This window comes from Opitutales bacterium (assembly GCA_013215165.1).
GTDB lineage: Bacteria > Verrucomicrobiota > Verrucomicrobiia > Opitutales > JABSRG01 > JABSRG01.
In genome coordinates this window covers 1-54,577 of sequence record JABSRG010000016.1, presented here as the reverse complement: position 1 = coordinate 54,577, position 54,577 = coordinate 1, and the positions used below count along the sequence as shown (strand labels likewise).

The 54,577-nt window shown below is 50.9% G+C and carries 43 protein-coding genes; 28 read left to right on the top strand and 15 right to left on the bottom strand.

Annotated features, from left to right (window positions below; translation table 11 throughout):
- Positions 1 to 242: 242 nt before the first annotated feature.
- The 5 genes from HRU10_05130 to leuB form a co-directional block, all read right to left on the bottom strand.
- A complete protein-coding gene (locus HRU10_05130; protein NRA26616.1) occupies positions 243 to 1,208 on the bottom strand; it encodes a sulfatase-like hydrolase/transferase in 966 nt (321 codons plus the stop codon).
- Between the two features lie 104 nt (positions 1,209 to 1,312).
- The gene (locus HRU10_05125) at positions 1,313 to 1,618 is read right to left on the bottom strand and encodes a sulfatase-like hydrolase/transferase (protein NRA26615.1); all 306 of its coding nucleotides are present in this window, start codon (positions 1,616 to 1,618) and stop codon (positions 1,313 to 1,315) included.
- Between the two features lie 17 nt (positions 1,619 to 1,635).
- Positions 1,636 to 2,511, bottom strand: a complete 876-nt coding sequence (locus HRU10_05120; protein ID NRA26614.1) for a phytanoyl-CoA dioxygenase family protein — start codon at positions 2,509 to 2,511, stop codon at positions 1,636 to 1,638.
- Positions 2,508 to 3,269: an IclR family transcriptional regulator gene (locus HRU10_05115; protein NRA26613.1), complete on the bottom strand. Its 762-nt coding sequence runs from the start codon at positions 3,267 to 3,269 to the stop codon at positions 2,508 to 2,510. Before HRU10_05115 ends, HRU10_05120 begins: the two co-directional genes overlap by 4 nt.
- Positions 3,270 to 3,871: 602 nt before the next feature.
- Positions 3,872 to 4,972, bottom strand: coding sequence for a 3-isopropylmalate dehydrogenase (gene leuB, locus HRU10_05110; GenBank protein NRA26612.1), 1,101 nt, complete (start codon positions 4,970 to 4,972; stop codon positions 3,872 to 3,874).
- Positions 4,973 to 5,067: 95 nt separating this feature from the next.
- On the opposite strand from leuB, the gene HRU10_05105 reads away from it, so the two are divergent.
- The 17 genes from HRU10_05105 to HRU10_05025 all read left to right on the top strand — a co-directional run bounded on the left by HRU10_05105 (position 5,068) and on the right by HRU10_05025 (position 25,860).
- Positions 5,068 to 5,700 carry an MBL fold metallo-hydrolase gene (locus HRU10_05105; GenBank protein NRA26611.1) on the top strand — a complete coding sequence of 211 codons (633 nt, stop codon included), beginning with the start codon at positions 5,068 to 5,070 and terminating at the stop codon, positions 5,698 to 5,700.
- The gene (ribD, locus tag HRU10_05100) at positions 5,666 to 6,850 is read left to right on the top strand and encodes a bifunctional diaminohydroxyphosphoribosylaminopyrimidine deaminase/5-amino-6-(5-phosphoribosylamino)uracil reductase RibD (protein NRA26610.1); all 1,185 of its coding nucleotides are present in this window, start codon (positions 5,666 to 5,668) and stop codon (positions 6,848 to 6,850) included. Before HRU10_05105 ends, ribD begins: the two co-directional genes overlap by 35 nt.
- A 181-nt stretch (positions 6,851 to 7,031) precedes the next feature.
- A complete protein-coding gene (locus HRU10_05095) occupies positions 7,032 to 7,340 on the top strand; it encodes a YbaB/EbfC family nucleoid-associated protein (protein ID NRA26609.1) in 309 nt (102 codons plus the stop codon).
- 20 nt (positions 7,341 to 7,360) lie between these two features.
- Positions 7,361 to 7,963: a recombination protein RecR gene (recR, locus tag HRU10_05090; protein ID NRA26608.1), complete on the top strand. Its 603-nt coding sequence runs from the start codon at positions 7,361 to 7,363 to the stop codon at positions 7,961 to 7,963.
- Positions 7,964 to 7,972: 9 nt separating this feature from the next.
- Positions 7,973 to 9,895, top strand: a complete 1,923-nt coding sequence (gene speA / locus HRU10_05085; protein ID NRA26607.1) for a biosynthetic arginine decarboxylase — start codon at positions 7,973 to 7,975, stop codon at positions 9,893 to 9,895.
- Between the two features lie 474 nt (positions 9,896 to 10,369).
- The gene (locus tag HRU10_05080; protein ID NRA26606.1) at positions 10,370 to 11,788 is read left to right on the top strand and encodes a sigma-54-dependent Fis family transcriptional regulator; all 1,419 of its coding nucleotides are present in this window, start codon (positions 10,370 to 10,372) and stop codon (positions 11,786 to 11,788) included.
- Positions 11,789 to 11,914: 126 nt separating this feature from the next.
- Complete coding sequence (locus HRU10_05075) at positions 11,915 to 12,697, top strand: hypothetical protein (protein ID NRA26605.1); 783 nt, start codon at positions 11,915 to 11,917, stop codon at positions 12,695 to 12,697.
- Between the two features lie 5 nt (positions 12,698 to 12,702).
- Positions 12,703 to 13,419 (top strand): 16S rRNA (cytidine(1402)-2'-O)-methyltransferase, encoded by a 717-nt coding sequence (rsmI, locus tag HRU10_05070; GenBank protein NRA26604.1) that lies wholly within the window; start codon positions 12,703 to 12,705, stop codon positions 13,417 to 13,419.
- A 25-nt stretch (positions 13,420 to 13,444) separates the two neighbouring features.
- Entirely contained in the window at positions 13,445 to 14,383 is a 939-nt protein-coding gene (locus tag HRU10_05065; GenBank protein ID NRA26603.1) for a phosphatase, read from the top strand.
- A gap of 258 nt (positions 14,384 to 14,641) precedes the next feature.
- A complete protein-coding gene (gene glgA / locus HRU10_05060) occupies positions 14,642 to 16,135 on the top strand; it encodes a glycogen synthase GlgA (protein NRA26602.1) in 1,494 nt (497 codons plus the stop codon).
- Between the two features lie 36 nt (positions 16,136 to 16,171).
- A complete protein-coding gene (locus HRU10_05055) occupies positions 16,172 to 18,679 on the top strand; it encodes a DEAD/DEAH box helicase (protein ID NRA26601.1) in 2,508 nt (835 codons plus the stop codon).
- The gene (locus HRU10_05050; GenBank protein NRA26600.1) at positions 18,676 to 19,656 is read left to right on the top strand and encodes a phosphate ABC transporter substrate-binding protein; all 981 of its coding nucleotides are present in this window, start codon (positions 18,676 to 18,678) and stop codon (positions 19,654 to 19,656) included. Before HRU10_05055 ends, HRU10_05050 begins: the two co-directional genes overlap by 4 nt.
- Positions 19,653 to 21,842 (top strand): ABC transporter permease subunit, encoded by a 2,190-nt coding sequence (locus HRU10_05045; protein ID NRA26599.1) that lies wholly within the window; start codon positions 19,653 to 19,655, stop codon positions 21,840 to 21,842. The genes HRU10_05050 and HRU10_05045 overlap by 4 nt, the downstream gene beginning before the upstream one ends.
- A 97-nt stretch (positions 21,843 to 21,939) precedes the next feature.
- On the top strand, positions 21,940 to 23,355 hold the full coding sequence (gene pstA, locus HRU10_05040) for a phosphate ABC transporter permease PstA (protein ID NRA26598.1): 1,416 nt from the start codon (positions 21,940 to 21,942) through the stop codon (positions 23,353 to 23,355).
- A gap of 58 nt (positions 23,356 to 23,413) precedes the next feature.
- Positions 23,414 to 24,235, top strand: a complete 822-nt coding sequence (gene pstB / locus HRU10_05035; GenBank protein ID NRA26597.1) for a phosphate ABC transporter ATP-binding protein — start codon at positions 23,414 to 23,416, stop codon at positions 24,233 to 24,235.
- Complete coding sequence (gene phoU / locus HRU10_05030; protein NRA26596.1) at positions 24,235 to 24,939, top strand: phosphate signaling complex protein PhoU; 705 nt, start codon at positions 24,235 to 24,237, stop codon at positions 24,937 to 24,939. The genes pstB and phoU overlap by 1 nt, the downstream gene beginning before the upstream one ends.
- Positions 24,940 to 24,942: 3 nt before the next feature.
- Positions 24,943 to 25,860 carry an NAD-dependent epimerase/dehydratase family protein gene (locus tag HRU10_05025; GenBank protein ID NRA26595.1) on the top strand — a complete coding sequence of 306 codons (918 nt, stop codon included), beginning with the start codon at positions 24,943 to 24,945 and terminating at the stop codon, positions 25,858 to 25,860.
- Here the strand turns inward: HRU10_05025 and HRU10_05020 are convergent.
- From HRU10_05020 to HRU10_05005, 4 genes are all read right to left on the bottom strand, one after another.
- The gene (locus tag HRU10_05020; GenBank protein ID NRA26594.1) at positions 25,857 to 26,180 is read right to left on the bottom strand and encodes an NAD(P)H-dependent oxidoreductase; all 324 of its coding nucleotides are present in this window, start codon (positions 26,178 to 26,180) and stop codon (positions 25,857 to 25,859) included. The genes HRU10_05025 and HRU10_05020 overlap by 4 nt on opposite strands.
- Positions 26,181 to 26,192: 12 nt before the next feature.
- A complete protein-coding gene (locus HRU10_05015; GenBank protein NRA26593.1) occupies positions 26,193 to 26,477 on the bottom strand; it encodes an NAD(P)H-dependent oxidoreductase in 285 nt (94 codons plus the stop codon).
- Between the two features lie 79 nt (positions 26,478 to 26,556).
- Entirely contained in the window at positions 26,557 to 28,830 is a 2,274-nt protein-coding gene (locus tag HRU10_05010; protein NRA26592.1) for an NAD(P)-binding domain-containing protein, read from the bottom strand.
- A gap of 76 nt (positions 28,831 to 28,906) precedes the next feature.
- Entirely contained in the window at positions 28,907 to 29,236 is a 330-nt protein-coding gene (locus tag HRU10_05005; protein NRA26591.1) for a DUF971 domain-containing protein, read from the bottom strand.
- Between the two features lie 120 nt (positions 29,237 to 29,356).
- Here HRU10_05005 and HRU10_05000 point away from each other — a divergent pair, with 120 nt between their 5' ends.
- Together HRU10_05000 and HRU10_04995 are read left to right on the top strand one after the other, a co-directional pair.
- Positions 29,357 to 34,561 (top strand): hypothetical protein, encoded by a 5,205-nt coding sequence (locus HRU10_05000; protein NRA26590.1) that lies wholly within the window; start codon positions 29,357 to 29,359, stop codon positions 34,559 to 34,561.
- Positions 34,562 to 34,707: 146 nt separating this feature from the next.
- A complete protein-coding gene (locus tag HRU10_04995) occupies positions 34,708 to 35,811 on the top strand; it encodes an SMP-30/gluconolactonase/LRE family protein (GenBank protein NRA26589.1) in 1,104 nt (367 codons plus the stop codon).
- A 117-nt stretch (positions 35,812 to 35,928) separates the two neighbouring features.
- On the opposite strand, the gene HRU10_04990 is transcribed toward HRU10_04995, so the two are convergent.
- Entirely contained in the window at positions 35,929 to 36,945 is a 1,017-nt protein-coding gene (locus HRU10_04990) for a LacI family DNA-binding transcriptional regulator (protein NRA26588.1), read from the bottom strand.
- A 111-nt stretch (positions 36,946 to 37,056) separates the two neighbouring features.
- Between HRU10_04990 and HRU10_04985 the strand changes: the two genes are divergently transcribed.
- Complete coding sequence (locus HRU10_04985) at positions 37,057 to 37,797, top strand: PEP-CTERM sorting domain-containing protein (GenBank protein NRA26587.1); 741 nt, start codon at positions 37,057 to 37,059, stop codon at positions 37,795 to 37,797.
- Positions 37,798 to 37,996: 199 nt separating this feature from the next.
- Here HRU10_04985 and HRU10_04980 read toward each other — a convergent pair whose 3' ends face one another.
- From HRU10_04980 to HRU10_04970, 3 genes are read right to left on the bottom strand one after another with little or no spacing between them, the layout of a single operon-like run.
- Positions 37,997 to 38,314 (bottom strand): FmdB family transcriptional regulator, encoded by a 318-nt coding sequence (locus HRU10_04980; GenBank protein ID NRA26586.1) that lies wholly within the window; start codon positions 38,312 to 38,314, stop codon positions 37,997 to 37,999.
- Between the two features lie 3 nt (positions 38,315 to 38,317).
- Positions 38,318 to 39,079: an exodeoxyribonuclease III gene (xth, locus tag HRU10_04975; protein NRA26585.1), complete on the bottom strand. Its 762-nt coding sequence runs from the start codon at positions 39,077 to 39,079 to the stop codon at positions 38,318 to 38,320.
- Positions 39,080 to 39,100: 21 nt separating this feature from the next.
- A complete protein-coding gene (locus HRU10_04970; GenBank protein NRA26584.1) occupies positions 39,101 to 39,763 on the bottom strand; it encodes a metal-dependent transcriptional regulator in 663 nt (220 codons plus the stop codon).
- A gap of 248 nt (positions 39,764 to 40,011) precedes the next feature.
- Here HRU10_04970 and HRU10_04965 point away from each other — a divergent pair, with 248 nt between their 5' ends.
- Positions 40,012 to 41,205, top strand: a complete 1,194-nt coding sequence (locus tag HRU10_04965) for a glycoside hydrolase family 88 protein (GenBank protein ID NRA26583.1) — start codon at positions 40,012 to 40,014, stop codon at positions 41,203 to 41,205.
- 55 nt (positions 41,206 to 41,260) lie between these two features.
- On the top strand, positions 41,261 to 41,776 hold the full coding sequence (locus tag HRU10_04960) for a DUF3016 domain-containing protein (protein NRA26582.1): 516 nt from the start codon (positions 41,261 to 41,263) through the stop codon (positions 41,774 to 41,776).
- A gap of 458 nt (positions 41,777 to 42,234) precedes the next feature.
- Here HRU10_04960 and metH read toward each other — a convergent pair whose 3' ends face one another.
- Positions 42,235 to 45,969, bottom strand: a complete 3,735-nt coding sequence (gene metH / locus HRU10_04955) for a methionine synthase (GenBank protein NRA26581.1) — start codon at positions 45,967 to 45,969, stop codon at positions 42,235 to 42,237.
- A 97-nt stretch (positions 45,970 to 46,066) separates the two neighbouring features.
- On the opposite strand from metH, the gene HRU10_04950 reads away from it, so the two are divergent.
- The 6 genes from HRU10_04950 to HRU10_04925 all read left to right on the top strand — a co-directional run bounded on the left by HRU10_04950 (position 46,067) and on the right by HRU10_04925 (position 52,398).
- Positions 46,067 to 46,936 carry an ABC transporter substrate-binding protein gene (locus HRU10_04950; protein ID NRA26580.1) on the top strand — a complete coding sequence of 290 codons (870 nt, stop codon included), beginning with the start codon at positions 46,067 to 46,069 and terminating at the stop codon, positions 46,934 to 46,936.
- 106 nt (positions 46,937 to 47,042) lie between these two features.
- On the top strand, positions 47,043 to 48,875 hold the full coding sequence (locus tag HRU10_04945) for a TonB-dependent receptor (protein ID NRA26579.1): 1,833 nt from the start codon (positions 47,043 to 47,045) through the stop codon (positions 48,873 to 48,875).
- 253 nt (positions 48,876 to 49,128) lie between these two features.
- Positions 49,129 to 49,551, top strand: a complete 423-nt coding sequence (locus HRU10_04940) for a GxxExxY protein (GenBank protein ID NRA26578.1) — start codon at positions 49,129 to 49,131, stop codon at positions 49,549 to 49,551.
- Between the two features lie 549 nt (positions 49,552 to 50,100).
- The gene (locus HRU10_04935) at positions 50,101 to 50,874 is read left to right on the top strand and encodes a methylenetetrahydrofolate reductase (protein NRA26577.1); all 774 of its coding nucleotides are present in this window, start codon (positions 50,101 to 50,103) and stop codon (positions 50,872 to 50,874) included.
- Between the two features lie 53 nt (positions 50,875 to 50,927).
- Positions 50,928 to 52,004, top strand: coding sequence for a hypothetical protein (locus HRU10_04930; GenBank protein NRA26576.1), 1,077 nt, complete (start codon positions 50,928 to 50,930; stop codon positions 52,002 to 52,004).
- Positions 51,997 to 52,398 (top strand): ACT domain-containing protein, encoded by a 402-nt coding sequence (locus tag HRU10_04925; protein NRA26575.1) that lies wholly within the window; start codon positions 51,997 to 51,999, stop codon positions 52,396 to 52,398. The genes HRU10_04930 and HRU10_04925 overlap by 8 nt, the downstream gene beginning before the upstream one ends.
- A gap of 18 nt (positions 52,399 to 52,416) precedes the next feature.
- On the opposite strand, the gene HRU10_04920 is transcribed toward HRU10_04925, so the two are convergent.
- Positions 52,417 to 54,405 (bottom strand): hypothetical protein, encoded by a 1,989-nt coding sequence (locus tag HRU10_04920; protein ID NRA26574.1) that lies wholly within the window; start codon positions 54,403 to 54,405, stop codon positions 52,417 to 52,419.
- Positions 54,406 to 54,577: the final 172 nt, after the last annotated feature.

Sequence of the window (54,577 nt, the reverse complement as noted above, 5' to 3'; positions counted from 1 at the left end):
GATCCGTTCTAGGAGCAGATCGTTTTCGGACAAGCGCTCTATGATTGTCTGAATACGCTCTTGTTTGCGGTCTGATTTTTTAGATGCCATCCCAAGCCTATTTCAGACTTGTGAACGCTTGTACACTATAAAATGCGATTATTCGAAATTTTTCTCCCCGCACTTCTGGTCATACCCTGCTCGGGTTTTGGTTAATATAAGCGATTGATGCCTGTGAAATTATTATCAAGTTTTGTCAGCTCTCAAGTGTCCAGGCGTTCTGCGAGGCGCTGGCTCAATTCAGATGCTAACTCAGGCTGCTCATCGATTAAATTGTACGACTCATCGGTATCAGTGGTCAGGTCATATAGCTCTGCATGATCACCGTAGGATTCGATATACTTATGGGTTCGTGAGCGTAGGCCCCGGTAATCATGCTGACAAGTAACACAGTAGGGTCGATGCTGCTCTTGTAGGCCTTTGAGGATCGGTGCGAAAGACAGGGCATCTAAATTGGGTTGAGCATCTAGGCCGGCGAGCTCGACTAGGGTTGGGTTCAGATCGAATAGCTCCACAAGGGCATCACTTCTTCCGGGCTCGATACCGGGCCCAGCAACTACAAGCGGCACCCGCATGGATGATTCGTAAGCGGTGTGTTTCTGAAAGAGTCCGTGGTCCCCCAGCTGTTCCCCATGATCGCTTGAGAAGACAACGATTGTATTATCGATCTTTCCGGTAGCTTCCAGGGTGGATAAAATCAGTCCAATTTGGTCATCAATTAGCTCGATTTTGGCGCAATATTGGCGACGGGCGATCGTAATATCGTCTTTGGTTGCGTTCGCAAAATTTCGGTGTCTGCGTTCAACGCGTTTGGGTTTGTTTTGTAGGCTTGGCTCGACAGGTGGAGGCATCGAAGCGTGCCGGTATTTTTCGGCTAAGGATGTAGGAGGATCGAAGGGATCATGCGGACTTTGAAAATTCACGAACATATACCAGGGAAAGTCGTCCTCTATATGTTCGATCCGCTCGGCCGCTTTTCGCCCAATAAAGGCATCTTGGTGATGTTCATAGGGGAGGACGGAGTCGTGTGATGCACCCACAATCCATCCCTTTTCTCTGCGATCCATAAAGTCATCGACGTAGGCTTGGAGTAGGCCGTGTTCCTTCAGGTATTGTTTATATGGGCCAGTTGCACCCCCAGATTTGCTTGAATCTGCTGCGGCTGACATACCACCTTCGACCTCCCATGCTCGGGTGAATCCATAACTATAGTTTAGAGGTCTATTGCCATGAATACTACCCGGGGCTCCTGATTTTGAAAGGTCGTGGCGGCCTATACTAATTCTACGCGGTAGCCTTGATCCCTAAAATGCTGATAATGATTTGGTATAGAGGGGGACAATAAAGCGTCAGCATTTGAAAGAGTTTGTGTGCGCGTGGGAACCAAGCCGGTGGCTAATGCAATCCTCGCCGGGCCACAGACTTGGGCGTTCGTGCAACAGTGGCTGAATGCCCTACCGCTTCGTGCAAGCGCGTCGATATGAGGTGTGTTGACAAAATTCGCACCGGTATAGCCGAGGTAATCATGTCGATGCTGGTCATCGAGGATGACAAGTATGTTTGGTCTTTTTAGACGCATAAAGTCCGAAGCTTGATTTAGTCCCTGATCATCTCTTTGCGGTTGAGTTCAGAGGCGTAGAACGCATGACGGATCTCATCTACTTCTTCGAATTGAATCAGCGCCTGTTCGCCAAATAGGCCGCAGGTGCGTCCTTCTCTCCATGCCCATTCGCCGCGTGTGCAATTTTTTGCTGTGATGAAGCCATTGATGTAGAGCCGTCGGTCCAGATGTTTTGTAGTATTAAATCCTCCACCGTGCACTGTGTAGGCGCTCCACAAGGCGACATCACCAGGTTCCAATTCCACATCTTTGATGCGCTTATCCTTAGCATACTGTGGCGCCATCCAAGCGGATCGATCATCAGGGTCATGTTCGATGTCTCTGTGACTGCCGGGTACGATTTGCATCGCACCATTTTCCTTCATGTGCGGGTCGATCGCGATCCCGGTCTGTACCCAAGACGTGTAAAGTTCTTTGAATGATGAACTGGGCTGTCTGCTACGCACGTCGCGATGGAGTGCCCATGAGGTCTTGGAGCCTGGGCGCTTCCAATGCACTTGATTAATGATTTGTTTAACACTGCTGCCGATCAAGGGTTCAATTATCATCAGGAGACGTGGGTCTGTGCGAAATTTATCCATAACTGCATCGTGATAGGAGGGCCATTGCATGCCGCGGACTGTTTTTCCCACGTCTGGGTCCTCATCTACCCAGATGATCGTATTCTGGCGGCGCCAATGGCGTCCTAAAAGCTCTCCCATAAACTTCCATTTATCACAACTTGTGCGTATCTGTTCAATCTCAGCCTCTGAGAAAACGTTTCGAATGATGGTATAACCCTCTTCCCAATACTGGCGAACATGCTCAGCGGTCATCAGGTCGTTAGTGAGGGGTGAGGTCTGTGTTATCATAATGATGTGATTTCTTGTTTTAGATTGAGTCTAATGTTGTTTATCGCGCTATTTAGAACGCCTACAAAATGATCGGTTTTTTTCAGTGGAAGCGACTCTGTCGCACCGGAGCAGCCTAGGGCTGCGAAAACTTTCCCATCTTGATCAGTGATAGGGCAGGCAAGGCTGATGGTATTGAAACCGTTTTCGCAGTTATTGATACTGTAGCCGCGCCCACGTATTCGCTTTAGATCGTCAAGAAGACTGGATGCATCTTTGTGCGTATTTGGGCCTAACGGTTCGAAGATCAGCTCAGGTAAAATTTCCTGGAGTTCCGAATCCTCTTTATAGGCTAGAAATAGCTTTCCGCTCGCGGAGGCATGACTGGATAGGACGCTACCAATGCTCTCCATCGGTCCTCGCACAGTACCATCCGGTGAAGTATGAGCGACGGTGATTGCTTCATAGCCGAATGGAAGGGCCAAGGTAAGCGATAAAGATTCGCGTGGAGCGACACTTAACATTTCCGGGAGGGCGGTTTGGCGAATAGGGATGTTGCGCAAGAGTTCGCGGCCGAGGCGGAGGGCTCCCACGCTTATTCGATAGCGGCTTTGGTAATCCTTGTCTAGATATCGGGCTTCTACTAACGACTGAAGCAAACGGTGAACGTGACTCTTTGGGAGACCGGACATGTGAGCCAGTTCGGTGACACCATGACTCTTTCCGCTATTTGCTATTAGCGAAAGCAGTGCGAGGCCATTTGTAAGGGTATTGTTCACTTAATGCTGTCCTAATATATAGAATTATCGTGTCAACTTCATTGTTCTATATTTTAGAACAGCACAAAAGGGAGCCCTTTGAAATCTCAAATCGCGGTTTAAATCGATCACCAGCCCGACTTTTTGATATCGATTTTTTAGAGTCTTAGCTCCGAGCTATGTGGACTGGACGGCTATCATTAAATCGCCGAGAGAGCCTTAAATTTACCCATAAAAAATCCCATGGAGCCGTCTTGAGGCTCCCTTAATCTCCTTTCTATCAATATCTTGCACCTTCAAGCTGCTATCGCATAATCCGGGTTAAATAGTGTTTTGGAGCTCGATTTAGAGACGCGTGGCGTGCTCTGGTAATTGATTGTATAGGTTTGTGAACATTAGGGGTGTGGGCCGAGGGAGAGCTCCGTATTATCGAGCTGACGGAACATACATTCTTTGTGGGAACACTATTCGTCCCACAGATGCAATCCCGGCCCGAAAACCCGCACCCCTTAATCAGCGCTTGGCTTCGGGCAGGGAGGGATAATTAGCCCAGGGGACCCCAAGCTCCAACTTTGCTTTGCCAATCTAATGCTGAACTGGTGCTCGGTATACCCAAGAAAGCCCTACAGTGCCGCCAAAATTGCATCGCGCATGGCGGTCGTAGACACTGCTTCGCGACCAAAGGCAATGTCGCCGGTTCGGGTGCCACCTTTTACGACGCTCTCGACGGCCTGCTCGATCTTTTGAGCACTGGCTTCAAGGCCGAAGCTATAGCGCAGCATGAGGGCTGCGGAGAGGATTTGTGCACACGGATTAGCCAGGTTTTGACCTGCGATATCGGGTGCGGTGCCGCCAGCTGGCTCATAGAGGCCAAAGGGCTTGTCGAAGCGATTGTTGGTAGCTCCGAGGCTGGCCGATGCCATCATGCCGAGTGACCCGCAGATGACGGCCATTTCGTCGGAGAGGATGTCTCCAAACATGTTTTCGGTAAAGACGACATCAAACTGGTTTGGGTCGCGAGCCATCTGCATAGCCGCGTTATCGATATACATGTGAGATAGTTCGATATCGGGAGCTTCGGCAGCAAATAGCTCAGTGACCACTTTGCGCCAAAGGACGGACGTTTCGAGAACATTGGCCTTATCTACCGAGCAGACACGCTTGCCTCGGCCTCGCGCGGCGGTGATTGCCACACAGGCGATGCGCTCAATTTCGCTCTTTTTGTAGACCATAGTGTCTACGGCTTGGATGTCGCCGTCTCCCAGCTCGTCGGTTGTCTTAGGCTGGCCGAAGTAAATCCCACCGGTAAGCTCACGGATGCATACGATATCGATGCCATCGGGTATGCGCTCTGTCTTTAAAGGCGAGGCGTCGACGAGCTCTGGAAACAAGAGGCCGGGTCGGATGTTTGCGAAGAGGCTGAATTCCTTGCGCAAGGGAAGGAGGGCGGCGCGCTCGGGCTGTTCTTTGGGGGGTAAGCTTTCCCACTTAGGTCCGCCGACCGAGCCAAATAAGATAGCGTCACCCTGCCTGCAGAGCTCGAGAGTGCTGTCCGGAAGTGCCTTTCCGTGGTTGTCTATCCCAATGCCACCGACGTCAGCTGTAGTATATTCGAGAGCGAATCCGTCTTGAGCGGCAACTTTCTCTAAGACCGCCAGCGCGACTTCCATAACTTCGGGCCCGATGTAGTCTCCGGGCAGAACTGCAAATTTAAGCGTATCCATGATTTTGAAAAGCCCGAGAATAAAGGCCCCTAGAGAATGAGAGGAAAGCGCAAAATGCGTTTGCAGGTCCGCGCTGGAGGCGTTGGTTCGACCATATGGAATTTAAAATATTCGAACTGGGCCCAGCGGCTACCAATGCAATTCTTGTTTTTGAGCGCTCGACGCAGCAGGCGGTTTTGTTCGATACACCGCTGGATAGTTATAACCAGGTGAGCCGTTTTTGTGAAGCAGAGAGCTTAACCTTGAACCAGGTTTTGATGACCCATGGGCATTGGGACCACATGATCGATCTGCATCACTTTAACGCAGCGGGCATTCCTGCCTGGGGACACCGAGACGACCAGGTGATGTTTGAGCAGCCTCAGTTGATGGCGGCTTACGCATTACCCGGATTGAAATTCGAATCGGGCAAAATTGATCGTTGGGTTTCTGGGGGCGAGAAGCTCCAATTCCTAGATCGAGACTGGGAGACGCGTCATGTTCCTGGCCATTGTCCTGGGAGTCTCCTGTTCTGGTCGCAAGGGGACGCGGTAGCGATTGTCGGGGATGCAATTTTCGCGGGAAGTGTAGGGAGAACAGATTTGCCCGGTGGCGATACGGATCTGCTCTTGAATTCGATTAAACGTGAAATCTACTCATTGCCCGATAGCACAATCCTCTATCCAGGACATGGTCCTGAAACTGAGGTAGGACGTGAAAAGCGAACCAATCCCTTTGTTCGTGGCTGAGATGACTGATTTAGAGCAATATGAGGCGTGGATGCGACGGGCGATCGAAGTCGGCATGCGTGGATGGGGGCGGACACACCCTAATCCGGCCGTCGGGGCATTGATTATCGAGGATGGGGAGATCGTCGCAGAGGGCTTTCATCCGAAGGTAGGCGAATTGCATGCAGAGCGCCAGGCGTTGAAGGCCTTGGGTCGGCGGCCGAAGCCTGAGGCAACCATGGTGGTGACCATGGAGCCGTGCTCAACTCACGGGCGAACCCCACCATGTGTCGACGGCATTATCGAGGCGGGTATCAGTCGGGTAATTGTAGGGACCCTCGACCCGAATCCAAAACATGCGGGCAAGGGACTGACTATCCTGCGCGACGCAGGTATTGAGGTGGTCCCGGATGTTCTAGCATCCACCTGCAACGGGATGAATCCGCTGTTCAATCACCGCATGGTTCATAAGAATGAAACCATGTTCGCAGTGAAAATCGCAACCACGCTGGACGGTAAAATTGCGACGCGCACAGGACATTCCCGCTGGATTACAGGAGAGATTGCTCGGGCAAATGTTATGGAATGGCGGTTCTATTTTCCGGCCATTCTCGTGGGTTCCGGAACAGTGTTGGCCGATGATCCAAGTCTGACGATCCGACGGCTTGGAGAGCCTGAGACGTGCTCACAACGAATTGTAATCGATATAAAGGCCGAATTAAATCAAGCCGCTGACGCTCGTTTGTTGAATGACTCCTTTGTAGATAGAACCATCGTTCTGTCCACGGATGCATGGGCTGAGGACTCCGGGTATTTATCGGCTTTTCGAGAAAAGGGAGGTGCAGTCGTAGCGGTGAAAACAGATGCACAAGGGCATGTGGAGTGGGCTACGCTCAAGCAGACTTTGGGTAACATGGGTGTATCTGGGGTAATGATCGAACCTGGCAGTGGCTTAATGCGTTCTCTCATGCGGCACGGCGCCATAGACTACCTTATTCAGTATATTGCACCGAAGGTTATCGGAGATGCTCAGGCCTATCCTGCCTTTGATGGTCTGGGGCCGAACACGATGGACGATGCTCTGTTTCTTGAAGATCCGGTTGTCGAACAATTTGGAGAGGATACCTGTATTCGCGGCGCATGGAGCACGGTTGCGTGCCTCAAAAAGTAAGAGCGATGGCAAGTTGTCGCTTCTCTCTGTCGATCTAATCTGAACAATGACCCGAAAAACTTCTTGTTCCCTCAATCGCACCCCTTTGCGAGTTCCTGATCAATGGATCATTGCCAAGTCGCTTTCGCGTGTTAGTCGTGGTGATCGTATACCCAGTTAACTCATTCATTAAATACTCACTATGGCCGGCGTCGGAAAGATTTTGAAACAAGCCCAGAAAATGCAGCGTAAGATGGAATCGCTGCAGGCAGAACTTGCTGCAAAGGAGTTGGACATCTCGGCGGGAGGCGGGGCTGTCCAGGTGAAAATCAGCGGAAATGGAGAGTTTAAGGCACTCAAGTTAGATCCAGAATTTCTGGAAGAAGAGGCCGAGTTTGTTGAGGAAACGATCTTGGCTGCGGTCCAAGAGGCTGCCGAGAAGGCGAAGGCTATGAATGAGGAAGAGATGGGTAAGGTCTCGGCGGGCTTCCAGTTGCCCGGAATGATGTAGCTCTTTTTTGCTGGAAGAAAATGAATCCAGTCTTCGATGCCCTCGTCGGGCGCCTGAAGCGGTTACCCGGGCTTGGCTATCGTTCCGCTGAGCGTATTGCACTGCACTTGTTGACTGAGGACCGTTCGGCGGCACTCGGCCTGTGTGGAGAGATTCAAGAAGCCCTGGAATCGCTGAGGCGCTGTCCCGTTACAGGCAATATGACGGATGGCGATGTGTGTGCAATCTATGCCAATGCGTCGCGCAATAAGCAGGTGGTCGCGGTCGTGGAACATATTCCCGATCTGATTGCGATGGAGCGTTCGGGTGCCTTTCAGGGGACTTATCATGTCTTGCATGGGCGTCTGTCTCCGATCCATGGCGTGGGTCCGGATGCCCTGAATCTTGAGAATCTTGAAGCCCGGATTGATAGGGACTCGGTCGAAGAGGTCATCCTTGCTTTGGCGAGTGATATTGAATCGGAAGCTACCTGCCATTATATTCAAGAGGAAGTGGTGGGTCCGCGCGTTGTCGATGTAACGCGCATCGGATTTGGACTGCCGAGCAGTCGGGGTATTGACGGGGCCGATGCTGCCACCTTGCGCAATGCGCTCGAGGGACGTCGCCGGGTTTCAGATAGCTAGGTTGTTACGATGAGTGAACGAGCCTGGGATCGCGTCGCGGCCAAGAAACTCTATGCGGTAGACGAATGGGGGCGCGGTTTTTTCGACATCTCGGATAGGGGCGAAGTGCTCGTCTTTCCAAAAAGAGAGCAGACTCCGGACGATCCGGGTATCTCACTCATGGAGATCGTGAGTGGTCTCAAAGACCGGGGGATCGCAGCTCCGGTTTTGTTGCGTTTTCCCGATATCCTCGATGCACGTCTGAAGGCCATGTATAGCGCATTTCAAAATGCTATGAGTGCCTTTGGCTATCAGGGCTCCTATCGTGGCGTTTACCCAATAAAGGTAAACCAGCAGCAACAGGTCATTGAAGAGATTACGAGCTTCGGGGAGGACTTGGGCCATGGCCTCGAGGCGGGGTCGAAGGCAGAGCTTTTGGCAGCGCTGACCTACCTCAAAAATCCTGGTTCGCTGCTGATCTGCAATGGTTATAAAGACCAGGAGTTTATAGATCTCGCTCTGTGTGGCCAAAAAATCGGGCTGTATCCTATGTTGGTCGTAGAGACGCCGCGTGAGGTCAGCATTCTTATTGAACGCTCGCGAGCGATGGGCGTGCGGCCGCATATCGGGGTGCGCGTGAAGCTTACTTCGAAGGCCAGTGGTTACTGGTCCGATACGGGGGGTGATCGTTCCGTTTTTGGACTCAATACTGCGCAGACGATGCGGGTGGTGGATCAACTGCGTTCTGTCGGCATGCTCGATTGCCTCGAATTGCTGCACTATCATCTGGGGAGTCAGGTGCCGGATATCAGAGACATCCGTAATTCTGTACTGGAAGCCTGTAGGACTTACGCCGGTTTGGTGAAAGAGGGTGCAGGTATGAAATTTCTCGATCTCGGAGGAGGGCTTGCGGTCGATTATGATGGCTCAAAGAGCAGCGCGGTGAGCTCGGCTAACTATTCGTTGAGTGAGTATTGTCGGGATGTCGTTGAGGTAGTTCAGTCTGTTATGGACGAACATGAGATCGACCATCCTGTCATTGTCACAGAAGCGGGTCGGGCGACGGTAGCATTTTACTCAGTGCTTTTGTTCAATGTCTTGGATGTATCTAAGTTTGACGAAGATCGTTGTGCTGAGCTGTTGCCGGATGATGTTGAGGATCTTCATACTTCGACAAGAAACCTGAACGAGGTTCTCAAGAAACTGACTCCTGAGACTATTCAGGAGAGTTACAACAACGCCTTTTATTACCGTGACGAGCTGCGGGAGTTATTTAAACACGGCTCAATCTCGCTACGTGAACGTTCCGTGGCTGAAGCATTGTTTTGGAGTATTATTACCCAGGTTGCGAAAATTTGCCGTACCCTCGAGTATGTGCCGGAACCGCTTCAGGAGCTGGATGCGTCTATAGCTGATATTTACTATGGTAATTTCTCTGTCTTTCAGTCCCTTCCTGATGCCTGGGCCATTGATCAGTTTTTCCCGATCATTCCGATCCACAAACATAACGAGGAGCCGACACGCAATGCGGTGATTTCAGATATCACTTGTGACTGTGATGGCCGTATAGACCAATTTAAGATCGAGCAAGAGATCACCTCGACCCTGCGCTTGCACGACTGGAAACCCGGTGATGCGTATTTTCTCGGGGCTTTTCTAGTCGGGGCGTATCAAGAGACGCTAGGCGATTTACACAATCTCTTGGGCGATACGAATGTCGTGAGTATACGTCTGGATGATGACGGAAGCTACACCCTGACGAGCGAAATCGAGGGGGATTCGGTATCTGACGTGTTGTCGTATGTGGAATACGATCCCCGTGCGATGATCCGAACATTCCGCGAAAAGGCCGAGGCGGCAGTCCGGTCAAAGCTGATCACGAGCAAAGAGCGCAAAAGCTTGATCTCGCTGTTTGAGGTGGGGATGCGTGGGTATACTTACCACGAGGATTGAGCGCGGATTGTGCGAGAGATCGCGGTAATTGAGGCATAACCTTCAACCGTTTTTGGATCAGCAGCGTGCACCTTTTCGCATGTTGGGTGGAATTTAGACAACGGGGATAGTTCCTCAACTGCCTCTTTTATCTCCGCCTCGCTCTGTCGGGGCGGGGGCCGTTGTTCCGATCCAGGTCATAGGGGCACGGCGACAGAGCGCGGCGGCTACATCTGTTCCCTCTTGCTCGTAGATGGCAATCAAGACCGTGGGTTAAAAACCCACGGCTACCATCTTATATCGATACGCGACTCCGAGAGCGATTGGCAACGGGCGGGTCAATACTGAGATCAGGCAACAGTTATCACCGTCACCCTACGGGTTGAGCTTTAGCTGATCACGCGCACTTCGGGGATCGTTAATTTCTGAGGACTGGGAAATTTTGTCACTCCGAGTTTGGCAAAACTCAGTGAGGTGCGTTAGGACTGTTTTTGTATGATAGCCAGCTTGCTCATAGTAGATGATGAAAAGCACACCCGTGAGGGCTTGGGCCTCAATTTCGAGGATAGGTATGATGTCTATCTTGCTGCAAATGCGCAGGAAGCGTTTAACCTTATGGAAAGTCAGCCTTTCGATGTTGTGCTGACTGATTTGCGTATGGCGGGAAAGAGTGGTCTGACGGTGATCGACAAGTGTCTGAAAATGCCGAACCCACCCGTCTGCATTATGATGACTGCCTATGGCAGTGTAGACACTGCGGTGAAGGCTATGAAGCGGGGGGCTTTTGATTTTTTACCCAAGCCGGTAAATCTGGAAAAGCTGGAGATATTGATTCAACGGGCTCTGGAATCGCGCAATCTCAAAGAAGAAAACGTCCAGCTACACGAGCGGTTGGACAAGAAATACCAATTCACATCGATCGTCGGAGACAGCCCTGCCCTGAATCAGGTGATAGAGACTGTAAAACAAGTCGCACCCACCAAAGCGACTGTTCTGCTCACCGGTGAGACCGGAACCGGTAAGGAACTGTTTGCCCAGGCCATCCACCAAAATAGCGAACGCAACCGTGGGCCATTCCTAGCTGTCAATTGCGCAGCGCTCGCAGCGAATCTTTTAGAAAGTGAGCTTTTTGGTCATGAAAAAGGTGCATTCACCGGCGCTATGGAACGACGTATCGGCCGCTTTGAGGCGGCGGATGGCGGCACGCTCTTTTTGGACGAGATTGGCGAGATCGATGCGTCAACCCAGGTCAAACTCCTGCGTTTCCTTGAATCCCGCAGTTTCGAACGTCTCGGTAGCCAAAAACCGATTGCTGTCGATGTCCGCTTAGTTTTTGCGACAAACAAGAATCTCGCCGATATGGTACGCACAGGCGATTTCCGTGAGGATCTCTATTATCGCCTCAATGTAGTCGAGATCACGCTGCCGCCTCTGCGCGAACGGGAGGAGGATATCTTTCCGCTGCTCGAACACTTCATTGGATTTTATGCACAGGAAAATCGGTTGAATCCGGTCAAGCTTACTGAAGGCGCTGTGCGCGTCTTAGCTGCCTATCGATGGCCTGGAAACATTCGAGAATTGCGCAATTTCTGCGAAAACCTGGTGGTGCTGAAGTCCGGGAAGACCATTCAGGAATACGATCTCGATGCGAAATACCTCGGTTCGGGACTCGTCGTCGATTCACCGCAGCAATCATTAGTTCAGTCCGGCGGTCTGAGTGTGTCGCAAGGTGTTGGCGATTCGCACGACGGGCCATCGCTTTCTAAGTCTGAAAACGAGAAGCGGCTGCTGCGGAATGCACTCATGCAAGCGCGTGGAAATCGGACACAAGCGGCAGAACTCATGGGTATCAGTCGACGCACCCTGCACCGCAAGTTGCTCCAGTGGCCTGAACTTGACCCGAAAAGCGATTGAACTATCTACCTTCCACGCTGTTTTATGCCCCTAAGATTTATGTCCCGCGTTTTTTCCCTTTTTATATTTTGTTGTCTGTCCCTTGCAGCCGATGAGCAGACCGTCAGAATTGTCGGATCCGATTTCATGACTCCATGGTTGGAGCAGGTCTTGAGGGATAGCGCTGTTCCAGGTCCTGAAGGTGTCGTGCTGAGTTTTGATATGAACGGAAGCTTGCCTGCGGTATCTCAGATACGCTTAGAAGAAGCTCAGGCTGGAGTCGTTGCGATACCGCATGGCGAGGTCCTGCCGGCTGAACCTCTCATCGCAATACCGATCGCTTATAAGGTGTCGCGGGTATTTGTTAACGAGAGTAACCGAATCAGTGAAATTACCCTTGGGCGGTTGGCTGATGTTTTTGGTGAGTCTGGGAGTGAGAATATCCAAAATTGGGGAGACCTTAGCCTCACTCAGGAATGGGCATCGCGGACTATTCAACCTGCGCTTTTGTCGGGTGTCGGGATTCTTTCTGATACCCTATTTCGGGCGGTAGGGATGAACAACCAGGAATTTAGTTCTAGTATAGAACGGCTGTATGAAAGTGATGCACTCGAGGCGTTGCTTCGCAGAAACTCCAACGCGTTAGGCATCGGGGAACGCATCCCGGAGCAGTCGGGCATTCGGCAGATAGCAGTCGCACGCACGGTGGAGACTCCAGGGTATTTGCCGACAGAATCTGCGGTGTTTTTTGGGGACTATCCACTCGTTTTACCCTTTTACCTTGTGACGGCTGAGCACCGTAGAGGCGATTTGGTCTGGCTGATCCGCTATATGTTGAGCGATGGGTTCGCACAAAACTTGGAACAACAAGACTTTGTTCCTGTGCCGAGTCAGGAGCGTCAGCGATTGTTGATTGAAATGGGGCAGTAGGCTGGATGGATGCATCTGAAATTTCTTCCGTGCACGGAGGCAGCCTCTATGTCGTCAGCACACCACTGGGTAATTTGGGAGACCTGTCGCCGCGTGCGTTGGAATGCCTTAAGTCAGTGGACATACTCTTGTGTGAAGATACACGCGTCACCGGACGCTTGCTTAGTGCAAGTGGCCTGGAAGGCCGTTCTCTGGTCAGCTATCGAGATGAGACTGAGCAGCGCGACACACCCCGTTGGATCGAGGCGCTTCAGGATGAGCAATCCCTTGGATTGGTTGCAGATGCTGGAACGCCTACAGTGAGCGATCCAGGTTTTCGTCTGATTCGCGAATGCCGCAAACTGGGCATACCCGTTGTGCCGGTTCCGGGGCCATCAGCTGCTGTTACTGCACTGTCAGTATCGGGTCTACCGACTGATTCCTTTTTATTCGTGGGATTCCTTCCGCCGAAGAAGGCTGCGCGGCAGCGATTTTTTACCGAGCATGCTGATGATACTTGGACTCTTATTCTCTATGAGTCCGTGCACCGTATATCAAAATTGCTCGACGATCTGGTCGCGGTTTTAGGCTCTGAGAGACTTATCTGCGTCGCCCGCGAGCTCACCAAAAAATTTGAAACTGTGCATACCGGTCCGGCCAGTACTGTGCGTGATCAAGTGAATCGGGGGTCCTTGAAGGGCGAGTTCGTAGTTCTCGTTGCACGGCAAGGGTTCGACTTGTGATCCCATTTTAAACCAATATCTTCAGATGAGCAGCGATCCATCGGTTGGAGTGATTGATATCGGGAGCAATTCGATTAAATGCCTCGTTGCTGGCTGCGGCATAGATGGGCTTCCTAAGACTCTTTTTGAGCGGACCGCTGAAACCCGCATCAGTGCAGGTATCGATAGCCGGAGCCCGGTTTTGTCCGAAGATGCGATGGAGGCCGGTGTCGCTGCTGTCGAGCAGCTTTGTCTAGCGATGAAAGCCTATCACCCGTCTGTGGTGAAGATCGTGGCGACGAGTGCTGTGCGGGATGCAGGTAATGGGTGTGTATTTGCTGAAGGGGTCGAAACAGTCACGGGTATCCCGCTCACTATTTTGAGTGGAGAGCAAGAGGCCTTGGGTATTGCACGGGGTTTGGCCTGCGATCCGGCAGTCCGCAACCAGCCCGACTTCTGTATCTTTGATTTGGGTGGAGGAAGTTTGGAGTATATTGAATTTGGGGTGGGGCAGGTGCAGTGCGCGGTGTCCATGCAATTGGGTGCCGTGCGTTTAACTGAGCGTTTCATTCCTGCTATAAACGAACCGGTTCATCAAAGCGCGCTAGAATATATCTGGGACCATTGTTTTGATGTGCTAAAGGCGGCAGGTGTTCGGCGGAGCCATCCTGGTTTGGTTGTTGGCACTGGTGGTGGGTTTTCGGTCTCACGTTTGATTTTGGGAGCCCGCGATGGACGATCTGCGGAAGCGAGTCTTCCATCTTTACTCGTGTCGGATCTACGTGACCTTTTGTTTCAAATCTCGCAGGTCTCATTGAACGATCGCTTAACGATTCCGGGTCTTCCAGCATCTCGCGCGGATATTTATCCAGCCGCATTGGCTACGATCGTCGCAGTTGCCGATTATGTCGGGACGACCGAATTTATTCACTCGTTTTACAACCTACGCTTCGGAATTGCTGCAGATTTGCTGGGAGAGCTATGACAGTGATGTCCGTTGTTTGAACTGAGTATCTGCCTGCCCCTTGGCAATCGCTCTCGCGATCACTCTACAAAGTATCGGTGATTGGTGTGAACAGAAGTGCGGGGCATACTGATGTCTAGTAGGGTGATCGCGAGAGCGATTGCCAAGAGGTGGATCAAAGCTCAAGTCAAGCAATGGCTGTCGCCATCACTCTACGCTTCTAATCTGAGCTCCGAGTGCTCTTGACTCCAGAATTGGATAGTCGAGTCTGTTTGCCAAATGTCTGCTGGATCTGAAACCGATACGCTCAAGATTCTCATGGCCACCCCGGAGGTGGATCCGTTTATAAAAATTGGCGGATTGGCTGATGTCGTGGGTGCCTTGCCTAAAGAGTTGGGAGCATTAGGCCATGATGTGAGAATTGTCTGTCCGCTCTATGGAGGCGTGAAGCGCTTGGGGGATTGGACAGAGCTTCCAGGGGTATTGATCGTCAATCTGGGATATGGGGCGGAATATGGTAAAGTTTGGCAAGTGACACTGCCCGGCGTTGCAGCCACTTTCTACTTCATCGAACACGAGCAGTATTTCGGGCGTGAGGAGGTGTATGCGGGCCCTTGGGGCGATCATAAAGACAATGACCGGCGCTTTACTTTTTTGAGCAGAGCGGCGATCGATCTCTGTTATTTTCTCGATTGGAAACCGGATGTGATCCACTGCCATGATTGGACGACTGGGCTGCTTCCAGTCATGCTCAATACCTCAGAACGCGGTACTAAAATGGAGGATGTCGCCACGGTGATGACTATCCATAATCTCAAATTTCAGGGTATTTTTCGCCGAGAAACGATCCATCATGCGCGTATTCCCGCGGACTATTTTCGCCCGGATGGTCTCGAGAGCATGGGTTTTGTCAACATGATGAAAGGGGGGTTATACCATGCCACCAAGCTCACGACGGTGAGTCCAACTTATGCGCGCGAGATCCAAGGCCCAGTGGGTGGCTGTGGCCTTCATTTTGTTCTAAAATATCGTGCGGCTGACCTGATCGGCATACTCAACGGAATCGATACCGACGTGTGGAATCCAGTGGTTGATCCGCACATTACGTCGAATTTCTCTTCGGCAGATATCGGAGGGAAGGCTCAGTGTAAGGCTGCTTTGCAGGAGACGCTTCATCTCGATGTGAATTCCGACAAACCAGTTTTTGGAGTGGTGGCTCGCTTATTTGAGCAGAAGGGACTCGATATTTTGGCTTCCATCATCGACGGCCTGATGGAGCATACTGATATGCAATTAGCCGTTCTCGGGACGGGAGATGCGCACCTCGAACACTTATTTTCCGATGCAGCTTGTCGCTATCCGGGACGCGTCGGGGTGTATATCGGGTTTTCCAATCCTTTGGCCCATCAATTGATTGCCGGCTCAGATTTCCTTATTATGCCCAGTCGTTTCGAGCCCTGCGGGCTTACTCAGATGTATGCCATGCGTTATGGCACGCTTCCCGTGGTGCGCAACACAGGTGGCCTATCCGATACCGTAGATCCCTATGTGCCGGAAGCAGGAACTGGCACGGGGTTTCGCTTTGATGAAAGCAGTGACCATGCTCTCTATCACACCATTGAGTGGGCTCATGATGTGTATCACCGTCGGCCTGAAGCGATAGAAGCGATGCGCTTGCGGGCCATGGCGCGTGATTCTTCCTGGAGGCAGTCTGCTCAAGACTATGCGGATGTCTACCGCTGGTCGGTACAGACCCGAAGATCCATGGGTTAGGAAAGAATTTGCAGGACAAGAAATACGGCGAGATAGATGAGGGGTAGACGGATATACAACCCACAAGCGTTGGAGGCATGGTTTGATCGGTTGCCAGAGGACTGGGAGCCTCTATTCAAACCCGAGGAGTTAGAAGGCGGGCGCTCTGTTTATCGTCAAGGTGTGGTCGGCGATGTGGAGCTGTGTGGTGACGATGCGATCGTCCATTTTAGGATGGAGCGGCGCGAGGAATATTATGTCGTCGTGGCTCTCGACAAAAATGAGCTGACCTTCCGCTCATCCACCGATGACATTGCTTTTTCACGAAAGCTGTATGCAGCAGCTATGTATGAAATAGAAGAGCTGGTCGTAGACGAGATACCGGATCTCCCTCCTGAGAAGCAGCAACCTCAACCCGAAGATTCCGAAGATGAGGCAGATGAAGAAGGCGGGGAGCGTAATCAGGAACCACCTGAGGAATTTCGAAAAATCCGTATCGAGGTCAGCCTAAAGGATAAAGAACTTTGGCTGCTTCCATATTGGGCAGGAAGTGAGCATGCGGGGATATCCGTGTTTTCTGGAGACACAGACGAGCGTGTGAGCCCTAGAAACGATCAGGAGCGGGAGCAAATGATTCGGCTAACCTCTTTGGCCCTTAAAGCTGGCTTCCATTTCTCAAAAAAGCGCAAGGCATTCAGCCTGACGGAAGCTGGGCGGATGATTCTCTTTGCAACAGAGGATAAAGGCCGTTGGGAGCACCATTTTGAACTCAAGTTTCATGAGTCGGCCATAGCGCTTCAGAAGGGGACACAGTATCTAGAAATCGGGGGTAGTGCCCGAGAGAGTGAGCGCAGGAGCGGTTTAAAGATCGATTGGAATATACGTGTGGGGCAGGCGAAGCTGGACCGAAAATCGATTAAACAGCTATCGCACAAACGGGCAGGCGTGCATATCCTACCGGGAGTCGGAGCCGTTGATGTTTCCGACGGACAATTAGAATCCCTCCAGCTCTGGGGCGCACCCGGGGCGAAGAATGGGGGTGGCCAGGATATTCCGAAATACATGTTGTTCTCCATTTTTGGGATCAAGCCTGTGAGCTTAAAAATGGATTCCGAGCTTCATGATTGGATGGAGCAAATTCGTCATGCCGATGGCGATGAGCTCGTGTTACCCAAGTTTCTTCGCCAGTATCAAAAGAGTGGCGTTACCTGGCTGCACACTCTGACTCAACATGATTGCCATCCATTGCTCGCCGATGACATGGGCTTGGGGAAAACTGTGCAGGTTTTGTCGTTACTCCGGAAAGCAGAACGAGACGATGATTTGCCCGATATCATCGTTTGTCCCGCGAGTGTGGTTCCGGTGTGGCAATACGAGATTCGGCGCTGGTATCCCGAGTTGAAGACGGCAGTGCTGGGTAAAGCAGGATTTACTGAAAGCGCTCGCTCACAGCCTGATATCTGGCTTTCAAGCTATTCTCAGCTTCGGCGTCAGCGTATTAATCTGGCGAAAGCTGAGTTCCGCTATGCGGTGCTCGACGAAGCCCAATACATCAAAAACCCAGACGCCAAAGTCAGCCAGGCTTGCTATCAGCTCAACGCACGTCACCGGGTCGCGATGACGGGGACTCCCATTGAAAATCGAACCGAAGATATTTGGGCACTTTTTCGCTTTTTAATGCCCGGTATCCTGGGGACGCGTAGAGATTTCTATAAGCGACTCGAAGGGGAAGAGCGCTTCGAATACCTCGATCGTTTGCGCCGCCAGCTTCAACCGTTCATTTTACGTAGAACGCGGGACCGCGTGGCCCCGGACTTGCCGCCCAAGCTTGAAACCTCGTTGGTCTGTCCCCTTACCGAGGTGCAGCGCCGCCACTATCAACTTATCGTTCGCGCGGCTGAGGAAGCGATTGGCAACGAGTGGGATGGAGTAAATAGCAAAGCCCTACACTTTTTCAGTGTGTTGACCCGTCTGCGTCAGGTCTGCTGTGATCCTGGCTTATTGCCAGACCAGAACTTCAATCTGGAGAATAGTGGCAAGATTGATGCCCTAGTTCGCAGATTGGAGGAGAGTGCCGCTCTCGGAGGCAAGGTGGTTGTGTTTTCACAATTCGTCTCGTTGCTCAACAACGTCCAGGGGGCGCTCAAGCAAGAGGTGCCGCAACTAAAGATTTTTTCGCTTACGGGACAGACCGCTGATCGAGCGAAGCCGGTGAAGGGTTTTCAAGAGTATGAGGGCGCAGCGGTGATTTTGGTAAGCCTGAAGGCGGGCGGCACTGGCATTACGCTCCACGCCGCCGACACGGTTTACCTATTGGATCCATGGTGGAATCCTGCCGTGGAGGCTCAGGCGGTGGACCGCGTGCACCGCATCGGTCAGGATAAGCCCGTTTTCGTCTACCGTATGATCACCGAGGGCACGGTTGAGGCGAAGATTGAGCAGTTGAAACAAGAAAAGCGCGCACTCTTTGATGAGGTGATCGATTCGGAGGCATCCACGGCTTACTGGCGTTCGGCGTTCAAAGACTTGGATGCCCTGATCTCTTTGAGCGAGAAGGTCGAATGATGGCTGTGTGGCGTCAGTTTGTTTTACTCATCATCTTGTTTGGAGGATTGAGTGCTAGCGACGACCTATCCGAGGAAATAGGATGGGGCGACTATGGGCAAGGTGCCACCGTGGTGGGTAATGTGGCGATCGCCGGATCAGACACGTTGACGAATGTGATCAGTGCGTGGGCCAATGTTTTTCAGCGTTTCCATCCTGGGGTCAACATCGGCGTTGAGGGCAGAGGCTCATCTACGGTGCCTCCTGCTCTCTTGGAGCGAACGATTGATATCGGTGTCATGAGTCGGCGGATGTCGTCACGCGAGCTGGCCGAGCACCGACAGCGCCACGGTAGCATTCCACTCGAGATCACCATCGCACTCGATGCCGTGGTAGTATATGTGAATCGTAACAATCCGCTGGAGCAAATCACACTGCGGCAGCTTCGGGAATTATTTATTGAAGAACGCAGCGCAGATATGAGCTACCGGACTTGGTCCGATCTGGGTCTCGAAGGGGACTTTGGGAAATTTTCCTTGTCGCGCTACGGACGCAATGCGGCCTCGGGTACGTATGCATTTTTCAAAAACAGGGTATTGTTGGCCGATGATTTTAATCGCCGTGTCGAGGAATTTCCGGGATCCAGCGCGTTGGTGCGGGCGATTGGTGCGGATCGCTATGCTGTGGGTTATTCGGGTATCGGATACAAAACGAGTGATGTGAAAGTGCTCCCGATTTCCAGAGACGCGGTGCGCTATTTCTACCCCACATTCGAAAGCTGTGTGTCTGGTGAATATCCTTTAGCTCGTGAATTGTTTTTCTACATCCCGGCTGCGAAGTCGGGGAGCCAGAGTGAAGCCGTGAGCGAATTTGTTCGTTTCGTTCTATCTGCACAAGGCCAGGGGATGCTCTTGGAAGCCGGTTTTTTCCCCATTTCAGGAGATGGGCTGTTGGATGAACTTTCATCGAAACTTCCGGAAGTATTTGACGCGCCATGATTACTGAAAGGGAGATCAGATCGATAACCCGTGTTGATAACTGGATGCGCAGAATAATCATCATCGGTGGTATCGGCTGTCTGGGCCTTTTTGTTTTTCTTTTTGGCTTTCTGATCCTCCAGGTATTGCCCCTCGTTCAGCCTATTGCGCTCGGAACGACAGTGCTGCTGACCGAGCGCTGGGATCCGACAGATGTTCGAGCTCTTCATGTAGATCAAAATCCGGATGAAGCCTTGATAATCACTGAACGGGACGTGTGGAGCGTGCGCAGCGATGGTGTGGTCGCACCCTTATGGAAGAGCGGTGGTGGAGAGATCACTGCCTCGGCCTATTGGTCATCCAGCGATTTGTTATGGATTGGAACATCGAGCGGAGAAGTCTGGGAATTATTGATTTTCAGGACTGATGAGACCGATGTTGTAGAGGAGTCCATTATCCACGAGGGCGATGGAAGGGTATTGGCCATCGACGCTGCGGTTTTTGGCGAAAGAAAGCGTGTGGTATTGGTTGAGGCCGACAATGCTACGGAATCCGCCGCGATCATTCATGTGCTTGATTCATCATCAAACTCTGCAGCATCCCGCTCGGTTACGGAGATCGCGGATCTCGATCAGCCAGTGGAGCGCATTGACTTATCCTCAGATTTACGGGGCTTGGCCTTACAGTTCAGCGACCAAACACACCACCTCTGGCTCATAGATCAAGATGAAGCGCGCAGGCTGGACACTGCCGATTTTTCTGGTGTAGGCGATAGGTCATCTGGTTTCGGTTTCGACGCAGGCTCGCGTATTTTGGTGTTGGGAAGCAGTGTCGCGGGCCGGGTAGGGGGCCTTCTTTTGGCTGAGGATAGCGCGCGCGATTGGGCTTGGCATGCAGTTCATTTCGACGAGTCCTCGGAATATGGGGAGTGGCGCTGGAGGAGTAGCCAGTTTAGTGCGTCCAGCCTCCTCTTCTCCGGGGAAGTGTGTCATGTTGTGAATCTATCATTGGACCAGCGTCTTGCTTCATTTCATGCCCCTGAGCCGATTATTTCGGCGGAGCTAACTGGTAAGGACGGCGGTGTGTGGACCCTGCACGCATCGGGTTTGGCATTTACGCCCTTTGAGCGAGCTTTTTTGGACTTTTCTTTTGGGGCTTTGGTTTCGCAGCCGCGAGGTGATGGCACGGCGGCGGATCAGTGGCAGCCATCGAGTGGCCTGCGGGAGATTCAGGGACATTATTCACTCGTCCCTATTTTCGTCGGCACGTTAAAGGGAGCATTTCTCGCTTTAGTTCTCGCGTCACCCATTGCGCTGTTTGCAGCGATATATACCTCACAGATCGCGAGAAGTGAATTTGTAAGACGGATCAAGCCGCTCATCGAGCTCATCGGTGCTGTTCCCTCCGTTGTTTTGGGGGTGATTTGTGCTTTTTGGATTAGTCCGAAAGTCGAGGGATACCTCGCTGAGGTAATCTTGTTCATCGTTTATGTAGTCACGACCCTGCTATGTGTGATGCTTTTACGGCCCAGGTTGATGCGTTGGTTACCTTCTAATCCGGGTCGGCGTGGTGAACTGCTTTGGATGGTGGGTATAGCGGCCTTAATCGTCCTGGCAACTCTGTTGACTGCGCCGATTATCGAGCATGCCTTTTTGGGGTTTTTCGCTCTGCCCGAGGGGGCTAGTTTAGTCGATTGGCTCGAATTGGTATTGGGCATTCCCTATGAGCAACGAAATTCCCTATCGGTGGCGATTGTTCTGGGTATCACGACGATTCCTTTTATGTTTTCGCTCATGGACGATGCGTTGCGGCATGTGCCGGCTGAGCAAGTGCGCGCATCGTTGAGTCTCGGAGCCAGTCGTATTCAGACTGCCGTGAATATCGTATTGCCAGCGGCAGCTCCAGGCTTGCTCGCGGCTCTCTTGATCAGTGCCGGTCGGTGCATCGGTGAAACGATGATTTTTGTGATGGCTAGTGGCAATATGCCGACTACGGGAATGAGCCTTTTCGAGGGATTTAGGACTGTTTCGGCTACCTTGGTGATCGAGTTGTCCGAGTCTTCGCAGCAGTCTACGCTATATCGCGTGTTATTCGTGGCGGCCCTCGGCTTGCTCTGTGTTACCTTTATCATGAATACGGCCGCCGCGCTGCTCCGTGAAAACTATTTGAGGCGTGAAATCTGGAAGGGAGCTGTTCGTGGAAAATAACCCGCCGATCCGAGAAAATTTCACATCACATCGGCTGGAGACCCTTCCCTTCGCAGGAGCCTTTGTCGGTATTCTAGGTGTCGGTTGCTTCATTTTCATGGCGCTCGTTTTTTGGGCATTACCGGCCTTGTGGTTATTTGACCTCAATCGCTACACCCTGGATGACGGGCGGGTGTCATTGGGGTTCGATTTTCCCTACTCGTTGAATGAGAGCCCGGGCATAGAGACCCCGGTTATTCTTTTATCTGATGCCCAGGGACGGCTTGTAGCCGAGACGATAGAAGGGGATAGTATCGAGGCTATCGAACCGGCGGATGAGGCCTGGTATATCGAAGATGCACAAGGACGGCGCTTAGCAATTTATCTGGATGCTATCTGGCGCGATGGGGAGGCATGGGCCCAATCGACGGACTTCGAATTTCGAGACAAGGTGGATGCTGAACTTGATATCGCGCGTGAGTTGAGAGCACAGATTCGTCGCATACAACTGCGGGAGCTTCCATTGAGTGAGAATAATGCTTTAGCCCTCCAGGCGGGTTTGGATCGGATCTTGGATATCCGGAATGACTTATCCCAGACCCAATTGATTGGGCGTTTGGCGAGTGGTGAGGCCTTCGTGATCGATGTTGAAGCTGTGCTTTATGCCGTTCCTGTAAATGGCATTGGCGGCATTGAGAAGCTCTGGCTATACGCCAAGCGGGTGGTAGGTTTTCTTCTTGACGATCCCATCGGGGGCTCGGTCGTCGGCGGTGTGTTTCCGGCACTCTTCGGTACGTTTTTCCTCACGCTGGTAATGAGTGTGATCGTCGCCCCTCTTGGCGTGATTGTGGCGGTGTATCTTAATGAATATGCGCGTCCTGGTCCATTGCTCAGCGGCGTGCGTATTGCCCTGAATAACTTAGCAGGGGTGCCTTCGGTGATCTATGGTGTCTTTGGGCTTGGGTTTTTTGTGTATTTTGTAGGCGGCAATCTCGATATCTTGTTTTTCTCTGAAAATTTGCCCTCACCCACTCTGGGAACCGGAGGTGTGCTCTGGGCATCGCTCACCTTGGCTTTGATGACTCTACCCGTGGTGATCGTGACGACCGAAGAGTCTCTCCAAGCCGTTCCAAACCACGTCCGGGAAACGTCGATGGCCCTGGGCGCTTCGCGTTGGCAAACCCTTTGGAAGGTCGTTTTGCCCAATGCGACCCCGGGATTACTCACTGGGCTCATTCTCGCTGTTGCCCGTGCCGCCGGTGAAGTAGCTCCTTTAATGTTGTTGGGTGTGACAAAGCTCGCGGCGAATCTACCGGTGAGTGCGGAGCCTCCATTTGTGCACCTAGATAGAAAATTTATGCATCTGGGTTATCACGTATATGACCAAACATTTCACTCGGCAAATAGTGTAGAGGCCGTCCCTTTTGTATTTATGACAGCACTGGTTTTGGTCCTAATGATTGTCTTGATAAATTTAACTGCCATCTTGATACGTGGATCGCTTCTTTCGCGGCGGCGCGTGCAGGGCATTTAATACTATGGCATCTAAACAGGATACAAATGAGGCTGAATCCAGTGGCGGCACAGATGCTATGCCTACAACTCTCTTGCGGGCGGAGATCGCCACCTCGGAAGAGAGAGAAGCCCCTTCTTGGAATCCTGAATATTATATTCGTTTCAAACAGTTTAGCTTCGGTTTTAATCAGCGGCGGGTTCTCTCCGATTTAAACATTCATTTCCCACGCAACTCTGTAACCGCTCTCATTGGTCCTTCGGGCTGTGGAAAATCTACATTGCTCCGCTGTATCAATCGTATGAACGATCTCACTCATGGGTTTTACTTTGCTGGAGATATCGAAATCGCAGGGCGCAACGTGATGCATGAGGAGCAGAACGTCATCGCATTGCGCCGTAGGGTAGGTATCGTTTTCCAGGAGTCACACCCCTTTGCCAAAAGCATTTATGATAACGTTGCTTATGGATTGAGGATTGTGGGTGTCAGGGATAAGCGTGTTTTGGACGACGCGGTGGAGAAGAGTCTCAAACGCACGGCGCTGTGGGATGATGTGAAGCGCCGTTTACATGAAAGTGCGATGACACTTTCGGTCGGAGAACGGCAGCGGCTGTGCATCGCGCGGACCTTGGCTACCGATCCCGAGATTCTTCTCATGGATGAGCCCTGTTCGGCACTGGATCCCGTGGCGACCACCCGTGTGGAAGAATTGATTAATAGCCTGAAACAGCGCTACACGATAATTATCGTGACACATAATCTACAGCAGGCAGCACGCATCTCCGACCGAACCGCTTTCTTTTATGACGGGGGCCTTGTCGAGTATCAGAGCACGGAAGATATTTTTATGAATCCCCAGGACCCGCGCACGGAATCCTATGTCTCTGGACGGTTTGGCTGATGAAACCAGGAGTAAACAACTTAAAGCGCTATTTTCACGAGGAGCTCGAAGACGTGCGTTCCAAGCTGTTGTTGATGGGGGAGAAAGCGATTGAGATGGTAGACCTTTCGATACGCTCATTCGTCGATAATGATCTCGAATATGCGGATGCAGTGATTCCTAAAGACGCTGAGGTCGACGAGCTCGAATATGCGATCGATCATGAGGCCATACGTTACATCTCTCTGCGCGCGCCGGTTGCTTCGGACCTGCGTTTGCTAACAGTCGCTGTAAAGGCGAGCCATGACTTAGAGCGTGTCGGTGATGAAGCTACGAGTATCGCCAAACGCAGTCGTCGCGTGCTGTCTAAGGGAAAAATACCCGAGCTCCTCGACATACCGACTATGGGCCAAATTACGGTCGAGATGCTCAACGGCGCTTTAGACTGCTTTGTAGAAGAAGATGTCGAAAAGGCACTTTCTATCTGTGAACGCGATGAGGAGATTGATCGAATCAATCGAAATAATGCTGCCGGCTTTACAGCCTTGGTGCGCGATGGTCATGCGGACATCGATACAGTGATGGAATTGATATTCGTATCCAAGTCCATCGAACGGATCGCCGATCATGCTACCAATATTGCCGAAGAAGTCCTCTATCTACTCAAGGCTGTGTCTGTGCGTGGGAATAGCACCTTGCGTCGTGGGCACGATAATTTGGACTAGGGTATGCGCTGGCTGCTCACAGGTGCCACTGGTTTTATCGGACGCAGCGTGGTGGCGGAGCTGAGAGAGCGCGGTGAGGCAGTATTTGGCGTTTCAAGAGGAGGCGTTGGGCACGACAGCGATGTGTCTTGGCTGCCAGGAAATTGGCTGGAACCCGATTGGAGCGTGCCGGAAGGATTCGAGGCCGATGCCCTGGTGCACCTGGCAGGACCCTCGGCCTGGGAGCTATTAGGCCAGCCCGAAGTCTACGAGAGTGTTATGTCAGCAGCAAAACGGGCGCATGGCGTAGCAGTTCAAGCTAAGGTGCAACGACTTGTTATGGTCTCTTCGGCTGCAGCGCTTGGAGGAGAGAAGAGAGGCCAGGCGATTGACTTAAATCCGACGGATTGGCCTTATGCCTGTGGCAAGCTCGATGCAGAAGCTTGGCTGCGAGAAGCATGTCAGGCATCGGATATTGCTTTAAGCGTCGTGTATCCGGCTGAAGTCTATGGCCCCGAAGATGTAGCTGAAGTCACTTGCGGAACGCTCAAGCAATGGATCGCTGAGAGGTGGGTGCTCATCACTGACGGTGGAACACATGTCGCGCATGTCGATGATGTCGCTGCCGCCATAGTTAAAGCCGCAGATGAACCTGTAATTTGGTTTGCAGGTGGAGAGTATCTTGAGTTTGCCACCATGGCGCGGATGACACGGTCAATCGCAGGCCGAAATGAACGCGTGATGAAGATCCCAGATTGGTCTGCTGATTTCGCTGTTTGGTTGCGTCGGCATACGGGTATGGATTGGGTCGGACATCCGGATGTGGCCGTCCAATACGGTCAGGTTCATTGGCGCAAACCGGCTGAAGTCGCAACGGCGCCTGTCAGATTTCGTGGCGCCCAAGATACTTTGCTTGAGACGGTAGAGTGGATGACTCCCTAGCTGATTTTCTTTAGATAATGCGGCGTGGCAACGGGAGCGAGACTATGACTGCTATCAAAATCTATTGAGTCGATATAAGCTTTAAGCTCCTCAACCTTTCCTTGCATGGCGACGTCATCCGTTGCCTTGATTGCGCCGTAGTCTCCATCGAGGACGGCATGAACGATAAAAGGCGAGAGCCAATCCATACCGCATAAGTAGGCGGTCTGTTGAAGTGGACGGAGTAGCTCAGACATTGTGAAGTTATTATAACCTCCTAATTTGTAGGACCATTCAGGGCCCCCAGTAGTGATGACTGAAAGCCACTTTTTACCGTGCAAAGCCGTTCCATCTCAAGGGGGGTAAGCAAAGCGGTAGGTGAGCACTTTATCTTCCCACTCTTTCATCAGGGAGGGAGCAGAATACCAATAAAAGGGATGCTGGAAAATGATCAGATCGTGTTCGGTCAGCAATTGCTGCTCCTGGTCGACATCGATTTTAAAATCGGAGTAGAGCTCATATATATTTCTAAATGTCGTATCGCTCGACTCCGTCGCTACTGTTGACAGTGCTTTGTTACCACGAGAGACATCGAAATTTTCGTGAAACAGGTTCCAGAGTATCTTTTTGGTCTTCATCAGGTTCGTTTTCGCTTAGCTACACTTATGGACAGCCCCTGAGGACACTCAATGCATGGTTTGGGTCCGTTCCCTCCGGTCATTTTACCCGCTTTGCTGCTGCTTCCATGTAGGCGTCTATAGGCGTTTTTTCTACTGCGGCCTCACGCATCTGCACGGGAGAGGCCCAAAGCCTTTCAAGTTTTGGCTTACCTGAAGAATCATAACTGCCGAAGTTGAGTGTTCCTGTAGGACAGACGGTGACACAGGCCGAACAGCGGACGCACTCTGGGTCCTTCATGCCTTCGCCTTTATTGGCGAAATTCATCACATCGATCCCCTGATGGCAGACCGTGGTGCAGGCATTGCAAGAGATGCATTTCTTTTTGTCGGCAAAAATGCGAAACTTAGTGAACTTTGCATAGATATGCATTAATGCTGCCAGCGGACAAGCAAAGCGGCACCAGATTCGTCCGGAGAAATGGAAATAGAACGCTACTCCGAGAACCCCGGCCAACCAGAGATCCACGAAATACTTATAGTTCAGCAGCGGGGTGGACTCGAATAGCCATTTGAATCCTGCGTTAAAGAGGCTGCCCGGGAAGATCCAGCCGAGTATTCGGAATAACAATGTGATGAGGGCAAAGGCCAAGATGGCTTGGCCGAGCATATTGAATTTATTCCAAAACGGACCGTGAGGCATTTTATGGCGGTGGCGATCGCCGACTGTTTCAGCTAAAGCGCCGCAGCTACAGATCCAGCCACAGTAGGCACCTTTACCCCATTTCAACACAATGAACGGGATGATAACAAAGGTTTGGATAAACCCAAGGATGAGCCAGCCCCAGATGGGTTCAGCAGTGAACCAGTTATAGACGAAAAGGGGCCATGCGAGGACGAGGCCGAATGCGCGCCAGTATTCACCATTGGGCCAAAAGCTATCGCCCAACCATTGTCCAATCCCTCCACTCGTCCACCAGCCATGTGCTCCAGACCAGGGTAAGAGCAGCCATGGAATGAAGAATAACGGTATGACCTGTATCAATATAAGACTCGTGGTCTGCAGGGTGATATAGGGTGTTTTACGCGTTAAAATACGCCGAATACCAAATGCCGTCACGAGACCAGAATAGGCTGCTGAATAATAGAACCCAGGCTGACTCAGGGCCACTTTCAGGTGATGGAGAAAATGCAGCGGGCTCTCCGTTTGACTGTGCAGCCATCCCCCCAGAGAAGTCAGGGTATAGGCCAGTCCACTGGGATTCAGGTATCCAGGATTCCACAGCCCCTTGGTCCAGTGATACATCAGCGTGAAAAAAAGGACAGAGAGCGCTGCTGTGATCCAAAACTTAGCCGTGCGCTCTCCAGCTATGGGGATGCGGGATCGACGGAAAAACTCGAGTGGCGGTTCACGACCGATGAGGGCGAGGACATTATCATTCTCCAGTGACACGCTCTGATCGCCTTGCTTGAGAAAAACGCGCTGTTCTTCGATTCTCTCCAGTTGCGATCCCATAAATAGCTTCAAGCGTCGTTCACTCGCTAAAGTCTGGATGCGCTCGATGTTATCCGGTTTCGGGCGCTGAAAATCTGCTTTACGATAGCTCAGTGACACGTCTGCTCCTGCTTCGGCTAAGGAAATAGCAGCCTCTAGTGCGGAGTCGCCGCCACCCACGACGATGACCCTTTTTCCGGTATAATCCTGGGCGTCGATTAGGCGGTTGCTTACCTTGTCGAGCTCCTCTCCGGGCACATTGAGTTTTCTGAAGTTACCCGTGCGTCCGATCGCGACGACAATGCGTTGAGCTGTCAGGGGCTGACGGTTGTCGCTGAAATGAACGGATAGGGCGCTTGACCCCTCTTCAATATGATCGACTTGTGCTTGTTCGGTCTGGATGCCGAAACGCACTCGTTGCTCTTCGAGCTCTTCGATGAGGGCCTCTTTGACGTTGGATTCGAAGCGCATCTGGCCCTCGGGCACCATTTCGGTGGGGTAGGTGTAGATAGGCTTCGCTTTTGGGAAATTGCGAATGGTCGAGAAAGCACTCTGCGACTCTAAAACCACATAGTTCAAGCCGGCTTGGTGAGCCTCGATCGCTGCCGAGATGCCTGAGACTCCGGCCCCGATAATGGCCACATCCACATCCGTCTTTTGGCTGTTTTTCTCAAAATCGTTTTCCGAGAGAAAAGACCGGATCGCCTTAGCGCCGGTATCCGCTGAAAACTTTAACAGGGGCACGCCCGTCAAATCACCGACGACCCGTACACCCTTTAATCGAGTGCTGCCATCTTCTGCAACCTCTGGTCCCTTTTCAGGTATTCCGGAGGGCCATTGGCCATGAAGCCAATGCGTGTAGCGAGAGAGGGCAGACAAGATCATGAGTGGTAGTTTTGTAAATTAAGGGAACGGTGTGATGAGCCGACGCTTAATGGAGCTTGTTTCATAAATCTTATTCCCCAGGAGCCTCGGGGCCGTGCGAGGCGAGACGCGCGGCCAGCTCTAAGAGGTAAGCGAACGAGTAGATCCCCGATGCGTGCCCATCCGCGAAAAAAATTCGGATAGCATAGCCTCCAATCCACTGAAAATTTACGAATTTAGCGTCAGGAAAGCGTGCGCCGGGGGTGCCGCCATGCACATTGCCAAATAAGTCAGACTCGCCACGTAGCTCGGCACTCGGTGAATGTTCCCGCAGAAAAGGCGCCTCGAAAAAACATTCCGTGCCTTCCGCAAACTTAACGGCTAACACATCGCCAATCAGAGCTATTTCTGGTTTCTCCATGTGCTCAGTCTGTGGACTCTTTGAACGCGACAGAAGTTTTTTTCGAACAGGAATGTGCCGTAGTGGGTCTCGGAATGGGGAAACTTTTGACCTCTTGCTACAACCAATTAGGAGCGTGAAATGACTTTAACATCTTCACAGATAATCAATCGACTCTGTCTGGCCATCGTATGTGCCCTGTGGGTCAGAGGTTCTGTGAGCTTGGGCCAGCCGGTTGAGGCAACGGATCCGCTTCTTTTAGCGCCCGTTGAGGCGGAGCCGATTTCAGTAGGGGTCGGGAGCCGTGATCTAGTGAATTTCGAAGTCGAAACGCGTATTCGTGAGCTCGATGCCCTGACGCGACTGGCACTCGATCCAGATCTCGATTCCATTTCCCGTGCCGAGCAAAGACTGATCGATTCTCTCAATTCCGAGCAAACAGAGGGGTTTATCGATCGCGATCTCGAGATTGATGGGTGGATTGCTGTAGGCGACGGGCGTTTACTTTCGGGCCTCGACGCTGATTATTCACTCACGTGGCAGGCATGGGAACGTGCGTTCGAGATCTTAGGTAGCTCAACAGATATCGAGTGGGCGCGGGCGCGATTCTGCGCGCTCATGTCTCGCGCGCTTGTAGAGCCGTTTCCAGGTTTAGTCCTAGATCCTGTATTACTGGTGAAGACGATGGGCTCGGAGCGTATCGATCAGTTTGTACGCCTTGCGGAATCGGAGGATTATCGTGGACTAGCCATTTTCTACCAGGCGCTCTATGCGCATCATGATACAGATGCAACCATCGCTGAGATTCTCCGCGTAAGGGAAAATTATGAGACCGCACTCAACATTGCAGGTCAGGCAACATGGTCAGCAGATGCGAATTTCTTCCTTGCGCGCTGGCTCGAGGATATGGGGACACCAACGCTCTCTGCTGACGGCGAATTACAGGCAAATCCAGATCAGGCCGCCGCCGTTGTATTGTATGAGGCCCTACAGAAGAGCGAAGTATTAGATCTATCGATGCAGCGAGAAATTGCTGGCAGATTGAGTGCCTTACTACGCCCTGTCGTCGAGCTGAAGGTGCCCCATGTATTTTTGCCGGGAGGGGAGGTAGAGATTGCTTTATCGTGGAGAAATGTAGGTGCGGCGGTGTTACGTCTCTACCGTATACCCACTGCTGCCAGTTTTGATTTCCGAGGGCTCCCCCGCGAGGCAACCTGGGTGGATGCCGTGTCGATCGAGGCCTTGGATAGTCTGCTTGAGCTGGAGATCGTGCGCGATTTGGACGACAATCCGTTCCGACTTGAGGAAAGAGACATCGTTCTACCTCAAGCTGCCCAGCGAGGTTTCTATCTCGTCGAAGTTGTCACGGAAGGTGGATCTACGAAGAGGCAACTGATCCAAGTTGCTGACCTGGCTATTGTGTCTGTGTTCGATTTCTCGGGCCAGCAGTTATCGGTGCTCGATACGGCAGAAAATGAGGTGTTTAGAGAAGATCTCGTTGTTGAGGAATGGATGTATGGTCGCTGGGATGCGACGAATACATCGGACTGGCAGTTACAGACGCGCGCCGTGAAAGATCTCGATTCCATAGCAAGCAGGTTTCCCCCTGGACATGTGACGCGCGCACTCACTCTGGTACATCACGAAGACCGTTGGGCAATTGCGGAGAGCAGGGTTGCAGAGCGCTCGATCTCGCTGCCTGAGTGGGAAGTGAGTGTCGTGGCGGAGCGGCTATTCATCGATGATGAGCGTTCTATCAGAATTTTCTTCGACGCTGCTTTGAGCAATGATCTGTCTGCCCAACTACCGATCGCTTACACCATCACAGATGAGATGGGTCAACGCGTGGCAGGCGGCGTCTTGACAGAGAGTATTCCTGCTAGCGGTGTGATTGATGTAGTCTTTGAAACTGCACTAGAAGCCGGGGACTACAGGATAGAGTTTATCGACGTGTATGGTGATGAGATCATTGGAGATCACTGGTTGTTTCAACGCGTGGTTATGCCACAAATATCTGCGGAGGTTACGATGGAGAGCGCAGATCATAACAAACCGTTGCAATGGATTTTCCGACCTGGTGTGACCGTAGGAGCCTTAATGAGAGTAACCGATGAATCAGGAGTGACTCTATCATCCGTCCCGGTTTCAGCCCGCGTCTATCGCAAGCCACTTGGCGACCGTGAACAGGCAGTCTCCGGATGGTTTCCTATGGGGCCTGAGGCTTTGTTGGGAGATCAACCCATGACGGGTGGATGGCGCTTTGTGAATGCTTTTGAAGGAGAGACAGATGCTTTGGGAGAATCGCGCGTATTGATCCCAGTCATTGGGGAGGCAGGCAATGATGTCGGATTGGCCCAGTATTGGGTGGATTGTATTTATGTATCCCCTGAGTCGGGTGCGGTGTCTGCCGGTTGGTTGGCCTTTGTATCAAATCCCGCTCTGTACGAACCACAGTTGCGTGTCGACCAGCGATTAGTTTTAGCCGGTCAGTCGATTTCTATAGAAGTGTCTGCGAAGAGCCCACTAGGTCCAGAAGTTCGGTCGCGCGGGCGCCTTCGCGTAGAACGTAAGCGTTTAGAAGAGGTCTGGTTGGACGGAAAAGGGCGCCAGCTGACTGGGGAGCAATATCGAAAAGACCGCCGTAAAGGAGGTATTTTTTCTGGTTGGTTATCGAGTGAGGATGATGCGTATCGACTCGTTGATTCACGCTATCGAAGGGAAGTAGTGTTTTCTCAACGTTTTGTTATAGGAAAAGCCCCTGTAATGCATACAGTAGCAATCGAGGATCCAGGGCTCTATGAAGTGACATGGACGGACATTGATGACGCTGGTAATCCAGTCTCGCAGATGGTTTCCGTCTACTGTTTCGACCCCGACCAATGGGTGTCATTCGGTTGGTCGAATGAGGCTATTTCCTGGATTGGACCATCGTCGGCTCCCGCTCTTGGTCGAAACGCGGGGATACTGCTCCTTCCAGAGAATATCGAACAGGTTTGGATCAAGCTGGAGGGAGAGGATGATGCTCACGAAATGCGACCCTTTGCTGTCGATCGTGGAGTGGTGCGTGTTACTCGTGATCGATTTGTAGAAGTTTGGGATGAGGCGCGATCGATTGAAATAGGTTATCTCGATGGTACGGAGTTTAAACGCGAGGTGCTTCCATTTGAGAGTTTGGAGACAACGGGAAAGCTTGACTTGAGTCCCGCAGATTTAGGGCAGTTCGAGACCGGCGATGTTCTCACGGGTATGGATGGGGCAACCGGATGGCTATCTATTTCCCCAATGTGGCGCGATGTGTTGAGGGAGAGCAGGAAGAGCAGTCCTGATGAGTCCAGCCGCTGGTCTACTTCTTTTGGGCGGACTCCATATTATGTCGCTCGAACCGATGTTAGCGATGCTTTGGAACCTGAGTTGTCGACCCCTAATTCCCGTCAAAATGAGCGGATAAGCTATCCTCTCGGCGTCTCGGAAAATGGAGTGTTTGTCTCAGGGAATCAACGACAGGTGCCGGTACTTTCAACCGGTCAGTATGCTTTGAGTTTTCTTGAAAGTAATCGCGATGAACCATCCCTCATAACCATCAAAGAACCCGCAAAGATTGATATTGGGGCACCAAATTTCGTGCGTGGGGGGGATGCGTTTTCGGCTCGAATAGATGTAGGGGATTTGGATGAAGGGCAGACATTAAATGTGGTTTTTGAAGCGGATGGTAGGGAGTTAGCACGAAAAGTAATCTCTCCTGACGAAGTGGAGGCAGGCAGGGTGTCTCTGGACATCGCTGTCCCTAGTTTTCGTTCGATGAAGATGGGACAAATTCAGGTATACATTGAAGGAGGGCGGCGTGCTGCGAGTCAGATGGTGAGCATTCATCCGCGACGGGCACGATCGAGTAGTTTCCAGGTCATGCAGGACGTAGGAAATGGAATCTGGCAATTGGATAGAGGGGGAGTGCCCGGGCCCTTGAGTCATCTACTGAGTGCACCGAATATTTGGAGTTTGATGCGCGTCGTCGTAACACGATCACTACCCAGTGAAGATGGCACTGTCTTGGATCTACTACGCGACCAGGTGATTGATCAACGCGGGACCGATTACCTGGGCGATCGCTGGCAGCAGTTTTTATCGGTAGAGGGCGGTATGAGCCTCGTCGCGCATGAACGGACAAATCTGTCGGTTAGTGTATTGACTGCCCTGATCTGGACTGCACTTGGGCGTTCTGATGAGCATTACCATGCCTTGAATGCCTACTTGGTCGATAGGGCCCAGGATGTAGCTTTGTTTCCCGACGACAGAGCCTGGATACTATTCGTATTATCGTCTCGATACGATGGGGTCGCAGGGAATCCGCCGAGCCGTAAGGAAGTTCAAGCTTATCAGAGCCTGTGGCGCATGCGTGCGCGCCTATCACGCCTTTCTATCTTATGCCTGTCAGACGTGGCAAAACGGTATGGGTTGACCGAGGACCGTGATTTCTGGAACCAACTTGCGTCTCGAAAGGGCCTAACCGCAATCGCACCTCAATTTAGTGTCCTTACTCCGTCACAACAAAATATCGCTAGAATGTTCCTCAGCGATGCTGGCGTAGCACCTCAGTTGCGCTATTCGGATACACTGGGTAACGAGAATTTACTCTTTTGGGGCGCACTCGAAAAGCTGTTCTCGTCTGTTGTCGTAGAAGCGAGTGCTAGCGCCGATTTTCAGATTACTGTGGACGGAGTTATCCTCATCGATGATTCATTAGAGCGGAAGCAGTTGGAGCATGGGGTGGTTCAGATCGGAGGCTTAAGTGGTCGTCGATTGGGCGATGCTACGACATCGATTTCGCTGTCAGTCGTGGGTGATCAAAAACCCCGTGCTGTTTGGGCGGTGTGGGACGGACCTTGGATTAATCCAATGAAAACGGCGCGGCAGCTCCGCTATGTCGAGAGACAAGCGACCTTGTTGACCGGCTTTGTCGAGTCTGCCGAAACCGTTGAAGACAACTCGGTTGAAATCGGATTAGAAGACCAAGTCGATGTGTCTCTCACGATCGAAGTGATCGAGCCCATGGATACTCTTTTTCTCAGAGAGCGGCTGCCGAGCGCAGTTAATGTGATTGGGACTGTAGAGTTTTTACCCCTGGGACAACAGGTGGATCGGGCCCAGATTCCAGAAGTGGAGATTCGAGAAGATAGCTTGGTTATCAGAGCTTCAAACCTTCCAGCAGGGAATTGGCGTCTCCGCTATCGGCTAAGTCCACGTGCTGAGGGACTCTATTTTTCAGATCGCTCAAGAATATGGTCAAACAGCCTGGAAGGCGGCGATCAGTTCGTCGAAGGCTGGACTTTGGTGGTTGAGGGAGATTGACGATGGCGGTTGAGCCGGTTCTGGATATTTTGTCGATTACCAAGAAATAATGAGAACCTTGTGGTCAAAAAAACGCATCCCAGGCTGAAAGTTATAAAAACAAACCGGATAAGAGGGTGGCTATAGGCAATCAAATCACACCATTCATACGCAACCGAGTCTTCTGGTTCGTTAGTCTCGTGCTGTTGGCGTTCGTGACCTGCCTGCTGGTCTGGCCAGTTCCTGTAAGACCTGTTAGCTATCCCGTGCCGGTGGCACCCAGCTATACGGGCGACCATGCGGTGAACCAAAATCTGGTTGATTTAGAGATCATTGATCTTGGAGCAGAGGAGGGACCGGAACACGTGGCATTCGGACCTGAAGGTAAACTCTACGCCGCTGTAGCGAGCGGAAAGATAGTGCGTATGAATGCTGACGGTTCGATGCAGGAAATCTTCGCCGAAACGGACGGGCGGGTGCTCGGCTTTGCCTTCGATGCTGCGGGTGACCTGATCGCCGCTGACGCAATGAAAGGACTGATAGCGATTGCGCCCAACGGTAAACTGCGCGCCCTGGTAGATAACGTCGCTGGGGACCCGATCCGTTATGCGAATTCGGTGGTGGTCGCGCGCGATGGCCTCATTTACTTCACGGACTCATCAACGCGGTTCAGCCCAGCGGACTTTGGAGGAACCTTTAATGCAAGCGTTCTGGACATCCTTGAGCAGTCGGCGACCGGTCGCGTAATTGAGCACGATCCTGCAAACGGCACGACGCGGGTTGTCGCGCGTGGCCTATCGTTCGCTAACGGCGTCGCGCTGTCCGAAGACGAGCAGGTGCTCTTCGTCGCCGAGACCGGACGTTATCGGGTCTGGAAGATCGCTGTTAGCGCCGCGGATATTAATATCTCACAGGGACCGTCAGCGGAGGCGCAGGTGCTGCTCGACAACCTGCCCGGCTATCCTGACAACCTGATGCGCGGGAAGGAGGGACGCATATGGCTGGGATTCACGAAACCGCGTAGCTCGCTTGTAGACGGGATGGCCGACAAGCCCTGGTTGCGTTCGATAACGTTTCGTCTGCCGCGCGTGTTGTGGCCCCTGCCCAAGCCATATGGCCACGTGATCGCCTTTGGCGAAGACGGCCGCATTCTCAAAGACTTGCAGTATCCATCGGGCGTATACCCGGAAACGACCTCGGTAACCGAGTCGGAGGATCGTTTATACATCCAGAGCTTGCATGCCAAGGGGCTCGGATGGCTGGGCAAATGACGTTGATACTTATACGGTACTTCTTCTAAGGGGGAAAGCCTTACGATACCGAGGTGAGTGCATCGGGTAATTCTTTGGTATGCTGAACCTTTTGCGTGTTATCCTATGTCAGTATGTCTAACTCACGTCATTCCTTTCCGAATGCTTCTCTGGTAGGGACTCACCATCACTCCACGTAGGAGTAACCAAGAGCTGCGGAGGATTGGCCATCAGGCCAAAGTGATTCTGTCGAATAAGCAAATCGAGTTGGTTCAACGTAGCCTCTCCCACCTCCTCTATCGTAGCTTTCACTCCCGCAAATAGAGTATCATTTTTATGCTTTTTCATCGTAACATATCCCAAATCATGGGGAATACGTAGGGAGATACTTGTCAAAAAATCTTTCAATCCGCTGTTCAAGCCGATCACTACATCCGGTCTCCATTCCTGATACCAGTTTCGAACCATGTCAGGTTCGAGTTGTTTTTCATAAAGTAAGCCACTTGGTAAGCCTTCAGACCGAAGGCTCAATAATGCCATGCCCATTGAGGCTCGATGTAATTCACTTAAGGATAAATGAGGAATTAAAAACCCCGGTCTCTCATAGCCTTTTTGTAAGCAGGCCTCGAAAGAAATACTGACACTTTGGCTGATATGGTTACGGACCACAGGAATTGAAGGAATAAAATATCCAGCCGATAGACTCACCCCTGGGAAATGTTGAAATGTCATTTCCTTGATCCTCGCATCTTTTTTAAAAAGACCGACGATAATCCCACAGACGCCTCGATGGAACATCACCTCTTCCAATCTCTTTGCACTGGGATAGTCTGAGAAATAAAAGATATCAAATTCATACCCAAAGGTTGTCCCCCTAGCTTTAATCGCTCGGATCTCTTCGGCCCTTATTTTACATTGGTATCCCTCTGCTTCGCGACTTTCGAATAATATCGCCACCAATAGACTTTCAGCCCTGCGATTACCTCGCCACCTCCTGTTCGCGATCACACTATGCCCGGGATTTTTTCGATATCCCATCTCCTTAGCTAAAGCTCGGATACGCTTCCTTGTATCCGTTGCCACCTTACGACTATTCCGCAGGGCTAAAGAAACGGTTACCTTAGCTACACCAGCACGCTCCGCTATCTCTGCCATGGTTACAGCCATCTGCAAACCTTGAATGCGAACCTGTTCGTATTCAAGGATATTTCTCTCATTTGGATTCCGTCTATGATGAAGTCAATCCAGTTAACCGAAGGAATTCCGATGAAAAAATCACTATCTTACTACAGAATATTTACAATAGCTCTAGGTTTGAGTGCCGCGCAAGCCAGCGCTGCTACGGTAGTCCAAACAACTACAGACTACTTAGCCTTCGAAGCTGAACTAGCCGAAACTTTTTCAAATATGTCCATCATTGACGCTGGAACCGCGGTAACCGCTCCCGTTGGTGTTAGCGGCGGCTCTGGAGTTTGGGCTCATGGACTGACTCAAGGAGTCGCAGATACACCGGACGCAGCGGCAGGTGTTGATACAGTTACCTACACAATAAACTTTTCCCAAGCAGGGGACTACCAGCTTTACGGCCGCTCTTACATTGGGTCCTTTGATGATATCGGAGAAAGCGGAAAATCTGGCAGTAACGATAGTGTATGGGTTCCCAACGAACTCGGCACAGAGGGCGCATATACTGGATCCTACACACGGTCGAATTTTTATGGAGACACAGGGGCACTCGAATGGGCAAATGAGGCATCCACCACTTACAGTGTCTTGGCAGATGTTGATTACACCTTCTCTTTCTCAAACCGCGAAGACGGGAAATTCCTCGACAGATTTGCCTTTGTCCTTGTCGGCTCTTCGATCGACACTTCCCAAGCAGGTCTCGACGCTCTCACTAATTCAGTGACGGCAATCCCTGAACCGTCAACCTGGGCCCTTATTTCCCTTAGCTGTGTAAGCCTTCTTATTGTGAAAAGAAAGCTCTCTTCTAAGGGCGCTAAGTAAAGTGCCGGAGAACAAGGTTAGTTTGGCCAGCAGCGATGACTTATGAGATCGCGATCATCAGGTCTTTCATCTCTAATATTCAATGAGCTACGCGTTAATCTAATTTTCCTCGCTGAACACCGTTGGCACCACGTTGGCTACGACTGTGTCTGTCACCGCCTCGACTTGATCACAGTCTTGGCGGTTTCTTATTTTACTACTATCCACCCGTTTTCGGCCCTTTGAAGACATCGGGTGCCGACTTGTCCGAACCGGCTGTCTTGTGGTAGGTTCCGGTTAATTTATCTCGCTCGTAACGGGTGAAGCCGTTGCGTGCTAGGTTCTTTGAATCAAGTTTTTTCTCCAGGCCGCCGGGTGTGTAGCGCGTCGTGAGGTTTGGGGCAGAGTAGACGCGTTTGACTGGCTTTCCGGTGATGGGGTGTTCGGTAAGTGCGTCTTCGCTCATGCGTTGTTCGATTTCAAAAGTGATACCGGGCGAGCCGTCTGCGTTGATGACCTGATATTGGTAAATGGGCATAGCTTACTTGAGAGTGATTCCGACGGGGCAATGGTCTGAGCCTATAATCTCTGGATGTATAAATGAAGTCTCCACGCGCGGAAATAGACGCACGCTACAGCAGACGTAATCGATGCGCCATCCCACGTTTCTGGCCCGTGCACCCGCCCGGTAGCTCCACCAACTGTAGTGGTCTGGCTCGCCTGGATGTTGGGCGCGAAAGGTATCGACGAAGCCGGCGTCTAGCGTCTGGCTCAAGCTCAGTCGCTCCTGGGGGGTGAAGCCGGCGTTCTTTTGGTTGGTTTTGGGATTCCTCAGATCGATCTCTTCATGAGCTACATTGAGGTCCCCACAGAAAATCACGGGTTTTTTGGCATCGAGCTCCCGCATTTTTTCGCGGAAAGCCACATCCCATCCATCGATACGATAGTCTAACCGTGCCAATGCATTTTGAGAATTGGGTGTGTATACCGATACGATGTAAAAATCGGCATACTCTGCGATGACCACACGCCCTTCAGTATCATGTACTTCGATACCCAAACCGAATATTACCCCGATCGGCTCAGTTTGCGAAAGAATAGCTGTGCCGCTGTATCCCTTTTTTTCAGCGTAATTCCAGAATTGAAAGGGGTGCGTCTCTTTCAACACATCGGGACGTGTGCCTTCGTTGACTTTAGTCTCTTGCAAGCAAATCACATCGACTTCGAGTCCCAACAAGGCCGCTTCTGCATCTTTTTTCATAGCGGCTCGAATGCCGTTCACGTTCCAAGAAATGATCTTCATAGTTGAGCTGGGTCTTGGAGCTTAGCGCTCCACGAGAATTTTTTGGGCCGCCGGAATTCCCAGGGTAATCTTTCGTTCTGATTTTGCGAATTGCAGGATCAAGCAAGCCGCCATCTCGTCGCGTTGGATCAGTCGCATGTTGGTACTGGGAACCAATTGGTTGCTTTCAGCAAAACGGAGGAATTTCGAATCTTGATCTATGAGTTGAGCGATGACGAATGCTTCGCCTTCTCCTACTTCAGATAATGGTTCTATTTTCCGAAAATGGAATTCCCCTTCAGCAGATGGGATTACATCGCCGTGTGGATCGGTCGTGGGGTGCCCAAGGAATTTGTCGATATATTCGAGCACTCGATCGGAAATGGCGTGTTCTAAGTGCTCGGCTTCCTCATGGATCTCGGACCAGTCCATTCCTAAGGTTTCGACTAAGAAATATTCAATTAGCCGGTGTCTGCGCAGCATCTTTATAGCAATCTTTTGTCCCTCGGCTGTGAGGGTGATGCCCACCCTTGGAGTATATAAAGCTAATCCCGACTCGGCTAAACTCTTTGCCATTGTGGTGGCTGTGCCAGGCACCACTTCCATTGCCTGAGCAACGGCGCCCATGCTGGCTACCTGATCAGAGCTCTTTCGCGCAATGAGAAAGATCTGCTTTAGGTAGTTTTCGACAGTCGTGGACGGCATTAGCTACACTATTTTGAAGGCTGAACTTTGGGCAATGAAAACAGTAGATTTTTATCCAAGGGTTATTATCTCTTGTACCTACAATTGCGTTGATTTAATAAATTATGGATAACGAAATACCGGTTGATTTTTCAAATGTTCTGGAGGGAGCGGCAACTGATCAGGTTCCTTTGGGACAATTTAAATCGGTGATGCTAAAACAAGGTACAAGGCTTTCTTGGAACTCTCGGAACTCAGGTATTCTTAGCATGACAACTGCATGCGATTCCCGTGGATTCAGTAGATTAGAATTTTCCAGTTCATGTGGCTGGGCTTTTGGAGTCCACTGGGACTACATTTCACATGCTCAAAAGCTCCGAATTCCGATTCCTGAAGGAATTCATGATATTTATCTAAAGAATATTACTGGAGATGGAGACGTCTGGGTTGTGGCTGAAGCGCCGTTAAGTCCAAAATTTATCCAACTCGATTCTGAACTAGGTATTCGAAAGCAAGCATCACTGGGAAAATTGCGTGAGGAGTCTTTTTGCCAGTTTGGTTGGATGGGAGGCTGCGTTCTGGAAGGCATGGTTGAGCAAGCTAAAAAATCGCCTGACAAAAATTGGGAGGATGCTATCAAACTTTGGTTAAGCCGTTATCTAGATGAGCGATCTCTCTCTTATCAAAACGCACGGGGTCAAAAAGTGAACAACAGGTTCACAGGGATCGAAGTAACTCTACCTGTTGCAGTCATAGCACGTTTCTATCCAGACCATCCTTCAATCGACCTGGCTATCGAATTCTGGGAATCAAAAACACATTCCAAGGGTATGATCATGGATGGAAACCTCATCTCTGCCGAAGGGAATTATACGGTTGCTTACCCCATGGCCATTATCTCGAAGTTGCTAGACGACTCAAATTTGGCTCAAAAAGCGATTACTCAGTCATGTCTCAGGAGAGAAGCCCTGTATCATGATTCAAATATATACTTACGTAATGAGTTGGGTGAGCTGAGTTTCAAGAACTGGACTCGTGGTAATTGTTGGTATTTTCTCGGTTTGGCAAGAACGCTCGAGACACTGGGAAAAGACTCGGCCCCAGAACTTTGTGAACACTTGATTGAAGTAGCTGATGTATTGATATCTCGGCAGCGTGCAGATGGTCTCTGGGACAATTTCCTTGATGAAGCAGGGAAGAAACCTGATACGTCTGGATCTTCTGGGATTGGTGCCGCTCTCGTGACCGGATACCGAATGGGCCTGTTGGATCAGCGGGCAACCGAAGCCGCAAAGCGTGCTTACATTGGTATCCTTAGCCACCTTGAACCCGATGGTTGGCTCGGTTGCGTCGCACCCAACAATAAGAGAGGCGAAGGCGAACAACATGGAGATCAGCGGACAGTAGAACCCTTTGCTCTGGGACTATTTGCACAACTAGATGCTGTCATCGAAGATTTTTAGCGAATTATCAAAATCCCAGAACTAAATCGGCATCCGACGGTCTCTAGATCACCACATGAAAACGCTACCATCTCTGCTTTTTGCACTTATTGCGGGAGTCCTTCTGGCGGCTCCCTTGTCAGCTGAGGAAGAAAATGAATCCGTTACGATCACGTGGAGTAACACCGACAAGTATCGTGATGTCCGCAGCACAACGGGTGGTCCGATCCACGAACTCAAGCAATTCAAGCCGGCTATCGAGCGTGAGGTTCAAAAATACGTGAAGCGGCAGTTTCCTGAGGGCACCCAACTGACCATGGATATTGTAGACGTGGATTTGGCAGGTCGTGTAGATTTCGCAAGAGCCCAGGAGATCCGGGTTATCAAGAGTATCTACCCGCCTGCTATGACATTCAGTTTTACCCTCAGCGACGCCGAAGGCAACGTTCTCGCAGAGGACGATAAGAAACGTATCTCCGATGTCGGTTTCCTTTTTGGACATCAAAACCCAGTGCACCGAGATCGGTATGAGTATGAGACCGAAATGGTGCGCGATTGGTTGCGCAGCCTAAAGCGCGAGACGAAGATCTGATAGTTTGCTCAGATTTTTCGTGAGGCTGTGGAACTTTAATCTTCCATTACCAAACAGCCGGTCGTCTCAGCGAGACGACCGGCTAGCTTATTATTTGGACTAAGTTGGTGGTGGGGGTAATTAAGGGGACGGGGAGATCTTCTGGCTGTCGTTTTGACAGCACCGACAAATAGCGACGCAAAAAAGAGGAGCGATTACTCGCCATCGCTGTTACCCATCGGTGCCCTTCTTGTAGCGGAGCCGCTCTGTCGGCTCGCGGCTTCGGTGTGGATCGGAGTAACGGCCGGCGCCCCGACAGAGCGGGTCGGCTACAACGCGGGCGGGGCATACTGATGTTGAGTAGGGTGATCGCGAGAGCGATTGCCTTCGTGCGGATCAAAGCTCAAGTCAAGCAATGGCTGTCGCCATCACTCTACGCTTTTAATCTGAGCTCAAAATCAAATTTTCGCCGATCTGGTCTAATAATCCAGATACGGGGACAGCCAGCGTTCCACCGTCGTAAGATCCATTTGCTTCCGAGCAGCATAGTCTTCGATCTGATCTTTATCAAGCTTGCCGACGCTGAAATAGCGGGACTCTGGGTGGCAGAAATAAAGGCCGCTAACTGAACTAGCTGGAGTCATGGCGAAGCTCTCGGTGAGCTCGATACCGGTATACTTTTCGGCTTGGAGCCAATCGAACAGGGCACGTTTTTCGGTGTGGTCGGGGCACGCCGGGTAACCGGCCGCTGGGCGGATGCCGCGGTATTTTTCCTTGATCAGCTCTTCGTTACTGAAGTTCTCATCATGGCCGTAGCCCCAGATCTTACGGACTTCTCGATGCATCCACTCGGCGAATGCCTCGGCTAGACGGTCGCCGACCGCTTTGGCTAGGATGCTGTTGTAATCGTCGTGATCGTCTTCGAATTCCTTGGCGTATTCTTCTACGCCGTGGCCTGTTGTCACAGCAAAGCCACCAATGTAGTCTGCAAGGCCCGTGGATTTGGGAGCAATGAAATCCGAGAGGGCGTAGTGTGGGCGCCCATCTGAGCGTTCGCCCTGCTGGCGGAGGGTGTGAAACATACGATCCACAGTGCTGCGGCTCTCGTCGGTGTAGACTTCGATATCATCGTCGACAGCGTTGGCAGCTTCGATCCGCACGACTCCGCGCGCATGAAAGCGCTCGTTTTCGATCACATCCTTGAGCATCACGTTGGCGTCATCGAAAAGTTTGCGTGCCTCGCCGCCGACCTTGGGGTCGTCGAAAATCTTAGGATAGCGCCCGCGCAGCTCCCAAGTTGCGAAGAACGGTGTCCAGTCGATAAGCGGTAACAAAGCGTTGAGGTCGAGGCTTTCGTAAACCTTTGTGCCGGTAAATGAAGGCTTTTCAGGTAAGTGGGCATCCCACTTAGGCTTAAACGCGTTTGCCCTTGCTGCTGCGATGGGAGTCAGGGGTGCCTTTTCCCGATTGCCGTAAAAATCTTCGCGAATCTTGGTCTGCTTTTCAGCGATTTCAGTCCGTGTCTCTTTACTCAGGGTCGGGCTCAGTAGATTGTTCAACACATTCACAACCCGGCTAGCGTCGGGAATGTGGACGACCGGTTGGCCGTAGTTGGGTGCAATTTTTACAGCGGTGTGCGCTGCCGATGTCGTGGCGCCGCCGATAAACAGGGGCACGGAGAACTCCTCACGTTCCATCTCTTTGGCTACGTAAATCATCTCGTCGAGGGATGGAGTGATCAGACCGCTGAGACCGATCACATCTGCGCCGATTTCTTTGGCTTTGGCGAGGACTTGATCGCAGGGCACCATCACGCCCATGTCGTGCACTTCAAAGTTATTACAGGCCAGGACGACTGCCACGATGTTCTTTCCGATATCATGGACGTCGCCTTTCACAGTCGCGATGAGAAAGGTGCCCTGTGTTTTGGCGGTGCTACCGGCTCGCTCCTTTTCCTCCTCCATGTAAGGGAGAAGATAGGCCACCGCTTTTTTCATGACCCGCGCGCTCTTTACGACCTGGGGCAGAAACATCTTTCCGGCACCAAATAGATCACCGACCACGGACATGCCGTCCATGAGGGGACCTTCAATGACCTCGAGGGGACGCTCGAATTGCTGGCGCGCTTCCTCCGTGTCTCCATCGATATGATCGACGATGCCCTTGACGAGCGCATGTTTAAGACGCTCGTGGACGGATTGGTTGCGCCACTCGTTTTTAGTGGTGTCTTCTGTTTTTTCACCGGATTCGGCGAAACGCGGAGCTGCGTCGATGAGGCGTTCCGTCGCGTCGGAGCGACGATTGAGGAGGACATCTTCGACGAGTTCGAGGAGCTCTTTATCGACTTCGTCATAGACGGCTAACATGCCCGCATTGACGATGCCCATATCCATGCCGGCTTGAATGGCATGGTAGAGAAATGCCGCGTGCATGGCTTCGCGCACGGGATTGTTTCCTCTGAAAGAAAAGGAAATATTACTCACCCCGCCCGATATTTTGGCGAACGGGCAGGTGGCCTTGATCTCTCGAGTGGCCTCGATGAAGTCGACTGCATAGGTATTGTGCTCCTCGATACCGGTGCCGACCGTAAGGATGTTAGGATCAAAAATGATGTCCTCGGGTGGAAAGCCAGCTTCTTCGACCAGGATTTTATAAGCGCGTTGGCAGATGCGGACCTTATCTGCACGTGTGGCCGCTTGGCCTTTTTCGTCGAAGGCCATGACCACTGCTGCCGCGCCGTATTGGTGCACGAGTTTTGCCTGTTCGACGAACTTTTCTTCCCCCTCCTTGAGACTGATGGAGTTGACGATGGGCTTGCCTTGAATGTTCTGAAGGCCCTCTTCGATGATCTCGAATTTCGAGCTGTCGATCATGATGGGAACCTTGGAAATGTCGGGTTCGGAGGCGACGAGTCGGAGGAACTGGCGCATACTGGCGACGCCGTCGATCATACCTTCATCGAAGTTGATATCGATGACATTAGCCCCATTCTCAACTTGCTGACGGGCTACCGATAAAGCTGTTTCGAAGTCGCCTTTTTTGATCAATTTTTTGAAGCGCGGTGAACCGGTGACGTTGGTGCGCTCGCCGATCATGACAAAAGACTGCATAGCGGTGTCCCCGATTTTGTAAGGCTCGAGACCGCTGAGCTGCATGGCACTTGAGCGCTCGGGTAGGCGACGCGGCGCGGCATTTTGAGCACCGAAGGCGATCTCACCGATATGCCCCGGCGTGGTGCCACAACACCCCCCAACGATATTGAGTAGGCCATCTTGAGCGAACTCGCCTAAAACACTACGCATGTTTTCAGGTGTGTCGTCGTAACCGGTTTCTGAAAGCGGGTTAGGCAAGCCGGCATTGGGGTAGACGTGCACATAGCAATCTGCGATCTTAGCGAGGGTCTCGACATACGGACGCATGTCGGCTGCTCCAAGGGCACAATTGATACCGACGCAAAAGGGGCGGGCATGGGCTATTGAGTTCCAAAATGCCTCGGTTGTTTGGCCCGAAAGCGTTCGGCCAGAAGCATCAGTAATCGTGACAGAAACGATGACAGGTAGGCGACGGCCGGTTGCCTTGAAGAAGTCGTCGATTGCAAACAGGCAGGCCTTTAGATTGAGGGTGTCGAACACCGTTTCTGGCATCAGAATATCCACGCCGCCTTCGACGAGGTGGACGATTTGCTCATAATAGCTGTCGTACACGTCTTGCCAGGAAACCGCGCGGTATTCCGGAGCATTGACGTCGGGCGATAGCGAGAGCGTCTTGGTCGTCGGGCCAATCGCTCCGGCAATGTAGACTTTGCGCCCCGGGTTTTCCTCCATGAATTTTTGGGCCGTGTCGACCGCCAGACGAGCGGCGACTTGATTGAGCTCTGGGACGATGTCTTCGAGTTCATAGTCTGCTTGGGATAGGCGCGTCCCAGAAAAAGTGTTGGTCTCAATGATGTCAGAGCCGGCCTCCATGAATCCGCGGTGAATGTCCGCAATGATTTCTGGCCTGGTGAAAACCAAGAGCTCATTATTGCCCTTTAAATCTGAATGATGGTCGGCAAACCGTTCGCCACGGAAGTCAGCCTCTTCCAATTTATGTTGTTGAATCATTGTGCCCATGGCGCCGTCGAGCATCATGATTCGCTCTGCTAGCGTGGCATGCAGCTCAGTGTGGGTCGCCTCGTCTTTCTGGCGGAGATCGGAGTGGACTGAAATCGTCATGTAGAAATACTGATCCTTAAGTTGGAGAAACAAAACGCATTGACACCTGGGAAGCAAATCCGGATTTATTTCGATCGCATCAAGATATCTTGATTTGATGATTCGTAATAGATTTTCCAGTCTGATTTATTCGTTGCTCATAGCGTTTGGGGGTTGGGGCGGTGTGTCCGCAGCGCCGATTGAGGCCGACCGCGTTGTTGTTCTGGGTTCAGGTTTGACGGAGCTCTTTTTCTATTTGGGGCATGGCGACCATGTAGTAGGACGAACGCGGTATGCTACTTATCCCGAAGAAGCGCGTATGGTCCGCGACGTGGGCGGCATGATTGACCCTGATTTTGAGACCATACTTGGGATAGATCCGGATCTTATTCTCATCAATCATTTGGCTGCTGTTGATGAAAATTTAGACCGGCTTCGCAGTCTGGACATTCCGGTCCGCATTGCACCGATGGAGGATCTTGATGATCTTTTCTCTGCGACGCTTTTGATCGGCCAAATTGCGGGCGAGCTAGAAGCTGCCATGGCTTTAGTCGATGCTTGGAAAGAGCTGGTCGCGGAGGCTCGCGCTGATGGCAATTCAGTCAGCAAGTCTATCTTGTTAACTTATGATGCAGAAGATCTTTATGCGGCGGGTGAGGGGAGTTTTCCCGGCGACTTGATTGAAACGGTCGGATTGCGGAATGTTGCTGCCGCTTCAACATCGGCCTGGCCCCAGTTGAGCAAAGAGGCTGTTCTGGCCGATATACCCGATGTCGTTGTGATCGCATCATCTACGGCGGGCACATTGCGTCGCAATCAGCAGACACTCGCGGCTATCGAGGCCGGAAGCCACCCGTTTTGGAAGCTGGTTTTTGAGATACGGCGGCCTCGATTTGTCCTGGCGGATCCAGGTCTTTTCGTTGTGAACGGCCCTCGAACTATCGATGCCTTGGCAATGCTCCAAGATCTGAGCAAACCCCATCAATGATTTACCATTACCGTGCCAATGGGCACAGCATTCGACTGCAACAAATTCTGATGGCTCGCAATCATCCCCAATTCTCTACACACCACGCACATTCAATTCACTTTCTATGAAAACAACCCAGAAAATCCTCACCCTGAGCCTAGCCTGTCTTTCAGGTGCTGTCTCAGCGCACGCTCAATTGGAAGAGCTCGAACTTGTCGTTGTCACGCCTCACCGCGGAGACCGCACCTTGTTGGAAGCAACAAGCACCGTCAGCCTGATCGATTCGGTTGAAATCGATGTCAGTTTTCCACAATCACTCAGTGAGGTAGTTGAGCGTGTTCCTGGTGTAAATGTCGCCCAGAATGGCGCTCAGGGGGCGGCATCTTCTATTTTCCTGCGCGGCACCGAAAGCGACCATACGTTATTTGTGGTCGACGGCATTCGCGTATCAGATGCGAACACATTGTATGGAAATTTCTTGGGCGGTGTCCTTCCAGGGAACACGTCGCAAATTGAGATCGTACGTGGGCCACACAGTGTGCTCTACGGCGCGGATGCAATCGGGGGAGTCATTGCCATCAATTCAATCAAGGGTGAGGGTGATCTCACCTATGGCCTGAGTGGTTTGTTTGGTTCCAATGAAACATTCGGCGGCTCTTTGAATGCACAAGGCGCTTATGACGCTCTATCATTCAGCATCGCGGCAAGCGCGTTTTCCACAGATAACGAGCGTCCTAATAATGCCTTCGATAGTGATCAGTTGGCTCTGCGTTTGGATTATGCGGTGTCAGACGAAGTGACTATTGGTACGACCTTTCGTCGCTTTCATCAGATCTACGGGAGCCCCAACAGTCGCTTTGTTAATGATCTAGATAACGAGGATAGCGAGGAACAGTTTCTCACTACAGTTTTTGCCGAAGCGACCTTCTCCGACACATGGAGCACGCGACTCACCTTGGGTTATCAGGATCAAGAGTTTATTTCGATCGATCCCACCTTTGCCAGCGAGACGCTGCTTGAAAACAAGCGCTTCGTCATCGATTTACAGAATACGGTTATCTTGGAAGCACATACCCTTACCTTCGGATATAATGGCGAGCGCGCGGATAGCTTATCGACCGGTTTTGGTTCAGTCGACACCGATCAAGATCTGCATGCCGTGTTCGTAGAGAATCTTTGGGACGTCACCGAGCGTTTCACCCTGTCCACCGCGGTGCGTGCTGATGACTTCGACTCTTTTGGCTCTGAGATCACTTGGAAGGCCGGTGCGATTTGGGAAGCCGTTGAAGAAAAGGTATTTCTTAGAGCCAACGTCGGGACTGGGTTCCGTGCGCCGAGTTTTCTTGAACTCACTGCGGATAGTCCATTCTTCGTGGGCAACCCAGATCTTGAGCCTGAGGAATCACTCGGATGGGGTCTAGATATTGAGACATTTTGGCTGGATGGCCAACTCGGAGCACGTATCGGTTATTTTCAAAACGATCTGGATAACCTGATTACTAGCGATTTTTCCGTGTTTCCTTCGACCTCAATCAATATCGCTGAAGCACGCACGCGTGGCGTCGAACTTGAGACGCGTTTCCGTCCTGTCGATCAGCCTCATGAGTTTGGAATGAGCTATACTTGGCTTGAGGCTGAGGATACCGGATCCGATCTCCGCCTGTTGCGTCGCCCCGAGCACACCACTAGTGTTTCCTACGCCTATATCGGTGATGTCTGGGGCTTCGACATTAAAGGACGCTGGATCGTGGGCAGAGAAGACATCAATGCTCAGACATTTCTGCGTATTGATGGCGAAGACTTCCTGACATTCGACGCGGGCCTTAGCTACAACTACGGAGAAAACATGACGCTTCGCCTCGCTGCAACCAACCTGCTCGATGAATCCTACGAATCTGTTCACGGATTCCCCGCGTTGGGACGCCGCGTAGTAGGCCAGGTCGGTTTTGATTTCTAGAGAACAATTAACAGGCCGCGGAAGACGCAGAAAAGCGCGGAATTTAAAATTGAAATGAAGATAGAATGACTTTCCGGATAAAACTTCCGCGCAATTCCGCGTCTTCTGCGGCTAAAAAAAACGGGTTTATGGAGAGTTTGTGTGTGCCTCTCGGCTTGCAATTCAGAATATTCAATGAGCCGCGGAAGACGCAGAATAGCGCAGAAATTAAATTTAAAATGGAGCTTGGATGAATTTTCCCGAAAATGAGTCAATGGAGAGTTCCACATCTTCTGATGCTAAAAACATCGACGATTCAAAGTTTCTTTATCGCGACGAGTCCTACGCCATTCGGGGTGCTGTTTTTGAAGTATACCGAGAAATGGGATGTGGTTTTCTTGAAGCCGTTTATCAGGAGTGCCTGTGTAAAGAACTCACAAGACAGAGCATCCCATTCCGTGAGCAAGCTCGGTTGCAATTGGAATACAAAGGCGAGCCTTTAGAGCAGCAGTATGCCCCAGATTTCATCTGCTACGGAAAAATTATACTCGAAATTAAAGGGGTGAAGGCCCTCGCCCATGTGCACCGGGCACAGATGATAAACTATCTGAAGGCTACCGGGCTAGAACTAGGTTTCCTGATTAACTTCGGTGCCCATCCGAAAGTTGAAATCGAACGCATGGCTCGCAGTAGGTGATAGTGAAGCTCTCATGTCTCGATGTGTTCAGTGTAGAAAACAACGAGCCGCGGAGTGAGCAGAATTGAAATAGAAATGACGATAGAATGACTTCGTTAAGAAAAATTTTTCCGCGCTACTCCGCGTCTTCTGCGGCAAAGAAATGGGTGAATGGAGAGTTTACGTGTCCCTGGGCATGCAATTCAAAATATTCAATGAGCCGCGGAATGCGCAGAAAAACGCGGAAAATAAATTCAAAATGACGGTGCTATGGTTTCGTTGAAAAATGCTTCTGCGGCTGAGAAATCATCCTTTTTAATCACAACTATCCCATGATTTTGACCACAGATTACGCAGATATTCACAGATCTTTATGAACAAGAGAGATTTACGAAAAAGAGAATCGTTCACAAAATTCTACAGGATAAAGCGTATGGATACCTCGCCAATTCAAAGGTAATCATGTAACTTTCATCCTTCTCGAGGACAATCATAAACACCTAATAACAAAATACTTATCTGTGTAAATCTGCGTAATCTGTGCTCCAGGAAAATTAGAATTTCTATAGGATGCCTGTGCTTTTTAATCACTCTATTTTTATGACGCGCTATTCGATCGAACTCGTTCCACGTAAACAGGCTGTCTTACTAGAAGAGGCAGAGGGAATCGCGCGTCGGTTTCCTCAGATCGACACCGTGAATATCCCTGATCTCGTGCGGTTTAAAACGCCGAGCTGGGAAGCGTGCCGCGCGGTGGCTCCGCATTTTGAAAATCAAGTGCCTCATATACGTGCGGTTGATTTTGATGTCGATGGTGCCGAAGAGCGTCTCCTTGCTGCCGTGGAGGGTTTTGGGGAAGTGCTGGTTGTATCGGGGGACCCGTCTCCAGGTAAAATGGTCGAACGGGCATCCGGCCATTGTTTATCAGTGATTACTAAGCTTCGTGAGCTCCGGCCCGACCTGCATGTCTATGCCGGGCTCGACCCATACCGCCAGGGAATGCAGGACGAATTTGAGTATGTGCGTAAGAAGATGGATGCCGGGGCCTGTGGGTTGTTTAGTCAGCCTTTCTTCTCCATTGATTTATTGCGGGCCTATCGCGATCTGTTACCTGCCGAAATACCCATTTTTTGGGGCTTATCGCCTGTCCGTAGCGAAAAGAGTAAGGCTTATTGGATCGATATAAACCAGGCCCTCTTCCCACGCGATTTCGCCTTCACTGTGGCCGGAAACCAAGCAGTCGCACGAGAAATTGTCGAGGAGGTCAAAGCGAATGATGATCACTTATACTTCATGCCCATCCGGATGGATGCTCTAGAGTATTTAGCGGGAATCTTTGATTAGAGTGGCGGAAGCGTGGATTTGACAGACGTGATGCGGCTACCCTTTATTTCGGCATGAAGACAGCCATATCTCACACCTTAGCTGCTTTAATAGGTGCGATTGTCGTGGGTGTGATGTGGGTTTTCTTCGGGCCGGGTGTCACTGATGTAGAAATTAATAGGTCTGACCAAGTTGACCGAAATTCGCTGGTTGAGCTGGACGGGATAGAAAAGAAACCATCCCAGCCGGATGACCGGCAAAGTGAGGTTTTTGATTTTTTAAAGGATAAGCCTCTGAGCCGTGCTGCTGCCGACGTGTGGCTGAGGGGTATTCCCAGAAACAGCCTTTTTGCAGATAGATTCGCTGCGGCAGGTATGTTGCTAGTTGATATCGATCTGATTCGCACAAGCTTGGAGCAAGAGCCTGAAAACCCATTTGCCCTGTATGCTGCTGCCAATTTGAGTGGCCTTGAGCCTGAGGAGCAAAAAGAGTTCCGACAGCGGTTTTTCGAGGTGGATTCCAGCAATGCTTTGGCCGGGTATCTTTATGCTCAAAGTCTGGCGCAGTCCGGGCAAATGGATGAGGCTATTTCTGTTCTTAATGAGACATCGCATCGAACCGGATTTGAGAATTATGCGCAGCATTTCATGTTGAATGCACAGGATGTCTTCTTGGCTGTCGGGAATAGCTATTCTGAGGCACGAGCATTGAGCGCAGCACAGGTGGTTGTCCCTTATGCCAACGACATGCGCGAACTGGGCGACTCACTAATTTGGCAGGCTTTGACCCTCTCTGAAGAAGATAGCGTCGAGGTGCGTGCCTTAGTATCATCAATGGGAGAGCGTTTGAGTGGCATAGGCCTCGGGCGCTATGCCGTGGAATACCTCTCGGGCATATCTATCGAGCGAGCTGGCTTGGAAGGTCTTCCAGAAGATTACCCGTCACCCTATGACGGTCTTTCTGTCGCACAAGCGCGACGAAGTATCGATGACGAATATGATCGAGTGGTGAGAGTGCTCCGTGAAACAAGGCCACTGATCGATGCTGTGAATACAGATCCCGATCTTTGGTCACGCTACGCAGAACGGATCAATCTCTGCGGTGAAGTCAACGCCATAGATTGGTTGAAGGCTGAACTGGATGATGAATGAGAACGAAAACGAACTCAAAGCGCTGCTAAGAGATATTTCCCCTGAGCGCATCCCTGGCGAATTCGTTTTCCTCAGCTTTGAAGGAGGGCTCTACGGTAAGCATGCTGAGCTTGAACCTATTGCTTCGTTTCAGGAGCCTGAGGGTCTGACACTTGTGGTGCCTAAGTTACATGCTGATAGTCATGGGATGGCTTATGAAGGTATTTTTGCAGCAATCACCTTAACGGTTCAGTCTAGCCTGGAGGCGGTCGGTTTTACGGCGGTTTTCGCCGGCGCTCTGGCAGCACAGCGTATCCCAGCAAACGTCTTCGCTGGATTTAACCACGATCATGTATTCGTCCCGTTCGAGCGGGCTGACGAAGCGATGCTGGTGTTACGCGGACTAGGGGAGTAGATTTGATGATTTGAAACTTCATTTGCGAAGTAGGTATTCAAGGCTGTTGAGGAGTTCCTTGTGGATTAAAACTGCAAGATCGTCTCCCTTTGGTGCATCTGCGATTTTGTCATATAATACGTTTTCTGAGAGGGTGTTTTTATTCCTTCTTTTGTACGACTGAAATTCACGATAACCAATGTTGTCTTTTCCAAGGAACAAATTGTGCACCGGGAAATTTATAGCTCCGAACTTATTAATCACTTCGATTTCTGAGAATTCAGAATTTCTATTATCAGTCTCGCCAACCCATTCATCTCGATTGTAATAATCAATGCCGATAGAACGAAAGAATGACCAACTGTGATGGATGCCTGATCTTCTAGCGTCGTAAATGGGAATGGATAACAGCATTCCGTCCAAAGGTAATTGGTTCTTTATCGCAGAATTCAGCACTGACGGTGTTAATAAATGGCTCGAAAAAACGACAATTTTGCGGTCTGGATAAGTTTCAGAAATATCGTCAATTACAGCTTTAAAGGTGTCTTCATAGACTCCATGTAAGCCTTCCTTTCCCAAGTTAAAGAAAGCCTCGCCGTGTCCTCTTGTTCCAGGCAAGGTTACGTGAACAGAGTCATATCCATGGTGATCCAGGATAGTCATTAACGGCCTATTTTCTCCTGATTCTGGTAAAGAGACTGATCCAAATTTAACATGAAAGAGGACTATGATTGGAGACTTTTCGCGATATATATTTTTTAAGACCGGGATGTTTACGTTATGTTTATCGAGAGGTATTTTGTCGATTTTTAGAGATTCTTGTGGGATTTCTTTTGGATCGGTCCATAGGTGTAGTATCTTTTTCAAGGACTTGGCATCTAAATCTAATTCGTAGAGGTAAGAAGCATTTGAAGGATCTTTTACTACAAACGTGAGTATTCTACCCTTCCTCGAAACCTCGTGTAGCTTCACATGACTACTAATCAACTTATTTTTGACAAATTCTGTATAATTTTTGTATTTCTTAGTTAGGAATTTATAGACTTTCCGGTAGTCTTCTATGTCGCTCACCCACACAAATGAATCATCTTTCACACTATGAAGTAGAATTCCTAAAGATTCGAGGTTTTCATGGCTCAATCTTATTCTCCTCGTTTCGAAAAACTTTGATCGCCCTTTGAATTCATAAATAGTTTCTACTATTTCTCTTCCCCCTGAAGAAAGTATGATTAAGCTGTAATCTTCAACAGAGTTGCGTTTGATCGCGAAATGAGTTCCATCTTTCCGCGTATTCAGAGGAATACAGCCTTGCGGTAGTGTTGTTTCTTCGATGTTTTGGCCATTATAGAGAAGCGCTCTGTTGTCTGTTCTTATAGAAGAAAATCCCAACGTCGGATTCTCGGATGAATCACAGATCCACCTATTAGCCCACTCTGACTTGAGCTGCTCATAGAATTTGATAACATCGTTCTCGATGTCCAATTTAAAAGGGATTGCTCTTGATCTCTCGAAAATCGGTATTTTGAAACCGTTTTTGTCTTCTTTAGATTGATTGAGCTCTCGTGAAAGAGTATCAATGTATGATTCGTTTGGCATACCGAATATAAGGCTGTTCTCTAATTTCTGTGTTATAGAGTAATTTCTGTTAGTCAGTTTCTTTACAAAATCGAAGTTGCGTTTAGGGTTCTTTAGATCGACAAACGTCGTGCCCAATTCGAAATGATCCCTTGCATCTTTGTTTGGATCTCGCTCTATTTTGCGTCGGAAAGATAGGACATTTTCACCCAAGAAAACAGGGCTCACAAAGTATTGTCCGCTTTCTGAACGAATAATCTGCTCGGAGTCATCCGGTCCAATCAACAGCAGCTCCTTGGATTTTTTAGGATTGTTGAAGAATAAACGAAATTCTCCAGATTCGCTGATTGTAACATGGGTGTAGGAAACATCAGGTATCAATAATTCGCGGATAACGTCTGAGCCAAAATTAAAGCAAGTGGAGGTTAGGAAAAAGATGACAAAACGAAGCATTTCAGCGGTTATAAATTCCAGGTTTGATTGGAGAGAACTGTTGTATTGAGCATTGAGTGGACCGATTCTGGCTCAATAGTAAATATATTTATTAATCACAGCCATCCCATAAGACCTGATGGCGGAGATCAAACCTGAGTATTGATGGGCTGTAGCGGTTGATCGTGTCTAT

Coding starts and splice junctions, on each gene's coding strand:
- HRU10_05050 (NRA26600.1), top strand. CDS start 18,676: ATGATGGCTGTGTGGCGTCAGTTTGTTTTACTCATCATCTTGTTTGGA.
- pstA (NRA26598.1), top strand. CDS start 21,940: ATGGCGCTCGTTTTTTGGGCATTACCGGCCTTGTGGTTATTTGACCTC.
- HRU10_05045 (NRA26599.1), top strand. CDS start 19,653: ATGATTACTGAAAGGGAGATCAGATCGATAACCCGTGTTGATAACTGG.
- HRU10_04920 (NRA26574.1), bottom strand. CDS start 54,405: ATGCTTCGTTTTGTCATCTTTTTCCTAACCTCCACTTGCTTTAATTTT.
- HRU10_05015 (NRA26593.1), bottom strand. CDS start 26,477: ATGAAGACCAAAAAGATACTCTGGAACCTGTTTCACGAAAATTTCGAT.
- HRU10_05075 (NRA26605.1), top strand. CDS start 11,915: ATGACTCCATGGTTGGAGCAGGTCTTGAGGGATAGCGCTGTTCCAGGT.
- HRU10_05055 (NRA26601.1), top strand. CDS start 16,172: ATGAGGGGTAGACGGATATACAACCCACAAGCGTTGGAGGCATGGTTT.
- leuB (NRA26612.1), bottom strand. CDS start 4,972: ATGGATACGCTTAAATTTGCAGTTCTGCCCGGAGACTACATCGGGCCC.
- HRU10_04990 (NRA26588.1), bottom strand. CDS start 36,945: ATGGCAGAGATAGCGGAGCGTGCTGGTGTAGCTAAGGTAACCGTTTCT.
- HRU10_04950 (NRA26580.1), top strand. CDS start 46,067: ATGATTCGTAATAGATTTTCCAGTCTGATTTATTCGTTGCTCATAGCG.
- HRU10_04985 (NRA26587.1), top strand. CDS start 37,057: ATGAAAAAATCACTATCTTACTACAGAATATTTACAATAGCTCTAGGT.
- HRU10_05000 (NRA26590.1), top strand. CDS start 29,357: ATGACTTTAACATCTTCACAGATAATCAATCGACTCTGTCTGGCCATC.
- xth (NRA26585.1), bottom strand. CDS start 39,079: ATGAAGATCATTTCTTGGAACGTGAACGGCATTCGAGCCGCTATGAAA.
- HRU10_05065 (NRA26603.1), top strand. CDS start 13,445: ATGAGCAGCGATCCATCGGTTGGAGTGATTGATATCGGGAGCAATTCG.
- HRU10_05130 (NRA26616.1), bottom strand. CDS start 1,208: ATGTCAGCCGCAGCAGATTCAAGCAAATCTGGGGGTGCAACTGGCCCA.
- HRU10_04965 (NRA26583.1), top strand. CDS start 40,012: ATGACAACTGCATGCGATTCCCGTGGATTCAGTAGATTAGAATTTTCC.
- HRU10_04940 (NRA26578.1), top strand. CDS start 49,129: ATGGAGAGTTCCACATCTTCTGATGCTAAAAACATCGACGATTCAAAG.
- speA (NRA26607.1), top strand. CDS start 7,973: ATGAGTGAACGAGCCTGGGATCGCGTCGCGGCCAAGAAACTCTATGCG.
- HRU10_04925 (NRA26575.1), top strand. CDS start 51,997: ATGAATGAGAACGAAAACGAACTCAAAGCGCTGCTAAGAGATATTTCC.
- HRU10_05120 (NRA26614.1), bottom strand. CDS start 2,511: ATGATAACACAGACCTCACCCCTCACTAACGACCTGATGACCGCTGAG.
- HRU10_04935 (NRA26577.1), top strand. CDS start 50,101: ATGCCTGTGCTTTTTAATCACTCTATTTTTATGACGCGCTATTCGATC.
- HRU10_04945 (NRA26579.1), top strand. CDS start 47,043: ATGAAAACAACCCAGAAAATCCTCACCCTGAGCCTAGCCTGTCTTTCA.
- HRU10_05025 (NRA26595.1), top strand. CDS start 24,943: ATGCGCTGGCTGCTCACAGGTGCCACTGGTTTTATCGGACGCAGCGTG.
- pstB (NRA26597.1), top strand. CDS start 23,414: ATGCCTACAACTCTCTTGCGGGCGGAGATCGCCACCTCGGAAGAGAGA.
- HRU10_04960 (NRA26582.1), top strand. CDS start 41,261: ATGAAAACGCTACCATCTCTGCTTTTTGCACTTATTGCGGGAGTCCTT.
- glgA (NRA26602.1), top strand. CDS start 14,642: ATGTCTGCTGGATCTGAAACCGATACGCTCAAGATTCTCATGGCCACC.
- HRU10_04930 (NRA26576.1), top strand. CDS start 50,928: ATGAAGACAGCCATATCTCACACCTTAGCTGCTTTAATAGGTGCGATT.
- HRU10_05105 (NRA26611.1), top strand. CDS start 5,068: ATGGAATTTAAAATATTCGAACTGGGCCCAGCGGCTACCAATGCAATT.
- HRU10_05125 (NRA26615.1), bottom strand. CDS start 1,618: ATGCGTCTAAAAAGACCAAACATACTTGTCATCCTCGATGACCAGCAT.
- HRU10_05005 (NRA26591.1), bottom strand. CDS start 29,236: ATGGAGAAACCAGAAATAGCTCTGATTGGCGATGTGTTAGCCGTTAAG.
- HRU10_04980 (NRA26586.1), bottom strand. CDS start 38,314: ATGCCCATTTACCAATATCAGGTCATCAACGCAGACGGCTCGCCCGGT.
- HRU10_04970 (NRA26584.1), bottom strand. CDS start 39,763: ATGCCGTCCACGACTGTCGAAAACTACCTAAAGCAGATCTTTCTCATT.
- HRU10_05080 (NRA26606.1), top strand. CDS start 10,370: ATGATAGCCAGCTTGCTCATAGTAGATGATGAAAAGCACACCCGTGAG.
- rsmI (NRA26604.1), top strand. CDS start 12,703: ATGGATGCATCTGAAATTTCTTCCGTGCACGGAGGCAGCCTCTATGTC.
- HRU10_05095 (NRA26609.1), top strand. CDS start 7,032: ATGGCCGGCGTCGGAAAGATTTTGAAACAAGCCCAGAAAATGCAGCGT.
- metH (NRA26581.1), bottom strand. CDS start 45,969: ATGACGATTTCAGTCCACTCCGATCTCCGCCAGAAAGACGAGGCGACC.
- recR (NRA26608.1), top strand. CDS start 7,361: ATGAATCCAGTCTTCGATGCCCTCGTCGGGCGCCTGAAGCGGTTACCC.
- phoU (NRA26596.1), top strand. CDS start 24,235: ATGAAACCAGGAGTAAACAACTTAAAGCGCTATTTTCACGAGGAGCTC.